General features: G+C 64.0%; 53 protein-coding genes. 32 read left to right on the top strand and 21 right to left on the bottom strand.

Going from position 1 to position 57,671, the window contains the following annotated elements; genetic code table 11:
- Positions 1–266 precede the first annotated feature (266 nt).
- The 4 genes from NCR38_RS29840 (at position 267) to NCR38_RS29825 (ending at position 2,841) form a co-directional block, all read left to right on the top strand.
- Positions 267–566, top strand: a complete 300-nt coding sequence (locus tag NCR38_RS29840; protein WP_250478074.1) for a hypothetical protein — start codon at positions 267–269, stop codon at positions 564–566.
- Positions 567–932: 366 nt separating this feature from the next.
- A complete protein-coding gene (locus NCR38_RS29835) occupies positions 933–1,337 on the top strand; it encodes a hypothetical protein (RefSeq protein WP_061119525.1) in 405 nt (134 codons plus the stop codon).
- 20 nt (positions 1,338–1,357) lie between these two features.
- Positions 1,358–1,732, top strand: a complete 375-nt coding sequence (locus NCR38_RS29830; protein WP_250478073.1) for a c-type cytochrome — start codon at positions 1,358–1,360, stop codon at positions 1,730–1,732.
- Between the two features lie 188 nt (positions 1,733–1,920).
- The gene (locus tag NCR38_RS29825; RefSeq protein ID WP_061119523.1) at positions 1,921–2,841 is read left to right on the top strand and encodes an AEC family transporter; all 921 of its coding nucleotides are present in this window, start codon (positions 1,921–1,923) and stop codon (positions 2,839–2,841) included.
- 6 nt (positions 2,842–2,847) lie between these two features.
- Here the strand turns inward: NCR38_RS29825 and NCR38_RS29820 are convergent, their stop codons facing one another.
- Positions 2,848–3,813, bottom strand: coding sequence for a LysR family transcriptional regulator (locus tag NCR38_RS29820; RefSeq protein WP_061119522.1), 966 nt, complete (start codon positions 3,811–3,813; stop codon positions 2,848–2,850).
- A 21-nt stretch (positions 3,814–3,834) separates the two neighbouring features.
- Entirely contained in the window at positions 3,835–4,680 is an 846-nt protein-coding gene (locus NCR38_RS29815) for an AraC family transcriptional regulator (protein ID WP_061119582.1), read from the bottom strand.
- 258 nt (positions 4,681–4,938) lie between these two features.
- Here NCR38_RS29815 and NCR38_RS29810 point away from each other — a divergent pair, with 258 nt between their 5' ends.
- The 10 genes from NCR38_RS29810 to NCR38_RS29765 all read left to right on the top strand — a co-directional run bounded on the left by NCR38_RS29810 (position 4,939) and on the right by NCR38_RS29765 (position 13,911).
- The gene (locus tag NCR38_RS29810; protein WP_250478072.1) at positions 4,939–5,871 is read left to right on the top strand and encodes a transporter; all 933 of its coding nucleotides are present in this window, start codon (positions 4,939–4,941) and stop codon (positions 5,869–5,871) included.
- 25 nt (positions 5,872–5,896) lie between these two features.
- Positions 5,897–7,621, top strand: coding sequence for an FAD-dependent oxidoreductase (locus NCR38_RS29805; protein ID WP_061119580.1), 1,725 nt, complete (start codon positions 5,897–5,899; stop codon positions 7,619–7,621).
- Positions 7,618–7,995 carry a cytochrome c family protein gene (locus NCR38_RS29800; RefSeq protein ID WP_061119521.1) on the top strand — a complete coding sequence of 126 codons (378 nt, stop codon included), beginning with the start codon at positions 7,618–7,620 and terminating at the stop codon, positions 7,993–7,995. Before NCR38_RS29805 ends, NCR38_RS29800 begins: the two co-directional genes overlap by 4 nt.
- 23 nt (positions 7,996–8,018) lie before the next feature.
- Positions 8,019–8,465, top strand: coding sequence for a nuclear transport factor 2 family protein (locus NCR38_RS29795; protein WP_061119520.1), 447 nt, complete (start codon positions 8,019–8,021; stop codon positions 8,463–8,465).
- Between the two features lie 137 nt (positions 8,466–8,602).
- Entirely contained in the window at positions 8,603–9,094 is a 492-nt protein-coding gene (locus NCR38_RS29790) for a hypothetical protein (RefSeq protein WP_061119579.1), read from the top strand.
- Between the two features lie 44 nt (positions 9,095–9,138).
- Positions 9,139–10,134: a hypothetical protein gene (locus NCR38_RS29785; RefSeq protein WP_061119519.1), complete on the top strand. Its 996-nt coding sequence runs from the start codon at positions 9,139–9,141 to the stop codon at positions 10,132–10,134.
- A 96-nt stretch (positions 10,135–10,230) separates the two neighbouring features.
- Positions 10,231–11,694 (top strand): aldehyde dehydrogenase family protein, encoded by a 1,464-nt coding sequence (locus NCR38_RS29780; protein ID WP_061119518.1) that lies wholly within the window; start codon positions 10,231–10,233, stop codon positions 11,692–11,694.
- A gap of 14 nt (positions 11,695–11,708) precedes the next feature.
- Positions 11,709–12,764, top strand: a complete 1,056-nt coding sequence (locus NCR38_RS29775; RefSeq protein WP_061119517.1) for a maleylacetate reductase — start codon at positions 11,709–11,711, stop codon at positions 12,762–12,764.
- Positions 12,761–13,579 carry an intradiol ring-cleavage dioxygenase gene (locus tag NCR38_RS29770; protein ID WP_250478071.1) on the top strand — a complete coding sequence of 273 codons (819 nt, stop codon included), beginning with the start codon at positions 12,761–12,763 and terminating at the stop codon, positions 13,577–13,579. The genes NCR38_RS29775 and NCR38_RS29770 overlap by 4 nt, the downstream gene beginning before the upstream one ends.
- Complete coding sequence (locus tag NCR38_RS29765; protein ID WP_061119515.1) at positions 13,576–13,911, top strand: Rieske 2Fe-2S domain-containing protein; 336 nt, start codon at positions 13,576–13,578, stop codon at positions 13,909–13,911. Before NCR38_RS29770 ends, NCR38_RS29765 begins: the two co-directional genes overlap by 4 nt.
- On the opposite strand, the gene NCR38_RS29760 is transcribed toward NCR38_RS29765, so the two are convergent.
- The 5 genes from NCR38_RS29760 to NCR38_RS29740 all read right to left on the bottom strand — a co-directional run bounded on the left by NCR38_RS29760 (position 13,904) and on the right by NCR38_RS29740 (position 19,198).
- Entirely contained in the window at positions 13,904–15,211 is a 1,308-nt protein-coding gene (locus tag NCR38_RS29760; protein WP_250478070.1) for a hypothetical protein, read from the bottom strand. The genes NCR38_RS29765 and NCR38_RS29760 overlap by 8 nt on opposite strands.
- Positions 15,212–15,512: 301 nt before the next feature.
- Entirely contained in the window at positions 15,513–16,256 is a 744-nt protein-coding gene (locus tag NCR38_RS29755; protein WP_061119514.1) for a FadR/GntR family transcriptional regulator, read from the bottom strand.
- Between the two features lie 19 nt (positions 16,257–16,275).
- Positions 16,276–17,082, bottom strand: a complete 807-nt coding sequence (locus tag NCR38_RS29750) for an ATP-binding cassette domain-containing protein (protein ID WP_061119513.1) — start codon at positions 17,080–17,082, stop codon at positions 16,276–16,278.
- Complete coding sequence (locus NCR38_RS29745) at positions 17,082–18,092, bottom strand: ABC transporter permease (RefSeq protein ID WP_061119512.1); 1,011 nt, start codon at positions 18,090–18,092, stop codon at positions 17,082–17,084. Before NCR38_RS29745 ends, NCR38_RS29750 begins: the two co-directional genes overlap by 1 nt.
- Positions 18,092–19,198 (bottom strand): sugar ABC transporter substrate-binding protein, encoded by a 1,107-nt coding sequence (locus NCR38_RS29740; protein ID WP_061119511.1) that lies wholly within the window; start codon positions 19,196–19,198, stop codon positions 18,092–18,094. Before NCR38_RS29740 ends, NCR38_RS29745 begins: the two co-directional genes overlap by 1 nt.
- A 329-nt stretch (positions 19,199–19,527) precedes the next feature.
- Here NCR38_RS29740 and NCR38_RS29735 point away from each other — a divergent pair, with 329 nt between their 5' ends.
- Positions 19,528–21,273, top strand: a complete 1,746-nt coding sequence (locus NCR38_RS29735; RefSeq protein WP_061119510.1) for an IlvD/Edd family dehydratase — start codon at positions 19,528–19,530, stop codon at positions 21,271–21,273.
- A 5-nt stretch (positions 21,274–21,278) separates the two neighbouring features.
- On the opposite strand, the gene NCR38_RS29730 is transcribed toward NCR38_RS29735, so the two are convergent.
- Positions 21,279–22,319, bottom strand: a complete 1,041-nt coding sequence (locus NCR38_RS29730; protein WP_250478069.1) for a DMT family transporter — start codon at positions 22,317–22,319, stop codon at positions 21,279–21,281.
- Here NCR38_RS29730 and NCR38_RS29725 point away from each other — a divergent pair.
- The 6 genes from NCR38_RS29725 (at position 22,318) to NCR38_RS29700 (ending at position 28,137) form a co-directional block, all read left to right on the top strand.
- Positions 22,318–23,178: a class I SAM-dependent methyltransferase gene (locus NCR38_RS29725; protein ID WP_061119509.1), complete on the top strand. Its 861-nt coding sequence runs from the start codon at positions 22,318–22,320 to the stop codon at positions 23,176–23,178. The genes NCR38_RS29730 and NCR38_RS29725 overlap by 2 nt on opposite strands.
- Before the next feature lie 130 nt (positions 23,179–23,308).
- Positions 23,309–24,871: a glycerol-3-phosphate dehydrogenase/oxidase gene (locus NCR38_RS29720; RefSeq protein ID WP_086961282.1), complete on the top strand. Its 1,563-nt coding sequence runs from the start codon at positions 23,309–23,311 to the stop codon at positions 24,869–24,871.
- 123 nt (positions 24,872–24,994) lie between these two features.
- Positions 24,995–25,393 (top strand): VOC family protein, encoded by a 399-nt coding sequence (locus NCR38_RS29715; RefSeq protein WP_061119507.1) that lies wholly within the window; start codon positions 24,995–24,997, stop codon positions 25,391–25,393.
- 61 nt (positions 25,394–25,454) lie between these two features.
- Positions 25,455–26,099 (top strand): twin-arginine translocation signal domain-containing protein, encoded by a 645-nt coding sequence (locus NCR38_RS29710; protein ID WP_250478068.1) that lies wholly within the window; start codon positions 25,455–25,457, stop codon positions 26,097–26,099.
- Positions 26,100–26,134: 35 nt separating this feature from the next.
- Positions 26,135–27,718 (top strand): GMC family oxidoreductase, encoded by a 1,584-nt coding sequence (locus NCR38_RS29705; protein WP_061119505.1) that lies wholly within the window; start codon positions 26,135–26,137, stop codon positions 27,716–27,718.
- Between the two features lie 89 nt (positions 27,719–27,807).
- Positions 27,808–28,137: a ribbon-helix-helix domain-containing protein gene (locus tag NCR38_RS29700; protein ID WP_061119504.1), complete on the top strand. Its 330-nt coding sequence runs from the start codon at positions 27,808–27,810 to the stop codon at positions 28,135–28,137.
- A 227-nt stretch (positions 28,138–28,364) separates the two neighbouring features.
- Here NCR38_RS29700 and NCR38_RS29695 read toward each other — a convergent pair whose 3' ends face one another.
- On the bottom strand, positions 28,365–28,505 hold the full coding sequence (locus tag NCR38_RS29695) for a hypothetical protein (RefSeq protein ID WP_409219314.1): 141 nt from the start codon (positions 28,503–28,505) through the stop codon (positions 28,365–28,367).
- A 110-nt stretch (positions 28,506–28,615) separates the two neighbouring features.
- On the opposite strand from NCR38_RS29695, the gene NCR38_RS29690 reads away from it, so the two are divergent.
- Both NCR38_RS29690 and NCR38_RS29685 read left to right on the top strand, forming a co-directional pair.
- Positions 28,616–29,677: a catalase family peroxidase gene (locus tag NCR38_RS29690; RefSeq protein ID WP_061119502.1), complete on the top strand. Its 1,062-nt coding sequence runs from the start codon at positions 28,616–28,618 to the stop codon at positions 29,675–29,677.
- Positions 29,674–30,207: a cytochrome b gene (locus NCR38_RS29685; protein ID WP_061119501.1), complete on the top strand. Its 534-nt coding sequence runs from the start codon at positions 29,674–29,676 to the stop codon at positions 30,205–30,207. The genes NCR38_RS29690 and NCR38_RS29685 overlap by 4 nt, the downstream gene beginning before the upstream one ends.
- Before the next feature lie 10 nt (positions 30,208–30,217).
- Here NCR38_RS29685 and NCR38_RS29680 read toward each other — a convergent pair whose 3' ends face one another.
- From NCR38_RS29680 to NCR38_RS29645, 8 genes are all read right to left on the bottom strand, one after another.
- Positions 30,218–31,735: a PLP-dependent aminotransferase family protein gene (locus NCR38_RS29680; protein ID WP_061119500.1), complete on the bottom strand. Its 1,518-nt coding sequence runs from the start codon at positions 31,733–31,735 to the stop codon at positions 30,218–30,220.
- 128 nt (positions 31,736–31,863) lie between these two features.
- The gene (locus tag NCR38_RS29675; protein WP_250478067.1) at positions 31,864–33,177 is read right to left on the bottom strand and encodes an MFS transporter; all 1,314 of its coding nucleotides are present in this window, start codon (positions 33,175–33,177) and stop codon (positions 31,864–31,866) included.
- A 34-nt stretch (positions 33,178–33,211) separates the two neighbouring features.
- Positions 33,212–34,885 carry a GMC family oxidoreductase gene (locus NCR38_RS29670; RefSeq protein ID WP_061119498.1) on the bottom strand — a complete coding sequence of 558 codons (1,674 nt, stop codon included), beginning with the start codon at positions 34,883–34,885 and terminating at the stop codon, positions 33,212–33,214.
- 208 nt (positions 34,886–35,093) lie between these two features.
- The gene (locus NCR38_RS29665; RefSeq protein WP_250478066.1) at positions 35,094–35,915 is read right to left on the bottom strand and encodes an IclR family transcriptional regulator; all 822 of its coding nucleotides are present in this window, start codon (positions 35,913–35,915) and stop codon (positions 35,094–35,096) included.
- A 9-nt stretch (positions 35,916–35,924) separates the two neighbouring features.
- Entirely contained in the window at positions 35,925–36,938 is a 1,014-nt protein-coding gene (gene pta, locus NCR38_RS29660) for a phosphate acetyltransferase (RefSeq protein ID WP_250478065.1), read from the bottom strand.
- A gap of 63 nt (positions 36,939–37,001) precedes the next feature.
- Positions 37,002–38,843, bottom strand: coding sequence for a sulfoacetaldehyde acetyltransferase (gene xsc, locus NCR38_RS29655; RefSeq protein ID WP_061119496.1), 1,842 nt, complete (start codon positions 38,841–38,843; stop codon positions 37,002–37,004).
- A gap of 203 nt (positions 38,844–39,046) precedes the next feature.
- A complete protein-coding gene (locus NCR38_RS29650; protein WP_061119495.1) occupies positions 39,047–39,895 on the bottom strand; it encodes an IclR family transcriptional regulator in 849 nt (282 codons plus the stop codon).
- Between the two features lie 114 nt (positions 39,896–40,009).
- Positions 40,010–40,762, bottom strand: a complete 753-nt coding sequence (locus tag NCR38_RS29645) for an IclR family transcriptional regulator (RefSeq protein WP_061119494.1) — start codon at positions 40,760–40,762, stop codon at positions 40,010–40,012.
- Between the two features lie 152 nt (positions 40,763–40,914).
- Between NCR38_RS29645 and NCR38_RS29640 the strand changes: the two genes are divergently transcribed.
- Both NCR38_RS29640 and NCR38_RS29635 read left to right on the top strand, forming a co-directional pair.
- A complete protein-coding gene (locus NCR38_RS29640) occupies positions 40,915–41,901 on the top strand; it encodes an AAA family ATPase (protein ID WP_086961280.1) in 987 nt (328 codons plus the stop codon).
- The gene (locus tag NCR38_RS29635; RefSeq protein WP_061119493.1) at positions 41,898–43,631 is read left to right on the top strand and encodes a cobaltochelatase CobT-related protein; all 1,734 of its coding nucleotides are present in this window, start codon (positions 41,898–41,900) and stop codon (positions 43,629–43,631) included. The genes NCR38_RS29640 and NCR38_RS29635 overlap by 4 nt, the downstream gene beginning before the upstream one ends.
- Here the strand turns inward: NCR38_RS29635 and NCR38_RS34550 are convergent.
- Entirely contained in the window at positions 43,578–43,766 is a 189-nt protein-coding gene (locus NCR38_RS34550; protein WP_409241446.1) for a hypothetical protein, read from the bottom strand. The two genes, NCR38_RS29635 and NCR38_RS34550, sit on opposite strands and share 54 nt — an antisense overlap.
- Positions 43,767–44,019: 253 nt before the next feature.
- Here NCR38_RS34550 and NCR38_RS29630 point away from each other — a divergent pair, with 253 nt between their 5' ends.
- The 3 genes from NCR38_RS29630 to NCR38_RS29620 all read left to right on the top strand — a co-directional run bounded on the left by NCR38_RS29630 (position 44,020) and on the right by NCR38_RS29620 (position 47,418).
- Positions 44,020–45,453, top strand: coding sequence for an FAD-binding oxidoreductase (locus NCR38_RS29630; RefSeq protein ID WP_086961274.1), 1,434 nt, complete (start codon positions 44,020–44,022; stop codon positions 45,451–45,453).
- A gap of 41 nt (positions 45,454–45,494) precedes the next feature.
- Positions 45,495–45,884 (top strand): nuclear transport factor 2 family protein, encoded by a 390-nt coding sequence (locus NCR38_RS29625; protein ID WP_061119491.1) that lies wholly within the window; start codon positions 45,495–45,497, stop codon positions 45,882–45,884.
- 94 nt (positions 45,885–45,978) lie between these two features.
- A complete protein-coding gene (locus NCR38_RS29620) occupies positions 45,979–47,418 on the top strand; it encodes an amino acid permease (RefSeq protein WP_061119490.1) in 1,440 nt (479 codons plus the stop codon).
- A 44-nt stretch (positions 47,419–47,462) separates the two neighbouring features.
- Here NCR38_RS29620 and NCR38_RS29615 read toward each other — a convergent pair whose 3' ends face one another.
- Entirely contained in the window at positions 47,463–48,224 is a 762-nt protein-coding gene (locus tag NCR38_RS29615; protein WP_061119489.1) for an IclR family transcriptional regulator, read from the bottom strand.
- Positions 48,225–48,435: 211 nt separating this feature from the next.
- On the opposite strand from NCR38_RS29615, the gene sauS reads away from it, so the two are divergent.
- The 4 genes from sauS to NCR38_RS29595 all read left to right on the top strand — a co-directional run bounded on the left by sauS (position 48,436) and on the right by NCR38_RS29595 (position 54,619).
- Complete coding sequence (sauS, locus tag NCR38_RS29610; protein ID WP_061119488.1) at positions 48,436–49,899, top strand: acylating sulfoacetaldehyde dehydrogenase; 1,464 nt, start codon at positions 48,436–48,438, stop codon at positions 49,897–49,899.
- Positions 49,896–51,530: an AMP-binding protein gene (locus NCR38_RS29605; RefSeq protein WP_250478064.1), complete on the top strand. Its 1,635-nt coding sequence runs from the start codon at positions 49,896–49,898 to the stop codon at positions 51,528–51,530. Before sauS ends, NCR38_RS29605 begins: the two co-directional genes overlap by 4 nt.
- A gap of 56 nt (positions 51,531–51,586) precedes the next feature.
- Positions 51,587–52,927 carry an MFS transporter gene (locus NCR38_RS29600; protein WP_409219313.1) on the top strand — a complete coding sequence of 447 codons (1,341 nt, stop codon included), beginning with the start codon at positions 51,587–51,589 and terminating at the stop codon, positions 52,925–52,927.
- A gap of 90 nt (positions 52,928–53,017) precedes the next feature.
- On the top strand, positions 53,018–54,619 hold the full coding sequence (locus NCR38_RS29595; RefSeq protein ID WP_061119486.1) for a tetratricopeptide repeat protein: 1,602 nt from the start codon (positions 53,018–53,020) through the stop codon (positions 54,617–54,619).
- 17 nt (positions 54,620–54,636) lie between these two features.
- Here NCR38_RS29595 and tssE read toward each other — a convergent pair whose 3' ends face one another.
- Together tssE and tssH are read right to left on the bottom strand one after the other, a co-directional pair.
- A complete protein-coding gene (gene tssE, locus NCR38_RS29590; RefSeq protein ID WP_061119485.1) occupies positions 54,637–55,065 on the bottom strand; it encodes a type VI secretion system baseplate subunit TssE in 429 nt (142 codons plus the stop codon).
- 11 nt (positions 55,066–55,076) lie between these two features.
- Positions 55,077–57,671, bottom strand: a 2,595-nt coding sequence (gene tssH / locus NCR38_RS29585) for a type VI secretion system ATPase TssH (RefSeq protein WP_250478063.1), incomplete at its 5' end; no start/stop codon positions are given.

Raw genomic sequence — 57,671 nt, 5'->3', positions numbered from 1 at the left:
ACATCGCGCGATATCGCAGCCCGCTTAAGCAAGCGCGTTCGCAAAACCTGCGTGACGCGCGCGTGCAAAGGAGAGCGCCGATCGGAATTTACTTTTTCGATCCACGGTATAACGTAGGAGTGCGTGCTACAAGCTACGCGCTTTCGGTGCCTACAGGCCCCTAAATCCTCGCGTTCGATCAGAAGCCTGGAAGGCGCACCGCCCCGCGCCCGCAACCCGGTCCCCGCATGCGTGCCCGCAAGCTCGTCGCAAGCTTGCAGTCCTCAATGAATTCCCTGATCCAAGAGGTGGTGGCGATGAGAGCAACTTTTCTATTGGCAGCAACGGCCGCTAGCGTCTTCGCGATGAGCCCTTTCGCGCAGGCGCAAGACATGCAGATGTCGCCGGCACAAGGCAGTGCCGCGCAGCAAAGTGCGCAAGACAGCAGCACGGCAACGAACGATTCCAGCTATGGCGGGGCGACGGCGATGCACAAGTCCGGCAGCGCATCGCGCGACGCGTGGCCGGTCAGCACCAGTCAGCTCTGCACGCCGGGACTAAGCTGCAATATCTATGATGGTCAATAAAAGCAAAGTGCCGGCAGTGACGTAACGAAGGCGGCGGGGACGCCTTCGATCCCATTCCTTCCTCCCGCCGATCACCTTCCAATGCGCAGTCCCCCGATGGCGGGGTGACGTCCCTCCGGATGCGTGGTTTTTCCCGACGATCGTTCGGTCGATAGTAGAGCCCATCACAAGACGGCCTCTCATCGGCCGCACGTGGGTTCGCCACACAACGCCCGGCATGCGCGACGCTCCTGATTCAGTAGCGAAAACCCTATCGCCATCGCTCGCGGATCTCCCGGCTTCACATTCATCGAGGCCTCGTTCGTTCTCTGATGTATGAGCACATCCACACAGCCGCCGTCACGCGGCCAGCAAGGAGCTACCGAAATGAGATCCCATCTGACGAAGTACGCAATGTTCCTCACGATCATCGCAGCGGCGTTCGGCGCGGCATGCGACGTGAGCCTCGCCGCGAACGGAACGAACGATGCCGACGCACGCCCCATCGCCGTCGACGGCGGTCCGCTCACGCTCACGGTTCAAACCCCGTCGGGCGGAACATCGCGCCTGACCTATGCCGATACAGACGGCTGGCGCCTCGACGATCGCGACGCCGGTCTCAAGCCGATGGAAGCGCGCATCACGCCCGCGTCGGCGGAACCGCAAAAGGAAGCGTCCGATAGCGAGCGGCCGATGACCGTCTTCATCGACGGCCCGACGGGCTTCACCTACGTATGGACGCGCGACCAGGGATGGAAGTACGTCGGCCGGCTGTCCGATCGCAAGCAGTGAGCGGGGCGCGGACGGCCCACATGACGCGACGATCGCTTTCGTGCGTTTTCGCGTGCATGGCCGGCGTGTCGCTATTCGCGCGTGCGCAAACGCAGACGCCCGGCGCAGCCGACGCCGCGCTCGTCGATGCATGGCGCGCGGTGCGTGTCGCCGACTGCGCGCGTTGTCATGGCAAGGACCATGAGGGACTCGCCGCGCCGTCGATCGTCGGCTTTGCGCGCACGCAGAGCCGCGAGCGCTTCATCGCCGCGATTCTCGACGGCAATCCGCAGATGGGCATGCCCGCTTACCGCGGCAATCCGCTGATCGAGAATCATATCGACGCGATCCAGCGCTACTTCGCCGCACGCGCCGACGGCAGCCTCGCCGCCGGCGCGATGCCGGGGCGCGAATGAAAGCAATTGTTTGGCGCGCTCGGGACGCTTCGCATTGCAGACGACAACGAGGCCACATCTCGAGCGCTGAACCCCGCCGTCGCGCGACTGCGCAGATTCGCACGTCGCGCGCTGCTTTTCTCCGATAATGATGCCCATTCAGAAACGGGCGGTCGCGCCCGGGCGCTTCATCCACATCGGAGCCCGCCATGCATCTCGCCGGCATGATTCTTCCGATCTTCGCCGTCATCCTGACGGGATGGGTGGCGCGCGTCTCGGGCTACATGCCGCATACGCTCGCGCCGTCGCTGATGCGCTTTGCCTACTACGTCGCGATGCCCGCGCTCGTATTCGTCACCATCGCCGATGAGCCGCTTCATTCGCTGCTCGAATGGCGCTTTCTCGCCGCGTTCGGCGGCGGCTCGATGATCTGCTTCGCGGCCGTGCTGCTCGTCGCGCGAATCGCGCGCGGTGCCAGCCTTGCCGCGAGCGCGATGCTCGCCGCCGCGGTGTCGATGACCAATACCGGCTTCGTCGCGCTGCCGATCCTGAAGACGCTGTACGGCAAGCCCGGCGTGCTCGCGGCGGCGGTCGCGACCGTCTTCGTCGGCGCGATCATGTTTCCCGTGCTCGTCGTACTGGTCGAGATCGGCCGGCTGGACGCGTCGCGCAAGATCAATGTGACGGCGCTCGCGCGCCAGATCGCGACCAATCCCGTGATTCTCGCAACGATCTGCGCGCTGCTGTGGTCGATCGGCGGATTGACGCTGCCCGCGCCCGCCGTGTCGTTCCTCACGATACTCGGCGAAGCGCTGACGCCGTGCGCGCTTTTCGCAATCGGTCTCGATCTGACCTTGAACGAGTTGCGCGGCCGCGTGAATCTCTACGCGCTGCTGACGGCGCTCAAGCTCGTCATCGTGCCGCTCGTCGTGTACGCGCTTTGCATCGCGGCAGGACTCGATCGCACCGCGACCATCGCCGCGGTCGTCTGCGCCGCCGTGCCGACCGCGAAAAGCGCTTACGTGCTCGCGTCGGAGTACGACGTGGAGAAAAGCGTGGTCGGCGCGGTCATCTCGATGACCACGCTATTCTCGATCGGCACGTTGCTCGCGTGGCTCTATGTTCTCTAGCGCGTGTCATACGTCGCCGAGTTCTTCGTCGACGTCGCGCTCTTCGTCGTCGGGCGGCGAAATGCCGAGCGCTTTGTCCCATTGCGGCTCGCTCAGATAGCGTTCGCGCAGGAAATCGACGAACGCTTTCACCTTCGTCGTCGAGCGATGCGAGGTCGGATACACCGCGGAGAGCCACAGCGGCGGCGCCGCGTAGTCGGGCAGCACGCGCACGAGCCGGCGTTCGAGCAGATCGCTCGCGGCGACCATCGTCGGCAGATAGACGACACCCGCGCCGGCGCGCGCGAACTCGAGCAGCAGATGCACGCTGTTGGTCTTCAACACGGCGTTGAGCGCGATTTCATAACACTCGTTGCCCTTCATGAGCGGCCAGTTGTCGCCCCACGGATAGTGCGCGTAACGCGCGAAATCGTGGCGCAGCAAATCCAGCGGCGTCTCGATGACGGGCTCCTCCTTGAGATAGGCGGGCGTCGCGCACAAGACGCCGCGCACCGGAAAGAGCTTGCGTTCGACGAGCAGATTCGACGCGGGCGGATAGATCTGCAACGCGAGATCGAAGCCTTCCTGGACGGGATCGATTACGCGATCGTTCACCGTCACGACGAACTCGATGCGCGGATGCGCCTCGCGAAACGCGATCAGCGCCTGCGAGAAATGCCCGAGCGCGAAGCCCGGCAGCACGTGAACATTGAGCGTGCCCGACAACGACTGCGTTTCCGCGCTCGCGCGCCCCGACAATTCGCGCACCTTGGAGACGAGCAACAGGCAATCGCGATAGTACGTTTCGCCGACTTCCGACAAACGCACCGCACGCGTCGAGCGATGAAACAGCGCGACGCCGAAATGCTCTTCGAGCTGCTTCACGCGTGACGTGACGACCGATTTCGCCACGCCGAGCTGACGCGCCGCGCTCGCGAAGCTCTGCGCTTCCGCTGCGCGGACGAAGGCCTCCATCGACATGAAGAGGTCCATGCTTCCTCCTGTTTCCGTCCGCTAGGCTGCGCCGTTGCGGTAACGCAGCGGCGTCGTGCCGAGCCGCTCGGAGAAGAGCGCCGTCATGTGTTGCTGCGACGAGAATCCGCACGCGGCGGCGACATCGACGAGCGGCGCATCGCCCGAACGCAGCATGTGCGCCGCAACGCCGATGCGCTTTTCCAGCACGTAGCGATAGAGCGAATAACCGGTGCGCGCCTTCACGCCATCGAAGACGGCGCGCACGGGCAGATCGAGTTCGGCGGCGATATCGGCGCAGGAGAGGCTCTGGTCGATGTTGTCCGCGACGAACGCTTCGAGGGTGGCGAATCCCGCGTCCGTCAGCGCGGACTTGCGCTCGCGCGCGGCGCGTTCGAGATGCCGCGTCGTTTCGATCCACGCGAGCGTCGCGACGCATTGCAGCTCCCACGGATCGACCTTGCCCGACTCCCTCGGCGCTTTCTGACGCGCATAACGCACGAGATGCCGGATGGAATCGGCGCCGAGATTGCTGCGGCTGCCCGCGCGACGCAGCCGCTCGGTGCTTCTGTCCGCGATGCGATTCACGAACGCTTCCGAATAACGAAACGCGATGAAGCCATGACGCACGTCGTGCGCGTCGATGCACATGCTGCCGCCGCGCGGATGATAAGCGGCCGTTTCAGCGCGAAACGTGAAGGGCGCGGCCGGGCCGTCGTCGTAGCGCGTGTCGGAGACGATCGTGCCGAGCAACAGGCAGATCATGTCCGACGAATTGTTCAGCTCAAGCGAATAAGGACGCGGTCCGGCAATGCAGTATTCGAGTCCCGGGACGCCCGTGACCGCGCTGAAGCGGTCGATGCGGGCGGGCGCGGCGGTGGCGCTCATGATCGTGTCTCCATGTCTTTGCGCGGCTTGCCACTGGACCATCGGACGCCGCTGTTCACGCGAGTATAGATGCGCGCGGGAAGCCCTTGCACGCGCGATGGGTCGCCATTCGCGAACGCCGCGTGCGCGCTTTGCGTCCCGGTGTATACCCGGATCCGTCCGCGAGCCGCCCGGAATCTGAAACTCGCAAAACCTGAAAGACCCGCGCGCCGCGTCTTCGTAACGTTCGCCCATACGACACGAACGACGGAGACGACGATGCAAACGCGGCACACACGACAGACGATTCGAAGGCGGGGAACATGCGCGCTCGCCCTGCTTGGCGCGCTTTGTTCGATGACGGCGCACGCGTCGGGCATTCCCTTCGCGACGGACCGCCCGCAGACCTGGCAGTTCAGCAGCGACTTCGAAGGCACATACGATTCCTTCGGCCAGAACCTCGAATGGAATCACGACAACCGCGCCTTCGATTCGCACGGCAATCAGGTCGCGGGTCCGGGCACGAACACGTTCGTCGGGCTCTCGACGTTCATCCACTACTGGAAAGTGCCGTCGCTGCCGCATGTCGGCTTCAACGCGAGCATCACGCTGCCCGAGATTCGCACGCAGGGCTCACAGTTTTCCGCGAGCGGTATCGGCGATCCGCTCGTCGGCGGGCTCGTCTGGTACAACCCCGCGCCCGCGACGACGCTCGGTTTCCAGGCCTACGTACAGGTGCCGATCGGCCAGAACGATGTATCGACGAACACGTGGTCGTTCTGGCCATCCGTCTTCTACGACGACTGGTACGGGCATGTGAACGTCGATCTGCTGCTCGGCGGCATTCTGCGCGGACGCACGCTGCGCTCCGGTCACGACGACCTGAGCCCGGGCAACACGTTTCACCTGAACCTGCGCGTCGGCTACAGCATCTCGCCGCCCGACAACCCCTTCGCGATTCCCTTCGTCGGTCTCGATTACCAGACGAGCGGCGGAACGTTCAACCAGACCGCGTCGATGCCGCTTGCGAACAGCGCGAGCCGCGAAACGACCGTGGGGCTCGGCGTGCTGTTCCAGTTCAAGCCGAACAGCCTGCCGTTTCTGCACCAGAAGATGTACGACCAGCTTTCCATCCAGTACCAGCACTCGGTTTCGGGGCGCAACACCACGCTCACCAACGGAATACTCGTGCAGGCGTGGCACTACTGGTGAGCACATTCCAACGATGGAGACGAACATGAGTGAGACCAACAAGCTTCCCGCCGCGTCGAGGCGCAATTTCATCAAGGCTGCGGGCGCCGGCACCGCGGCGGCCGCATTCGGCGCGGTGTCGCTCACCGCGCGTGCCGCGAGCGACATCAAATTCGATGCGGAGTACGACGTCGTCGTGTGCGGCGGCGGAGGCGGCGGCCTGCCGTGCGCGCTGTTCTCGCGCTGGCTCGGCAACCGCGTCGTGATTCTGGAGAAGGCCGGCAGCGTCGGCGGCACGGCCGCGAAAGCCGCGTTCTGGTACTGGGTGCCGAACAACGAGCCGATGCGCCGCGCGGGGATCGCCGATCCGAAGCCCGATTACATGCGCTATGTCGCGCGTCTGTCGCGGCCCGAGCAATACGATCCGTCGTTGCCGAAGCTCGGCCTCTCGGACTGGGAGTACGAGATGTGCGAGGCGATCTACGACAGCGCGTCGCCCGCGGCGGAACTGCTTGCGAGCAAGGGCGCGCTGCCGTATCGACATGAAGCGGCGGTGCCGGATTACTGGGCCGAGCTGCCGGAAGACAAGGCGCCGCGCGGCCGCGTGCTGTTTCCGAAGGACGGACTGCCGAGCATGTCCGATGGCGGACGCGTCGCGATCCGCACGATGAGCGCCGCGGCACGGCGCGACGGCATCGACATCAGGACGGGTTATCGCGTGCAGAAGGTGCTCGTCGATGAATCGGGCGCGGTGATGGGCGTCGAATCGCTGACGGAAGAGGGCACGCTCTTTCGCGTGCGCGCGAAAAAGGCGGTCATCTTCGCAACGGGCGGCTTCACGCACGATCCCGAACTGCGCAAGAACTTCCTGCATGGCGCGGTGTATGGCGGTTGCGCCGCGCCCACCAATGAAGGCGATTTCGTGCGCATTTCGAGCGCGCTCGACGTGCAGTTGCGCAACATGAACTACTCGTGGATGGCGCCGATCTCGCTCGACAAGGCCGTCGCAAAAGACGGCTCGCTGTCCGGCATCTTCACGCCGACCGGCGATTCGATGCTCTACGTGAACAAGTACGGCAAGCGCGTCGTCAACGAGAAGCTCGCGTACAACGAAGTCTGCGCGACCTTCTCCGAATGGGACGGCGCGAAGGGCGAGTATCCGAATCTCACGCTTGTTTCCATCTGGGACCAGCAGGCGCAGGACCATTGCGCGAGCGATGACTACGGCAGTCTCATCGTGCCGAAGGGATCGAACGACCGTCACGTACTGCGCGGCAATACGCTCACGGAACTGGCAGCCGCGATTCGCGAACGCATGGCGAAGCACAAAAGCGCGCTCGGCAGCGCCGATCTTTCCGACGACTTCGTGCGCAATGTCGAGGCGACAATCAAACGCTTCAACGGCTTCGCGAAGACGGGCGTGGATCAGGATTTCCATCGCGGCGAGCGCATCGTCGAGAAGCTGTTCAACGGGCCGGTATCGAAGAAAGCGGATCAGAAGAACGAGACGATGTATCCGCTGAGCGCAAAGGGACCGTACTACGCGGCGCTCATCGTCGCGGGGAATCTCGACACCAAGGGCGGCCCGAAAACCAATTCGCACGGACAGGTGCTCGATACGCGCGGCGAACCGATCAAGGGTCTTTACGGCGTCGGCAATTGCGTCGCGTCGGCGTCCGCGCGCGCTTACTGGGCGGGCGGCGGCACGCTCGGGCCAATCATCGCGTTTGCTTATCGTGCGGCGCAGTCCGCCAACGGAGCTCAATCATGATTCGGATCGCTTATCTATTGACGATGCTCGCGCTCGTCAGCACCACCGTGCGCGCGCAACAAGATCCCGTTGCGGTCGGCAAAAAGCTCACGACGAACAACTGCGCCGTGTGCCACACCTTCGGCAAGGGCGAGCCGAACGGGCAAGGGCCGAATCTCTTCGGCATCGCCGGCAAGCCGATGGCGTCCGACCCGAGCTTCAAGTATTCGGCGGGCATGAAGGCGGCCGCGGCGGGCAAGGTCTGGGACGAGCAACTGCTCGACGCGTGGCTCACCGATACGCAATCCGTCGCACCCGGCAACGCGATGACCTATTTCGAAGGCGATGAAGCGCGACGCCAGAAGATCATCGCTTATCTGCGCACGCTGCATTGAACTGGACAACAGGAGACGAGACTATGAACCCCATCACCATGACCGACGAACAGCGCAAGACCATCGCGCTCGAATATCTGCGCAGGCTCGATCGCGGCGCACCGTTTTTCGATTTGTTCGACGATAACGCCGAAGTCTATTTCCCGAAGTGGGGCATCGCGACGGGACGCGCGGCCTTCGAACGACTCTTCGCGGATCTCGGTTCCATCGTCGCGAAGTTCAAGCATGACCTCGCGTATCTGAATGTGATTCAGCAGGGCGACACGGTGGTCGTCGAAGGCACGAGCTACGGCACCACGAAAGGCGGCGTCGACTGGCGCGCGGGCGTCACGCATGCGGGCCGCTGGACGGACGTATTCGAGATCCGCGACTTCAAGATCCAGCGCTGCTTCATCTATCTCGATCCCGACTACGAAGGCGCGGACACGCTGCGTTATCCGTGGCTCGCGGACAGGCAAGCGCAGCAGTAAGTACTTTCCCTAGGGCCGCGATCGAGCACGCATCGTTCGGCAAACGCGAACCTCGATTCATTGCCTCTCGCCGCTCGCAGCCCTAATCTTGATTCCAGCGCGACACCGCGAACGTGACCGCAGACAAGGAGACAGACATGCAACAGACCCAACTCGGCAGCCTCGATAACTATCGCAAGGGCAACATCGAAGTCATCAAGGGCAAGGCCTCGCATTACGCGATGTCCAATGTGTTCGAAGTCGCGAGCCACGCCGCGCCTTACGAAAAAGTGGTCGTCGGCAAGAACCTGAAGTACGTGATCGAAACGTTGCGCGCACAAGGCGTGTCGCCGTGGTTCTGCGCATCGCACGATGAATTCGCGGTCGCGCTCGATGGCGAAATCGACGTGCACTTCATCAAGCCTTCCGATGGCGCACTGGTCGCCGAAAACGTCGAAGGCACGGTGAAGCTCGAAGGCGAGCCTTCGGGCCAGAAGATGGGTTTCGTGCGTCTGCGTCGCGGTCATCAGGCGCTCCTGCCCGCTGGCGTGGCGTATCGCTTCGAAGCGCGAAAGACCGGCGTGCTGCTCGTGCAGACGATCCTCGGTTCGGCTTCGGTCGAGAAGTGGGCCGACATCTGCATTCAGTGAACACGCATACGCCAACCACTTTCAAACATTCGGAGCACACCATCATGGATCACGCAGCATTCCTTCAGAGCGTAGTCGCGACCGACCCCGATGCGAACACCGGCTACCGCACGTTCAAGCTGGGCGATTTCGAATTCAGCCGCGACGCGTACTTCGTCACCGTGAAATGGCCGGCGCAAGGACAGACGCGCTCGCATCAGATGCACGCCGACGACTTCCTGCGCGCGATGATGCGCGACGTCGCATGGGGCTTCTTCTACGGCTGGGTCAATTTCGACGAAGTGCTCGGCACGCGCAATCACTACGGCAAGGTCGACATGTATGCCGGCGCGTATAACGCGAGCTTCCGCGAGGCGGGCGTCGATTACACGCAGCAGTTCGAAACGCCGATCATCATGGCGACCTTCAAGGCGATCCTGAAGGACTGGGTCAACGAAGGCTTCGATCCGTTCGCGGCACCCGAGGAAACCGGCTCCGCGTTCGGCGCCAAGCACGGCGACAACATCGCGGCGATCGACCGCACGCGCATTGCGACCAAGCGCATGCCCGGTCTCGAAGGCGACTCACCGCTGCGCGACGACTTCCCGGTGAATCGCCAGTTCGCGGATGTCTCGCAGGACGAGCCGGAGATTCACGCCGAGCCCGGATTCGAAGGGCAGTTGCACGCGTTCAGCCTGTTCAAGTATCTGTCGCGTTCGGACGTGACATGGAATCCGTCGGTCACGTCCGTGTGCAAGCAAAGCCTCTTTTGCCCGACGACCGAGGAGTTCGTGCTGCCGGTTTTTCACGGCAACGACCGCGTCGAATGGTTCCTGCAACTGTCGGATCAGATCATCTGGGACGTGGCCGACAAGGACACCGGCGAGCCGCGCGCGCGCATCACGATGAACGCCGGCGATATCGCCGCGATGCCCGCCGACATCCGCCACAAGGGCTACTCGCAGAAGCGCTCGATGCTGCTCGTCTGGGAGAACGCGACGCCCGATCTGCCCAGGCGCTACGAAAGCGGCGAACTGCCGCCGTATCCGGTCGCGCTCTAAACGCTTCCCGGCTTCTTCGCTTCTCTTCGACACGACGACGCCTTCATCGGGCGTCGCGGGGAAGGCTTCGCCCTCAATCTTCGACACGAGCAAGACATGCAAACGCAACTCTTCATCGATGGCCGCTTCGTGCCCGCCCTTTCCGGCGAAACGCTCGCGACCCTGAATCCGCACGACAACAGCGAGATCGCGCAAGTCTCCATGGCAGGCCGCGAGGACGTCGATCGCGCGGTGCAAGCCGCGAAAAAAGCGTTCCCGACGTGGAGCAGCATGGCGGCTGCCGATCGCGGGCGCCTGCTCCTGAAACTCGCCGATGCCATTGAAGCCAACGCCGATGCACTCGCGCGTCTCGAGTCGATGGACACGGGCCACCCGATCCGCGACACGCGAAACCTCGACGTGCCGCGCACGGCCGCGACGTTCCGCTACTTCGGCGGCATGGCGGACAAGTTCGAAGGCTCGGTGATTCCGGTCGAAGCGGGCTTTCTCAACTATCTGACGCGCGAGCCGGTCGGCATCGTCGGGCAGGTGGTGCCGTGGAATTTTCCGCTGATGTTCACGAGCTGGAAGATGGCGCCGGCGCTCGCGGCGGGCAATTGCGTCGTGATGAAGCCGGCCGAACTGACGCCGTTATCGAGTCTCGCCATCGCCGAGTTGATGGCCGAAGTCGGTTTTCCGGCGGGCGTCGTCAACGTGCTGCCGGGGCTCGGGCACGTCGCGGGGCAATATATCGCCGAGCATCAGGAGATCGGCAAGGTCGCGTTCACCGGATCGACGGCGGTGGGCCGCAAGATCGTGCAGGCATCGAGCGGCAATCTGAAGAAAGTGCAACTGGAACTGGGCGGCAAGGGCGCGAACGTCGTGTTCGGCGACGCGAATATCGATGCCGTCGTGCAAGGCTCCGCGTTCGGCATCTTCCATAACCAGGGACAGGCGTGCATCGCGGCGTCGCGATTGATCGTGCACGAGTCGATCGCCGATGACTTGCTGGAGCGCTTCACGTCGCTGGCGCGCTCGATCCGCATCGGCGATCCGCTGGATCCGTCGACGGAAATGGGGCCGCTCACATCGCAGATGCATCGCGACCGCGTGCTGTCGTATGTCGATGTCGCGCGCGAGCAGGGCGGGCGCGTGCTCGCGGGCGGCAAGGCGCCGGAGGCCGCGGCGCTCGCGAACGGCTGCTATGTCGAGCCGACCATCGTGGAGGCGAAGCCGACCGATCGCGTCGCGCAGGAAGAAGTTTTCGGCCCGTTCGTCGCCGTGAGCACGTTCAAGAGCGATGAAGAAGCGCTCGCAATCGCGAACGGCACCGAATACGGCCTCGGCGCGGGCCTCTGGACGCGCGAGCTGCAACGCGCGCATCTCTTCGCGCGCCAATTGAAGAGCGGCATGGTGTGGATCAACTGCTACAAACGCGTGAGTCCCGGATCGCCCTTCGGCGGCGTAGGCGCAAGCGGTTATGGCCGCGAGATGGGCTTCGAAGTGATGCGCGAATATACTCAGGCGAAGTCGGTGTGGGTGAATGTCGACGCCAATATTCCGCCTTACTATCCGCGCTGAGCGCATAGGGAATCATGCAATCGTTCATTTATCAGGGCATGCCGTCGCGCGTGGTGTTCGGCGCGGGGAGCATCGAGCATATCGAACGCGAGATCGAGCTGCTGGGTGCGCAGCGCGCGCTCATTCTCGCGACACCGCCGCAGCGCGACCAGGCCGAAGCGCTCGCCGAACGCATCGGGCCTCGCGCGGCCGGCGTGTTCGCGAAAGCGGTGATGCATGTGCCCGTCGAAACGGCGCGCGAGGCGCGCGAGTATGCACAGCGCATCGGCGCGGATTGCGCGATCGCCATCGGCGGCGGCTCGACGACGGGCCTCGGCAAGGCGATCGCGCTGACATCGTCGCTGCCGATACTCGCCGTGCCGACCACGTACGCGGGCTCCGAGATGACGCCCATCTACGGGCTCACGGAAGCGGGCCTCAAGAAGACCGGCCGCGACATGCGCGTGCTGCCGAAGACCGTGATCTACGATCCGCAACTCACCGTGTCGCTGCCCGCGTCGCTTTCGGTGACGAGCGGCATCAACGCCATCGCGCACGCGGCCGAAGGGCTGTACGCGCAGGACGCGAATCCCGTCGTGAGCCTGATGGCGGAAGAAGGCATCCGCGCGCTCGCACAGGGCATCGGCAAGGTCGTCGCGAAACCGGACGATCTCGATGCGCGCGGCGATTGCCTCTATGGTGCGTGGCTGTGCGGCACGGTGCTGGGAAGCGTCGGCATGTCGCTGCATCACAAGCTATGCCATACGCTCGGCGGCACATTCGATCTGCCGCACGCGCAGACGCATACCATCGTATTGCCGCATGCGCTCGCCTATAACCGCGATGCCGCGCCCGACGCGATGAAGCGCATCGCGCGCGCGCTCGGCACGGACGATGCCGCAAGGGGCGCATTCGAGCTTGCGCGTGCGAATGGCGCGCCGACGGCGCTGAAGGACATCGGCATGAAGGAAAGCGATATCGATATCGCGGTCGATGTCGCATTGAAGAGCCCGTACTGGAACCCGCGGCCGGTCGAACGCGCGCCGCTGCGTGCGTTGCTGGAAGCGGCCTACGAAGGACGACGACCATGAACGAGTCACTCACGCAAAACGTCACCGAAGCCTTCGGCCATTGCGCCGATGCCCGCACGAAGGAAATCGTCACGGCGCTCGTGCGCCATCTGCACGCGTTCGCGCGCGACGTGAACCTCACGCACGACGAATGGCGCCGCGGCATCGAGTTCCTCACGGCCACGGGCAAGAAGTGCGACGGCATCCGGCAGGAGTTCATTCTGCTGTCGGACACGCTGGGGCTTTCTATCGTGCTCGACGACATCAACCAGCATCATGATGACGGCGCGACCGAAAGCAGTCTGCTCGGCCCGTTCTATCGCGACGGCGTGAACGAGGCGGCCCTCGGCGCGAACATCGCGCAAAGCGATGGCGAGCCGGTGTACTTTCACGGCGTGGTGAGCGATGTGAGCGGAAAGCCCGTCGCCGATGCGCTGATCGAAGTCTGGCAAACCGCGCCGAACGGCATGTATGAAGGACAGGATCCGGATCAGCCCGAAGGCAACCTGCGCGGGCGTTTTCGCACGGATGCGGACGGCGCATACGCATTTCATTCGATCAAGCCGACGAGCTATCCGATTCCCACCGATGGCCCGGTCGGCCAGATGCTGCTCGCGACGGGCCGTCATCCGATGCGTCCCGCGCATATCCACTTTCGCATCGACGCGCCCGGCTACGAGCCCCTGACGACCGCACTATATTCGTCCGATGATCCTTACGTGAACTCCGATGCGGTGTTCGGCGTGAAGCCTTCGCTCGTCATCGAGTATGTGAGCAAGGACGGCGGCTACGACGCGGCGCGCGATTTCGTGCTGATCCCGCGGGAGCGCGCGTGAGCCATTCCACATCGAACGGCATCTGCGCGCTCCACGACGTGCCCGATGGCGGCGGCCTCGAAGCCGCGCCTTCGATTCTCGTGCTGCGCCGCGGCGGCGAAGCGTGGGCGTATCGCAACGTCTGCCCGCATTTCTCTATACCGCTCAACTACGAGCCGGATGCGTTCTGGACTTACGAAGGCGGACTGCTGATGTGCGCCCATCACAGCGCGATGTTTCGCTTCGAGGACGGCATGTGCGTCGATGGGCCGTGCCTCGGCGCGAGCCTCAGGCGGATTCCGATCCGCATCGAAAATGGCCGGGTGATGATCGAAGGCGCGGACATCACATAGGATTCGTCGCGACGAAGCTCTTGTATGCGGCGTAGGCGGGCTTTTGCGTCACGCCGTCGTTCTTCAGCAAACCGAACGCACCTTCTCCGCCCACTGGATCGTCGTAGAGCTCGTAGCTCTGGATCGATTCGATATCGTACGTCGATGCGAGCGCGACGAACTGCGCCATCATGCGATTGCCGACGAGATACGCCGCGATCTGCTGATCGGTGCCGTAGTTCGGGCGCACGCCGAACTCGTTGATCCAGATCGGCTTGCCGAGCGCGTTGAGCGCGGCGAGCACGTTATGACAGCCGGTGCCGCCGCACGCGTTGGTGATATCGCCCTGTTCGGAGTACCAGTGCCACGCGGTGATGTCCCAGTCGACGACCGGATGCCCGACGCTGCCGTCCGGCTCCATGCCGGCCGCGAGCATCTGCTGGAAGCCGTAGTGCAGCCAGGTGCCGCCGCCCATGATGATCTTGCCCGACGTATCCACCGACTTGATGCCCGCGATCATGCCGCGGATCACGCCACGCAGGATTCTGAACTTCACGAGATCGAATTGCTGCGGATAAACGCCATCGACATTGCCGACGAGAATCTCGGCTTCCATCTCGTTCGTGACCTCGTAGTACGGGTAACGGCGCGAGGTCGCCGTTTGCTGACCGAGCGCGAAGCCCGCGTTGTAGCCTTCGGTTTCGCTATTGAACGTATCGATGCCCATGAGCATCACCGGATACACGGTGACGCCGCCGGCCGCCATCAATTGGGCGATGCCCGCGAGCTTGTTCGCGGTGCCCTGGCTATACACCTCGTTGCGATACAGCTTCGCGCCGAGATCCTGCAATTGCGAAAGCTGCAGCGCGGGGCTGGAGAGATCGTAGGCGCCGCCCTCGTTGTTGTGGCCGTTCACGCCGTAGAAGGGCCGCGCGGACAAAGGCGGCGGCGTCGTCGCGTTGCCGGCGCCCGAGGCCGGATCGGGCGCGCTGACGACGGGCGACGACGCGCCGCTCGCCGGCACCGTGTTTTCGGCGACGGCGGGATTCGTCGCGGGCGCACCCACGGCGCTGCTCGCTGAAGAAGGACTTGTCGTGATCTTCGATGTCCCCGTGTCCGAGGCCGGAATATCCGTCGCCGGAACCGACACGGATGACGCGCCGCCACTACGCGAGGCGTTCGAGGACGCAGCGGTGTCGCCGCCGCCACCGCCGCCGCCGCCGCATGCGGCAAGCAGCACGCTTGCCGCGGCGGCGAGCGCAACGGCTTTGCATCGAATGAAACGGAAAGCCGGAATATTGGATTGAATTGAAATCGTCATGTCGATACGCACTACTAAATGGTCAATATCCATGTCCACGAAGTAGGCGCACGTTCCGCGAGTCGTCCGGACGAACGCGGACGGACCGGTGACGGACCTTCATCCCGCGTCGCGCGCAAGGATGGTGGAATGCTCGTCTATTGGCCCCGATGAACCGCCCGGAGATGGGCGCTGCCGGAGGCAGGGGGCGAAGAGGAGACCGCGTCGATGCCGGTCTCAATAGGGTTTACGGCGGGGATGGACGGTACTTGAACATTTTTCGCGTCGAGCAAACGTTACGACCGCGCAAGATCGGGAATTGTTACCCCGACAGCGGCCGATCCGGTTCGAGCGCAGCGCCGCCCAGAATCGAGGTGGCGTCGGCGCGCGCATTGTCGAGCTGCACGACGCTCGCCTGACGTGCAGCGAGCGCATCGCGGTTCGCGATCGCGGTGAAGATCGCCTTGTGCCGCGGCAGCGACAGCGCATGCGTGTTCGGATGACGGCTCGTCAGCTTGATCGATTCGCTGAGCGCGAGCGACAGCATGTTGCCGATATACGCGAGCATGTCGTTATGCGTCGCCGTCATGATCGCGTGATGAAACGCCAGATCCGGATCGAGCAGGTCGGCGGCGCTTTGCGCGCCTTCCATGCGCTCATACGCGGCGGCGATGCGCGCGATGTCCTCATCGGTGGCGGAGATGGCCGCGAGCGCGGCGGCGGCGGGTTCGATGATCTGGCGCACCGTCATCAGCGAGCGGAAGAACTCGCCTTCGGGAAGATGACTGATGGTCCACACGAGCACATCGGGGTCGAGCATGTGCCACTCGTCGCGCGCGCGCACGACGCTGCCCACGCGCGGCTTCGACACGACGAGCCCCTTCGCAACGAGCACGCGCGTCGCCTCGCGCAGCACCGGGCGGCTCACGCCGTAGTTCTCGCACAGCGTGGGCTCGGCCGGCAGACGCTCGCCGGGCCTGATGCGGCCGCTCACGATCTGCATACCGAGCTCCTGCACGATGCGCCCGTGCATGCTCTTGCGTTGCTTCGGGTTGCGGTAATCCATGATGCGGCGTGCGCGCCCTCTAGGTTGCAGTCGTCGCGCGCATCGCCCGATATTCCCGCCTCACGATATCCATCAGCTCCGCGACCGACGTATTCGCGCTGCGCTGCTCATAGGTCACGCGTCCGCGCTGCATCAACATGATGCGATCCGCGATGTCGAGCGTCTGCGCATAGTTGTGCATGATCATGATGATCGAGAGCCCGCCTTTCTCCTTCAGGCGCATCACGAGATCGATGATAAGCGCGGCCTCGCGCGCGCCCATCGCCGCGAGGGGTTCGTCGAGGAGCAGGATTCTCGCGTTCGAATGCACCGCCCGCGCAACGGCGATGGCCTGACGCTGACCGCCCGACAGCCGCTCGACGGGCAGATCGACGGAAGGCACATGCACGCCGATATCCTCGAGACACTGCGCCGCACGCTCGCGCATCTGCTTGTGATCGACGAGACGCAACAGGCGGGCGGGCCCGCGCCGCACGATCTCCCGATTGAGGAACATGTTGTGGTAGATCGACAGCGAATTCGCAAGCGCGAGATCCTGATACACGCATTCGATGCCGAGCGCGCGCGCATGATCGACGGACTTGAGCAGCGTCTCTTCGCCGTGCACATGCAACGTGCCGCTCGTCTGCTGATGAAAGCCCGTGAGAATCTTGACGAGCGTGGACTTGCCCGCGCCGTTGTCGCCGAGAATGCCGAGAATTTCGCCTTGGCCGAGCGTGAGCGAGACGCCGTCGAGCGCGGTGACCGCCCCGAAGCGCTTGACTAGGTTGTCGCCACGCAGCGCGAGATCGGCGGATGCGGCGGGAGCCGTTAGCGGTTCTGCCATCACCGTGCTCCCCTGCGGCGGATGCGCCCGACGTGGATGTTGAAGATCATCGCGGCGAGAATCGCGGCCCCGAGAATGATGTTGAACGTGAACGCGTTGATGCCGATGAGCGTGAAGCCGTCGCTCAGAATGCCGAGCACCGCCGCGCCGAGCAGGCCGCCTACGATCGTGCCCGAGCCGCCCGTCAACGGCGTGCCGCCGATCACGGCGGCGGCGACCGCGAGGAACATGATCTGGTTGCCGCCCGCTTGCGGATCGATCGACGTGATGCGGAAGCTCTCGAGGATGCCCGTGAAGCCCGCGAGCACTGCGGCGATCACGAAATTGCCGAGCCGCAGCCGGTTCACGCGGATGCCCGCCTCGCTCGCGCCGAGCGCGTTCGCACCCGCCGCCTGCGTGTGCAGACCCCAGCGCGTATGCCGCAACAGCACATGCATGACGAACGCGATCGCCACGGTCCAGATGATCTCGCTGTAGCCCCACGCGCCCATCACGGCGGCGAACTCGGGCGAGCCGGGCGTCGCGGCGGGCGTGCCGCGCGACACGGTCAGCGTGATGCCGTTGATGAGAAAGAGCGTGCCGAGCGTCGTCACGAAGGAAGGCAGGCGTAGATAGACCGTCACCGCGCCGTTGATAAAGCCGATGATCGCCGCCGCGATAAGCCCGGCAATGACCGCGAGCCACATCGGCGCGCCCGCATCGTTGGCGAACACCATCATGAACGGCGCGAACGCGAACACCATGCCCGCTGACAAGTCGATGTCGCCGCCGATCATCAGCATGATTTCGCCGAACGCGATGATCGCGACCGGCGCAACGTACTGCGAAAGATTGACGAGGCTCGCGTTGCTCAGCAGGAAGTCGTGATTGACGAACTGGAAATACGCCGCGAGCAGCAAGGCGACCAACAGGATGCGCAATTCGGGCGCCCAATGAGACGCCCACGCGCCGCGCGGACTGCCGGTCTGCGCGGGCGTGGTTGCTTTACGAGGTTCGTTGACCGTGTTCATCAGGACTTGATCGCGCCTTTCATGGGCACGATTTGCGGCTTGGTGGTCTTGCCTTCGTAACGCGTCGAGGTGTTGAGATAAGGCTCGACCGTATCCTTCGTCACGAACTTGAGACCCGTGTTGATGTTCGCCGGCCCGACGAGCCCGCCCGATGCGAGGAACACGAACGCTTCCATCACCGTGTAGAAGCCCTGCACGTAAGGCTGCTGGTCGATGGTGAAATCGAGGAAGCCTTCGTGAATGAGCTGAATGGTCTGCGGCAGCAGATCGAAGCCGCCGCCGTGCACGCCCTTCGACGGCAGATTCGACTCCTTCATCACCTGCGCGACGCCTTGCGTGCTGCCTGCATCGACGGCGAACATGCCTTTCAAATCCTGGTGGCCGAGATAGAACGACTTGATCTTCGAAAGTTCTTCGTTGACGGTTGCTCCAGTCGCGACGGTCTGAATGTCGATCTTCTTGCCGGACTTCTTGATCGCATCGCTTGCGCCGTCGAGACGAGGCTGGATGTTCAACTGTCCCGGCGTCGCAATGAAGAGCGCGACCAGGCCGCTGTCGATCAGGCTCGCGATGCGCTCGCCCATCTGATAGCCCGACAGATACAGATCCTGGCCGATATACGCGAGCCGCGGATTGGTCTTGCCGCGCGGCGCGTCGGCGTTGTAAGCGAACACGGGAATGCCCGCATCGAGCGCGGCCTGGATGGGCTTGTCGAATGCGTTCGGATCGACGATAGGCACGGCGATCGCATCGGCTTTCGCGGCGATCGCGGAGTTCACCGCGCGCACCATTTCGCCCGCATCGGACGTGGCCGAGCCGGTCCACTGATAGTCCATGCCGAACATGGCGCACGCATCCTGAATGCCGTACTGCGTGGGCACGAAGAAGGGATTCGTCGTCACGTGATTGACGAACACGATCTTCCATTTCTTGTGCTGCGGGAACGCCGCTTCGGCCGCCTGCGCGGTCGAGATCAGCCCGCCGCCGCCGGTCACGCCGCCCAGGAGCGACAGCGCCGCGCCGAGTCCCGCGCCCTGCATGATGCCGCGCCTGCCCGCACTGATGAGGCGGCTGTCTTTTGCGTCGTCATCCCGATCTTGCGCCATGTTTTCCTCCGGTCTCTTCTTCGTTGGTCGATGGGTCGACTCATCGTCGATCACGTTCAGATACTGGGTTTCACGGCATGCCGTCCGCACGCCGCTTTCATCAATGAAAGACGGCAGCGTTGCGGATGACGATGCGAGCAGTGTGCGAGAGGGCGATTCGAAAGCGCGGCGTGTTTGAACTAGTAATTGGGATCTGCGAAGCCCGCGCGCCGACTTCAATAGACAAACTATATGCAGAGTGTTTTGACGTTTCGATTAGCGTTTTCCCGGTGCGTGTCCTGCATATAGTCATGCTATTTATAGGACTTTCTCGCAGAGTGAGCAAAACCATGAGCGCCCCCCCAAAAACCAAGCTCCGTTCGGCCGCATGGTTCGGCACCGCCGACAAGAACGGTTTCATGTACCGGAGCTGGATGAAAAACCAGGGCATTCCGGATCACGAGTTCGCGGGCAAGCCGATCATCGGCATATGTAATACGTGGTCCGAACTAACGCCGTGCAATTCGCACTTTCGCAAGCTCGCCGAACACGTGAAACGCGGGGTGTATGAAGCGGGAGGATTTCCCGTTGAGTTTCCGGTGTTCTCGAACGGCGAATCGAACCTGCGGCCCACCGCGATGTTCACGCGCAATCTCGCGAGCATGGACGTCGAGGAAGCCATACGCGGCAATCCCGTCGATGCGGTCGTGCTGCTCGTCGGTTGCGACAAGACGACGCCCGCCCTGCTGATGGGCGCGGCGAGCTGCGACGTGCCCGCGATCGTCGTCTCCGGCGGCCCGATGTTGAACGGCAAGCACCACGGCCGCGACATCGGCTCGGGAACCGTCGTCTGGCAACTGAGCGAGCAGGTGAAGGCGGGAAAGATCTCGATACACGAGTTCATGTCGGCGGAAGCGGGCATGTCGCGCTCGACGGGCACCTGCAACACGATGGGCACCGCATCGACGATGGCCTGCATGGCCGAAGCGCTCGGCGTCACGCTGCCGCACAATGCGGCGATTCCGGCCGTCGATTCGCGGCGCTATGTGCTCGCGCATCTGTCGGGCATGCGTATTGTCGAGATGGCGCTGGAAGACTTGCGCCTCTCGAAGCTGCTCACGCGCGAGGCGTTCGAGAATGCGATCCGCGCGAACGCGGCGATCGGCGGCTCGACCAATGCGGCGATCCATCTGAAGGCGATCGCGGGACGCATCGGCGTGAAGCTCGAACTCGACGACTGGACCCGCATCGGACGCGGCACGCCGACGCTCGTCGACTTGCAGCCCTCGGGGCGCTTCCTGATGGAAGAGTTTTACTATGCGGGCGGTTTGCCCGCGGTGTTGAGGCGTCTCGGCGAAGCGAACCTGATCCCGCATCCGGATGCGCTCACGGCCAACGGCCACACGCTGTGGGAGAACGTGCAAGAAGCGCCGATCTATAACGACGAAGTGATCCGTCCGATTGCGAAGCCGCTCGTCGCCGATGGCGGATTGTGCATACTGCGCGGCAATCTCGCGCCGAACGGCGCGGTGCTGAAGCCATCGGCGGCGACGCCCGCGCTTCTCACGCATCGCGGCCGCGCGGTCGTCTTCGAGAACTTCGACGACTACAAGCAGCGCATTGCCGATCCCGATCTCGACGTCACGGCGGACTCCGTGCTCGTGATGAAGAACTGCGGGCCGAAGGGCTATCCGGGCATGGCCGAGGTCGGCAACATGGGCTTGCCGCCGAAGCTGCTCGCGCAAGGCGTGACGGACATGGTGCGCGTATCGGATGCGCGCATGAGCGGCACGGCGTACGGCACGGTGGTGCTCCACGTCGCGCCCGAGGCGCGCGCGGGCGGGCCGCTTGCGATCGTGCGCGACGGCGACTGGATCGAGCTCGATTGCGAGAAGGGCGTACTGCGCATCGATATCGACGACGACGAAATCCGCTCGCGCCTCGAAGCATGGCAAGCGGCGAAGAGCGAGATTCCCGAGGATCGCACGGGCTATCGCAAGCTATATGTGGAGCATGTGCTGCAAGCCGATGAAGGTTGCGACTTCGATTTCCTCGTCGGCTGCCGCGGCGCGGAGGTGCCGAAGCATTCGCACTGAAGGCGTCACCTGCGCGGGCTCCACGTTGCGATCGCAACGCCGAGCACCGCGACGCCCATCGCCCACCATGCGGCCCCCGGCAACACTTCGCCGAGGAAGAAGTAGGACAGCACCGCGGCCGCGGGCGGAATGAAGAAGAACAGCGACGCGACTTGCGAGACCTTGCCCGCGCGTGTCATCGCGAGCAGCAGCGTGATCGCGATCAGCGAATTGCCGATCACGAGATAGGCGAGCGTGGCGATTAACGTGGGTGTCCATTGCACTTGCGTGTGCTCGAAGGCGAGCGCCATCGGCGCGCAAAAGACGAAGCCGACGCTGTATTGAATGAGGTTCGACGTGATCGGATCCTGCGCCGTGCCGAGCCGCTTCTCGTAGAGCATCGCGCCCGTGATGCCGATGAGCGCGCCGATCGCGAGCAGCACCGGTCCGAGCGAACCGGCATGCAGCGGCCCGCGCGCGGCGATCACGCCCGCCGCGCCCGCGAGCCCGAGCAGCAAGCCGATCCAGCGCCGAACGCCGATCCGCTCGCCGACGAACTTCGGCGCGAGCACGCCGACGAGAATCGGCTGCAAGGACACGATCAACGCGAGCACCGAGGTCGCGATGCCCGCCGTCATCGACAGATAACTGAGCCCGAAGTACATGACCTGCACGAGAAAGCCGACGACGCCGAGATGCAGCCACGCGCGGGCATTGCGCGGCCATTGCGGACGCCGCACCGCGCACACGGCGAGCAGCACGCCGACGCTCAACGCAAAGCGTATCGATAAAAACGTCAGCGGCGACGCATAGTGCAGGCCGGTCTTCGCGATCGGAAATCCGGCGGACCAGAGCAGCAGAAAGAGAATGGGTCCGCCGATCGTGAGCCAGCGGCGCTCGGTTTGCGTGCGGCTGTCTTCGTTGCGGTCGATGCGCGGCGCTTGCGCCATGTTCACGTCCTTGTGCTCGTTTCTCGTGTGCAGCGGAAGTACCGATTGTAGTGTGGAGACGACGGCGGCGAAGTGTGAGACATTCTCTGCTTCCATCTTCATCGAACGCTGAAGCATGAACGACAACACCAACGCGGCGCCCGACAGCACCGCCGCACGCGTCGCGATGTGGCGCGCGTTGCACGCCGAAGCCGATGCTCCGCCGCATGTGCTGGAAGACAAGATCGGCCTTGCATTGCTCGCGCCCGCTGCGAACTGGCGCGAACGCGGCGACATGAACCCGCAGTTCACGCGGCCTTTCCGTGCGTCGATCGTTGCGCGTGCGCGCTTCATCGAAGATCTCGTCGTGCAAGAGGTCGATCGCGGCGTGACGCAGTATGTCATCCTCGGTGCGGGTCTCGACAGCTTCGCGCAGCGCAGGCCGGAGATCGCGGCGCGGCTGCACATTTTCGAAGTCGATCCGCCGGGGCCGCAGGCGTGGAAGCGCCGGCGTCTGATCGAACTCGGTTATGGCGTGTCCGAGCGGCTGCATTTCGTGCCGGTGGATTTCGAAGAGGGAGAATCGTGGCGCGAGAAGCTCGTGAAGAATGGTTTCGACCAAAGCAGGCCCGCTATCGTCGTGTCGACGGGCGTCAGCATGTATCTCACGAAGGAAGCGAACGCGGCCACATTGCGCGAAGTCGCGGGCTTTGCATCGGGCTCGACCTTCGCGATGACCTTCCTGCTGCCGCTCGAACTCGCGGACCCCGACGTGCGTCCGGGCCTGGAAATGGCTGAGAAGGGCGCGCGTGCGAGCGGCACGCCGTTCATCAGCTTCTTCATGCCGGCGGACATTCATGCGATGGCGCGCGATGCGGGCTTCAGGGACGCGCGGCACGTATCCGCCGCGGATCTGACCCGGCGATACTTCTCGAACCGGACCGATGGCCTGCGTCCGCCGAACAATGCCGAAGAACTGCTGATCGCCAATACATAGATTTGCCATGCCCAGGATCGACCTTGCAGCGCGCGGGCGATTGTGCGGCGTTTCCGAAGGGAACAGGGAACGGTCATCACATGGTCAATCGCGATTCGACGAACCTCCAGGTTTGCAAACACAACGACAAGTGACAATCACCACGCCTTCCGACCGCGCATCCCTCTTGCGCGAACTGGACAACACACCGCTCTTCGATGTCGTCGTGATCGGCGGCGGCGCGAGCGGCCTCGGCACGGCCGTCGACGCGGCGTCGCGCGGTTATCGGACCTTGCTGCTCGAAGCGCGCGATTTTGCCAAAGGCACGTCGAGCAAGGCCACGAAGCTCGTTCACGGCGGCGTGCGTTATCTCGCGCAAGGCAACATTCCGCTCGTTCGCGAGGCGTTGCGCGAGCGCGGCCTGCTCGCGCGCAACGCGCCGCATCTCGTGCATGCCCTCGGCTTCGTCGTTCCGGCGTATCGCTTCGGAGACAAGCTGATCTACGGCGCGGGACTGAAAATGTACGACTGGCTCGCGGGCGCGTCCAACCTCGGCGCGAGCCGCAGCCTCAGCCTCGCGCAAACGCGCGCGAGATCGCCGATGCTCGCCGACAGCCTCGACGGTCACGCGCTGCGCGGCGGCACGCTATACCATGACGGCCAGTTCGACGACGCGCGGCTCGCCATCGCGCTGATGCGCACGCTGTTCGATCTCGGCGGGCTCGCGCTGAACAATGCCGCCGTGCGCGGCGTCGGCTTCGATCGCGCGGCGGGGCATCATCGGCTATCGGTGACGGACGTCGAAACGGGAGATAGCCTCACCGTCGGCGCGCGCTGCCTCGTCAACGCGACGGGCGTCTGGGTCGATTCGATCCGCGCGATGGCCGAACCGGGCGCGCGCCCGATCGTGGCGCCGAGCCAGGGCGTTCATCTGACGTTGCCGGGCCGCTTCCTGCACAGCAACGACGCGATCCTCGTGCCGAAGACGAAAGACGGCCGCGTGCTTTTTCTGGTGCCGTGGCACGGCCACACGATCGTCGGCACGACCGATACGCCGCGTCAGGACTTGCCGCTCGACCCCCGCGCAAGCGACGAGGACATCGACTTCATTCTCGCGACGGCGTCGGATTACCTGTCCGTCAAGCCCACGCGCGACGACGTTCTAAGCGTCTGGGCGGGGCTTCGTCCGCTCGTGAAGGCCGGCGCCCAGGCGTCGACGGCGGCGCTCTCGCGCGAACATACGATCGAGATGAACGCGACGGGCATGATCACCGTGACGGGCGGCAAGTGGACGACGTATCGGCTGATGGCGCAGCAGGTCATCGATCTCGCGGCCGCGAAGGGCCTGTTGCCGGCTGCGCCCTGCCGGACGGCGTCGCTGCCGCTGCATGGCGCGACAGCGGAGCAGCGCGGCCAGTACGGCTCCGATGCCGCCGTGATCGACCGTCTGCCCGGCGCGCAGAACGTGCTGGTGAAGGCGAGCGGGCTGACCGAGGCGCAGACGCGTTTCGCGGTTCGGGCGGAACTCGCCCGATGTGTCGAGGATGTGCTGGCGCGCCGCAATCGCGCGCTGTTTCTCGATGCCGCCGCTGCCCGCGACGCCGCGCCGGACGTCGCCCGCATCATCGCGGAAGAGCTTGGGCGAAGCGCGCAGTGGCGATCCGAAGAGGTCACGCGTTTCGACGCCTTCGCGCGAACCTGGATGCTGTCGTAGCGGCTCGTTTCCTGAACGAGGCGCGCCCGTCCGCCTCGGGGAAACGCCTAATGCCCGATTTAACCCGCCATTACCCTCTGCGCGCGCCGCTTCCTAAACTTGTCTCACAAGGAGGAGGCGCCCATGTCGAAACTCATTCACACGATGATTCGCGTGCGGGATCTGGAACGCTCGCTCGATTTCTATCAGAAGGCTTTCAATCTCGACGTCGCGCATCGGCTGGATTTTCCGGACTTCACGCTCGCCTATCTGCGCAACGATGAAACGCACGCCGAACTCGAACTCACCTGGAACAAGGGGCGCGCCGAGCCTTATACGCATGGCGACGGCTACGGCCATGTCGCGGTGAGCGTGCCGGACGTGAAGGCCGAGCGCGAGCGTCTCATCGCCCTGGGCCTCGCGCCCAACGACGTGCGCGAGTTCAGGAACGACGACGGCTCGCTGATCGCGCGTTATTTCTTCATTCAGGATCCGGACGGCTACAAGATCGAAGTGCTCGAACGTCACGGACATTACGAGTAGTCACGGCGGCACCGCGGGAGCACATACATAAGTTGTTGCAGCACCCCACAAGGAGAGAGACATGCGAGACACGATCATCCCGATCGTCGCGCAGCGGCGCGCGCACGACGGTGGACATCATCACGAACATGATGGAATCGCCGCCGCCCCCCCGACGATCGCGCTGACACGGCGCGAATTCCTGCGCGGCACCGGCGTGCTGGTCGGCACGATCGCCGCGACGTCGATTTTCGCGAGTCTTGCGCCGAGCCGCGTCTGGGCGCTCGAAATGCAGGGGCTCGACACGCATCAAGGCGAGGTGCTCTTGCAGGTGACGCGGCAGATCTATCCGCACGCAACGCTCGATGACGCCGTCTATGCGCTCGTCGTCAAGGATCTCGATGCCAAGGCGAAAGCCGATCCCGCAGTGCGTCAACAACTCGCCGACGGCGTCGCTCAACTGGATGCGAAAGCCCGCTCCGACTGGACGAAGCGCGGCGCGAACGACAAGGCGCAGGACGTCGCCGCGCTCGCGGGCACGCCGTTCTTCAACACGGTGCGCAGCACCGCCGTGGTTTCCCTGTACAGCAATCCGATGGCGTACGAGCACTTCGGCTACGGCGCGTCGAAAGGCGATGGCGGCTATCTGCATCAGGGCTTCAACAGCCTGTCGTGGCTGCCCGATCCACCTGCCGGCGCGAGCGGGCCCATCCCGACGGACAGTTGAAGAGCGCGCCCATCAAGCAACGAGCGGAGACCGACATGGATCAGGGTAACAAGGTGCAGTTCAAGCACAGCGACGGCAATGTGGTCGTCGTCATCGGATCGGGTGCGGGCGGCGGCACGCTCGCCAACGAACTCGCGCAGAAGGGCATCGACGTGGTGGTGCTCGAAGCGGGCAAGTCGCATACGCAAGGCGATTTCTCAACGTCCGAGTGGGACGCCTTCAAGATGCTCTCGTGGCTCGACATGCGCACGACGTCCGGATCGTGGCGCCTTGCGCAGGACTTTCCGAATCTGCCGGCGTGGGTCTGCAAGACGGTCGGCGGCACGACCACGCACTGGGCGGGCGCGAGTCTGCGTATCCAGCCGCATGAATTCAAGGCCAAGACCACTTACGGCGACGTGCAGGGCGCCACGCTGCTCGACTGGCCGATCACGCGTGAGGAGCTCGACCCTTACTACGACCGCGCCGAAAAGAAAATGGGCGTGACACGCACGAACGGCCTGCCGGGTCTGCCGGGAAACAACAACTTCAAGGTGATGTCGGCGGGTGCGACGAAGGTCGGCTACAAGGAGTGCAACACCGGCCATATGGCGATCAACAGCACGGTGCGCGACAATCGCACGCATTGTTTCCAGCGCGGCTTCTGCTTTCAGGGCTGCCGCATGGGCGCGAAGTGGTCGACGCTCTATACCGAACTGCCGCGCGCTCAGGCCACGGGTCACATGGAGTTGCGCACGCAGGCGCACGTCGTGAAGATCGAGCACGATGCGCGCGGCAAGGTGACGGGCGTCGTCTACTACGATGCGAACGGCAAGCTGCAGCGGCAGCGGGCGCGCGTCGTCGCGGTGGCGGGCAATGCGATCGAGACGCCGCGCCTGCTGCTCAATTCGCAGTCGAGCAAATTCCCCGATGGCCTCGCGAACGGCTCCGGGCAGGTGGGCCGCAACTACATGCGGCACACCACCGGCTCGGTCTACGGCGTGTTCGAGGACAAGGTCGAGATGTACAAGGGCACGACGATGGCGGGGATCATCGAGGACGAAGCGGTGTTCGATCCGAAGCGCGGCTTCGCGGGCGGCTATCACATGGAGACGGTTTCGCTCGGGCTGCCGTTCTACGCGGCGTTTCTCGATCCGGGCGCGTGGGGCCCGAACTTCACGGCGGCGCTGGACCAGTACCAGTACACGGCGGGCATGTGGATCGTCGGCGAGGACATGCCGCGCGAATCGAACCGCATCACGCTCAACAGCGACGTGAAGGATCAGTACGGTCTGCCGGTGCCGAACGTCCACTTCGACGATCATCCGAACGACGAAGCGATGCGCGAGCACGCGTACAAGCAGGGCAGCGCGGTGTACGAAGCGGCGGGCGCGAAGGCGACGTATCTCGTGCCGCCGTATCCGTCGACGCACAATCTCGGCACCGCGCGCATGAGCGCGAAAGCCGACGACGGTGTCTGCAATCCGCACGGCCAGACGCACGAAGTGGCGAACCTGTTCATCTCCGATGGCAGCCAGTTCACGACGGGCGCGGCGGAAAACCCGACGCTCACGATCGTCACGCTGGCGATTCGCCAGGCGGATTACATCGCCGGGCAGATGAAGCAGCGCAGGGTTTGACGCGATTGCCGCTCGACACGTAGCGGAGTAGCTTTTTCAGTTGGCCGTCGTGCGCGAGCGCGGCGGCCTGTTTTACGGAGGCTTTCGTCATGTGTGGGGTGTACATCAACGCCGATCCGATCCTCTATGAATCGCGCACGCGTTCGCTGCGCATTCATGGCGTGATCACCACGGTCCGGCTCGAAAATCTCTTCTGGGACGTGCTGCAGGAAATCGCCGGGCGCGAGAATCTGACGACGAGCCAGTTCGCCGTCAAACTCTACGACGAACTGATCGCGTTGCGCGGCGAGGTACCGACCAACTTCGCGTCGTTCCTGCGCGTGTGTTGTCTGCGCTATCTGTCGATGCGCGAGGCGAAACAGAATGCGGAAAGCGAGGCGGCGGGGGCGGTCGCGTTGCGGGTTCTCAAGGCCGGGTAGTCTCGGCGCAATGTTCGATGGCGGCGCGACGCAGGGTTGCTTGCGGATTCTCTGCGAGAGCGTTCTTTATCGGCCGTAGTGTGTGCCGCATCATCGCATTTTCAATGCGCTTGCCCCGCTTCCTCATGCAGTCGCTTGCGTAGACGCGCTTTCGCGGCGCGTGGGCATTGCGCATGCCGCCAGTGCGCATTCGACGCCTGAGCCCAAGCATCTTCTCCGACCCGTCCTCACCCGACACATGCGCCGCGGTCGCCGGCCCATCGGCAGAGCCAGCCGTATCCGCATCCCGTATCGAGCCCATGATTTGAACGATTCGAGCGCCCGTAGCCCGAGAAGAACTCGGCATCGCGGTAGATGTTCTGCGTCATGCGAACAACGTCGGATAAACGGGGTATCTGCGATTTTTGCGCGTTGCTGGCACGATTCCCCTCACGCTGCTAGATTACCGTGCAACAGAATCGTTGATCGAGAGACTACGATGACTGATAGACCCGCTGCCCCGCGTTCGCCCCTTCCCGCGCTGCTGCTCATCGCGGCCATCGCCGTCGTGCTGGTCGCGGCCTTCGCCTACACGGGCGGTTGGCTCACGCCGCATCGCCTCACGCCGGCGAAGATCGTCGGCAGCCTGGCGCCGCCTGGCGGCGCGGTGCCCGGGTTCCGGCGCAATCATGCGAAGGGGATCTGCTTCACCGGTGACTTCGAATCCAACGGTTCGGGCGCCGCGCTCTCCAAAGCCAAAATGTTCATGCCGGGCACGTATCCCGTCACGGGCCGGTTCAATCTCGCGACGCCAGACCCGCAGGCATCCGACGCGATGGCCCGCGTGCGCGGCCTGAGCCTGCGCATCGTGATGCCCGATGCAAGCGAGTGGCGCTCCGCGATGATCGATGCCCCGATCTTCCCCGTCGCGACCCCGCAGGCCTTCTACGACCTGCAACGCGCGCTCGCGAACAAGAACGATCCCGAGTCGATGCAGAAGTTCGCCGCCGCGCATCCGGAAATCGGCGCGTTCGGCGCATGGGCGGGCAGCGCGCCGTGGACGGCCTCGTATGCGGACGAGCGCTACAACAGCCTGAACAGCTTCATCTTCACGAACGCGGACGGGCAGAATCAGGCGGTGCGCTGGTCCTTCATTCCCGCGGCGAAGCCCGAGAACCTCACGCCGGACGAGCTGAAGCAGAAGGGCGCGAATTTCCTCGATGCCGAAATCAAGCAGCGCGTGCAGAGCGCACCGCAACGCTGGGCGATGGTCGTCACCGTCGCGAATCCCGGCGATCCGACCGCCGACCCGAGCAAGGCCTGGCCGGAAGACCGGCACACGGTGGAAGTGGGCACGCTCGTCGTCAAGGCGATCGAACCCGAGCCCGACGGTCCGTGCCGCGATCTCAACTTCGACCCGACCGTGCTGCCATCCGGCATGCGCGTGTCCGACGATCCATTCCCCGCCGCGCGGTCGGCCGCCTACTCCGTCTCGTTCAATCGACGCACCGCCGAGGACAAGTACTACCCGCACACGCCCGCGCAAGGAGCCAAGCCATGAACGCGATCAACGAGCGGTTCTCGCCGCTGCAACGCGCCCTGCACTGGATCATGGCGATATGCATTCTCGCGATGCTGTTCATCGGCGTCGGCATGGTGTCGACGGTGAGGCCGGACTATCTGACGCTCGTGTCCATCCACAAGCCGCTCGGCATCGCGATTCTCGTGCTCGCGTTGATTCGTCTCGCGGTAAGGCTCGCGCGCGGTGCGCCGCCGCTGCCCGCGAACATGCCCGAGCCGATGAAGCTCGCAGCGCATCTATCGCACTATGCGTTCTATGCGTTGATGATCGCGTTGCCGCTGCTCGGCTATGGGATGCTGTCCGCGGCGGATTATCCCGTCGTGATAGGCGGCCTTCACTTACCGTCGCTCCTGCCTCATAGCAATTCGTTGCATACGCTGCTCTGGAACGCGCATCGCTTTCTCGCGTTGTGTTTCTTCGCGTTGATCGTCGTGCATCTCGCGGCTGCGCTGTTTCATGCGCTCGTGCGGCGCGACGGCGTGTTCCATGCAATGGCGCCGTGGAAATAGGCGTGCACGCTCAAGGACGCCGCTGCTGCACGACCTGAGCCAGCACGCGCACACCCGGTTCGATCAGCTCGGCGCGGATCGCTGAAAAGCCCATGCGGAAGCATCGCTGACCATCGGCGGGATCGGCGAAGAACACGCTGCCCGGTTCGATCAGCACGCCGAGCGCTTGCGCATCTCTTGCGAGGCGTGTCGCGTCGAGCCACGGCGGACCTTCGACCCAGCACGATGCGCCGCCCGTCACCTTCGACGCACGCAACTCCGGCAGATGCGTGGCGAGCGCGTCCATCAGCACTTCGGCGCGCTCCTTGTAGACGCGCCCGAGCTTGCGCAAGAGCGTGTCGTGATGACCGAGTGCGAGAAAGGTCGCAAAGGCGCGCTGAATGTACGCGGCCGGATGCCGGATCATCAATCGACGCAGCGCGCGCAATTCGCGTATCAATGTGCGCGGCGCGACGATATACCCGAGCCGCAAGCCCGGCGCGAGCGTCTTCGAAAGCGAGCCGATATACACGACACGCTCCGCCGTATCGAGGCTCTTCAACGCCGGATGGGGCGTGCCGGAAAACGTGTTCTCGCTCTCGTAGTCGTCCTCGATGACGATGAAGTCATGCTTCACCGACAGATCGAGCAATCTGCGCCGCCGCTCGATCGGCATCGTCACGGTCGTCGGGCATTGATGACTCGGCGTGACGTACACGTAATCGCATTGGGCGATCACGCTTTCATCGTCGATGACCGCGCCGCTTTCATCGACCTCTAGCGGAACGATCTCTGCGTTGTGATGCTGAAAGATATTGCGCGCATCGGGATAGCCGGGGTTCTCCATGCCGACCTTCACCTGCGTGCCGCACAGGAGATCGCCCATCAGATAGAGCGCCTGCTGGCAGCCGTTCGTGACGACGATCTCGTCGGGCATCGCGAACACACCGCGACGCGGCAGCACGCGCGTTCGTATCTGTTCGACGAGCGTCTCGTCGTCGCGTTCGATCAGATCGGGCGCCCAGTTGCGGATTTCCATCACCGAAAGTCCGTGCATGCAGCTCTCGCGCCAGTCGCTCGTCGGGAACAGCTCGGTATCGAATTGCCCGTAAATGAAGGGATATTCGTAACTCTGCCAGTTCGACGGCTTGACGATATTGCGCTGATGCGAAGGCGCATGTCTGATGCGCGCGCTCCAGTCGGGATGACCTTGCTGCGTCTCGATGCTCGTCGTGTCGGCGACGCCCGTCGCGGTGAAGCCGCGTTGCAGTTCCTCTGTTGCGGGATTCACGAAATGGCCGCTGCGTTCGCGCGACACGAGATAGCCTTCTTCGACCAGTTGCTGATATGCGAGCACCACAGTATTGCGCGATACGTTGAGCTGATCGGCGAGCTCGCGGCTCGAAGGCAAGGCGGAATCGGGCGCGATATGACCGCTCAGGATCGCGTTGACGATCATCTGGCGGATCTGGTTCTGCAAGCTCATCCCCGAGACCCGCGAGCGCTGGAAGAGCTGCGCCCAGAGCGTGGCGGTTGGGCGGGTCGGCATGCATGTCTCCTGCGAAATGTTCGGGTGATTGATAGATATTACGTGCGCCTTGCACCGCGTGCCAGTGCAACAAAAAGCCGCCGCGCCGACCTTCGGCACAGCGGCTGTCGATGTCCACGCGACGACGATCAACCCATGGAAAACGCCGTCTGCCGCCGCTGCCGCCGCCCGACCCACGCCGCCGACAGCGCGCTGATGACCCCCGCGGCGAGGCAATATCCCGCGATCATCCAGGGATCGCCGCCGTTGCGCTGCAAGAGCCATGTCGCGACGATCGGGCTGATGCCGCTCGCGAAGATGCCCGAGAACTGATACACGAACGATATGCCCGAATAGCGCACCTTCGCATCGAAGAGCTCGGAAAAGAGCGCGGCTTCCGGGCCATAAATAGACGCATACACCACGCCCAGCGGAATCACGACAGCGAGCCACGCGAGCATCGTATTGCCGCCGCTGTTCTTCATCAGCCAGAAGCCGAAGAACGCGGACAGTCCCGTCGCGAGCGATCCCCAGAAGTAGATGCGCGCGCGTCCGATGCGATCCGACAGCCGCCCGAAGAACGGAATCGTGAAGATCATCACGAACGCGGCGACCATCACGCCGAGCAGCGCATCGGTGCGTTGCAGATGCAGCGTCCCCGTGAGATATGAAATCGAGAACACGCCGAACACGTTGAAGAACACGCCGTCGATGAAGCGCGCGCCCATGCCGGCGATCGTGTTGCCGGGATACTTCGAGATCACGTCGACGATCGGCATGCGCGCTTCGCTGCCCGTCTTCTGGATGCGTGCGAATTCCGGCGTTTCCATCACGTTAAGGCGGATGTACATGCCGATGAGCACGAGCGCGAACGACAGGAAGAACGCCACGCGCCAGCCCCAAGCGAGGAACTGCGCATCGGTCAGCGTGAGCGAGAGGCCCGCGACGACACCCGACGAAAGACACAGTCCGAGCGCAAGACCGATCTGCGGAATGCTCGCGTAAAAGCCGCGCTTGTTCGCGGGCGCGTATTCGAACGCCATCAGCACTGCGCCGCCCCATTCGCCGCCCAGACCGATGCCTTGCAGCACGCGCAGCAGCAGCAACAGCGAGGGCGCCCAGATGCCGATCTGCGCATACGTCGGCACCATGCCGATCAACACTGTCGCGACGCCCATGATCGTCAGGGTCATCACGAGCATGCTCTTTCTGCCGACGCGATCGCCGAAATGGCCGAAGATCACGCCGCCCAATGGCCGGCTCAGAAAGCCGACGGCGAAGGTGCCGTAGGCGAGCATCGTCGAGATGAGCGGGTCGCCGCTCGGGAAATACAGCTTGTTGAAGACGATGCCGGCGACCACGCCGTATAGAAAAAAGTCGTACCACTCGATCGTCGCGCCAATCAGACTGGCGACGACGACTTTGCGCATCTGCTTGCCATCGGTTCGGGGCGTTGCGTTCATGGTTGTCTCCGTGATGTGTGTGCGAGACTTGTGCTCAGTCTCTCTGGCCTGCGTGGGCCGTGGGCTTCTTCACAACGACTTCAGGTGCGTCTTCCACGTGCGTGACCTGTTGATAGCGCCGGTCCTCGAGAATCATGTCGGCGGCTTTCTCCGCGATCATGATGACGGGCGCGTTCGTGTTGCCCGATACGAGTTCCGGCATGATCGACGCATCGACCACGCGCAGGCGTCCGATGCCGCGCAGCTTGAGGCGTTCGTCGACGACCGCGAGCGCGTCGCTGCCCATCTTGCAAGTGCCTGCCGGGTGATAGATCGACTGACTGAACTTGCGCGCGACTTCGAGCAGTTCGGCATCGGACCGATACTGCGGACCGGGAATGAACTCCGACACGATATGCTTTGCGAGCGACGGCGCGGCGGCGATGCGGCGCGCCACCTTGATACCGCCGATCACGACGGGATGATCGCGTTCGTCGGAGAGATAGTTGGCGTGAATCGCCGGGTAGCGCAGCGGATCGTTCGAGCGGATTTCGACACTGCCGCGGCTGTACGGCCGCAACTGACACACCGACGACGTGAACGCCGAGAACGGATGCGCGCCCTGACCGGGCTTGTCGGCGGAAAGCGGTTGCATGTGAAACTGGATGTCGGGACGCGCGAGCTCAGGCGAGGAGCGCGTGAAGATAGCGACCTGGCTCGCCGCAAGCGTGAGCGGCCCGGTGCGCGATAGCGCGTATTGCAGGCCGATGAGCGCCTTTTTCAGCGGATTGTTGACCTCGTCGTTGAGCGTGCGCTCACGCGTCTTGAACACGAGACGCACCTGCAAATGATCCTGCAGATTCCGGCCGACGCCGGGCAACGCGTGCCTCACCTGCACGCCCGCATTGTCGAGCACGCTCACGGGACCGACACCCGAGTTCTGCAGGATCTGCGGCGAGCCGATCGCACCGGCCGCGAGAATCACTTCGACGCGCGCACGAACCGTCTTCATGACGCCTTCATGCATGTACTCGATGCCCGTCGCTTCCTTGCCGTTGAACAGCACCTTGCGGGTCTGCGCATGCGTCTGCACGATGAGATTGCGGCGATCGCGCACCGGCTTGAGAAAGCCTTTCGCCGTGCTCCAGCGAAGACCCTTATAGGCCGTCTGCTGAAAATAGCCGACGCCTTCCTGTGTCGCGCCGTTGTAGTCCGCGTTGAACGGGATGCCGATCTCCTGTGCCGCCGCGATGAAGTGATCCGCAATCGGGCGGCGCAAACGCAGGTCCGATACCTTCAACGGACCGCCTGCGCCGTGATACTCGCTCGCGCCATGCTCCTGATCTTCCGACTTCCTGAAGTAGGGCAGCACGTCCCTGAAGCTCCATCCCGTGTTGCCCAGTTCGGCCCAGCGGTCGTAGTCTTCGCGCTGCCCGCGCACATAAAGCAGCCCGTTGAGCGAGCTGCAGCCGCCGAGGACCTTGCCGCGCGGCCAGTCGATGCTGCGTCCGGCGACGGCATCGTCCGCTTCCGTGCGATAGCACCAGTCGAGCTCTGGATCGTGCATCGTCTTGAAGTAGCCGACGGGGATATGAATCCACGGGCTCGTGTCGGGGCCGCCCGCTTCGAGCAGCAGCACGACGTTGGACGGATCGGCGCTCAGACGGTTGGCCAGCACGCATCCCGCTGAACCCGCACCGACGATGACGTAATCGACTTCCTGCTGCATGACACCTGTCTCCTGAAGTCTTCTTTTGGAACGAATCGTTTCGTTTGCGTTTCGTTCAATGTGGAAGAAGCGGGCAAGGAAGCCAAGAGAAAAGCGCGGAAGCTCGCGAAAGTGAAACGGAAAATACGAAATCCGATTCAGAAACAAGGCGGGATTCGGGTTGTCCCTAAGATTATTTCGTCATCCGAATGATCCATGTTGCGACGCGTCAGAAGGTCGCCGTGAGTTCGGCGGCGGCTTCCTGCAAACGCGGCACGAAGGTCAGCGCGCGCGACAACGCCATGCGCGACACCGGCCCATGCACGGCGATGGCCGCGATGCATTTGCCGCGCGAATCGAATACCGGCACCGCGACACACGCGATCCCGAGCACGAACTCCTCGTTGTCGACCGCTATGCCCTTGTGCGCGATGCGATCCAGTTCCGCTTCGAGCAGGTTCGGATCGTCGAGCGTATTGGGCGTGAAGCGTTCGAGCCGCATCGCGCGGATGAGGGCGGCGCGTTCGGCGCGCGGCATCGTCGACAGCAGCAGCTTGCCGCTCGCGCTGCAATGCGCCGGCACGTGCGATCCGGGCTTGAGTTCGAGCCGCAGCGCCCACGGCGATTCGCAGCGGTCGAGATAGAGGACCTGCGTGTCGTGCAGCGTGCTCAGGTTGCAGGTCTCGCCGAGATCGGCGACGAGACGCTCCAGAATCGCGTGGCGCTGACGCCTTGCGCCACTGTGCATCATCACGTCGACGCCGAGCCGTTCGAGGCGCGGGCCGATTACATACCCATTCTTCTGGCCCGGCTCACGCGCGACGAAGCCGCCCGCTTCGAGCGACTGCAACATGCGATGCAGCGAGGCCTTCGGCTGCCCGATGATGTTCGCGAGTTCCGAGAGCGAGCACGCGCCCTTCGCCGCGACGAGATGCTCGAGCACGCTGAAGGCGCGCAGCGTAGGCGTCTCGGAGCGCGCGTGGTCGTCGGGCGGCGCGCTGTCCGTCGATTCGGGCTGAATGAACGCATCGGTATCGGCTCGCGTATCCATGTTGCGCACTCACGTCGTCTGATGCCGCGCTGCCTGCGCCTGCACGCAGGTCACGGCGATCACGTGATAGATATCGTCGGTGCTGCAGCCGCGCGACAGATCGTTGGTCGGCTTTGCGAGCCCTTGCAGCAGCGGCCCGATAGCCTTGGCGCCGCCGATGCGCTCCGCGAGCTTGTAGCCGATGTTGCCCGCTTCAAGACTCGGGAAGATCAGCGTATTGGCGTGCCCCTCGATCTGTGAGTGATGCACCTTGCGCATTGCGATCTCCGCAACGATCGCGGCATCGAGCTGCACGTCGCCGTCGATGGCGAGGCCGGGGCGGGCTTCTTTTACACGCCGCGTCGCATCGATCACTTTATCGACGGCTGCATGGTGCGCGCTGCCGCTCGTCGAGAAGGACAGCATCGCGACGCGCGCATCTTCCATGAGCAGGCTGCGCGCGCTGTCGGCGGCGGCCATTGCGATTTCGGCGAGTTGCTCCGCATCGGGCTCGACGACGAGCGCGCAATCCGAAAAGATGAGGCCGCCTTTCATCGTATGAAAAGGCTCGCACAGCATCATGAGAAAGAAACTTGAAACAAGCTTGAACGACGGTCGCACGCCGATGATCTGTATTGCGTTGCGCACGACATCCGCGGTCGTGTTGACCGCGCCGGCGACTGATCCGTCCGCCTCGCCCGTTCGCACCATCAGGTTCGCGAAGCACAGCGGATCGAGCACGGCGTCGCGCGCCTGATCGGGCGTCATGCCTTTTTTCTCGCGCAGCGCGAAAAGCTCTTCCGCAAAGCGTTCGGTATGTGATGAGTGAGACGGATCGATCACGTCGATGCCTTCGAGATCGATCCCCGCGCTGTCCGCGACCTGATACGCACGCGCTCGCGCGCCCACGAGCGCGATGCGCGCAATGCCTTCCTTGTGCGCGCGTTGCGCCGCCTGAAGCACGCGCGTGTCTTCGGCTTCGGAGAGGACGATGCGCATCGGCAGGTCGCGAGCCTGATCGATGATGCGATGCATGGCTTTCATGGCGGGCTCACTGTCATGGGTTGGAAGACGCCGCTCCGGGCGCGGAGCGGCGCGGCGCTGGACTCAGACGTAGTCCTTGTATTTGTCGAGCATACGCACCGGCTTCGAGAGCGCGTCGCGGCGGAACGGATCGCCGAGTTCACGCGTGCACATGATCTCGATGATCGTCGTCTTGCCGTGATTCATCTGCAGATCGATGGCCTTCTTCAGCGCCGGGCCGACGTCCTCCAGCTTGTCGACGACGATGCCTTGCGCGCCCATCGCCTTCGCGATCTCGGCGAAGCTCTGGTTGTCGAGCTCGCCCGCAACGAAGCGGCGATTGTAGAAGTCCACCTGATTCTTCTTCTCGGCGCCCCACTGACGGTTATGGAACACGACCGCCGTCACGGGAATGTTGTGCCGCACGCAGGTCATGGTTTCCATCAGGCTCATGCCCCAGGCGCCATCGCCCGCATACGAGACGGCCGGACGATGCGGCGCCGCGACCTTCGCGCCGATGATCGTCGGGAACGCATAGCCGCAATTGCCCCAGCTCATCGCCGCAAAGAAGCTGCGCGGCTTGTTGAAGCGCAGATAGCTGTTGGCGACCGAGTTGATGTTGCCGATGTCGGTGGACACCATCACGTCTTCGGGCATCGCCTTCTCGAGTTCGCGCAACACCTGCCGCGGATGCAGATACTGGCCGCCGCTGAACGGCTTCTCGTTCTTCTGCTCCTCGATCATGTCGAGGCTGTACGGATCGCGCTCGTGCGTCCATTCGTCGAGTTCTTTTTCCCATGCGGCCTTTTCGGAAGCGATGGTCTTCGCGCGGGCGTCCTTGGTGGCGTCGCAGTCGAGCTTGCGATCCGCGAGACGTTGCGTGAGCGCGATGGCCGTCGCCTTCGCATCGCCGCAAATGCCGACGGAAATCTTCTTCACGAGGCCGAGCATCTTGTGGTCGGCGTCGATCTGGATGACCTTCGCGTCCTTCGGCCAGTAGTCGAGGCCGTGCTGCGGCAGCGTGCCGAAAGGCCCGAGACGCGAGCCGAGCGCGATCACGACGTCGGCCTGGCTCAGGAGCTTCATCGCGGCCTTCGAGCCCTGATAACCGAGCGGGCCGCACCACAGCGGATGATTCGCCGGAAACGAGTCGTTATGCAGATAGCTGTTGACCACAGGCGCGCCGAGACGCTCGGCGAGCGCCTTGCATTCCTCGATGGCATCGGACATGACCACGCCGCCGCCCGAGATGATCACGGGGAATTTCGCTTCGGCGAGCAGATCGGCGGCTTCATTCAGGCTCTGGTCGCCGCCGGGGCCGCGATCGAGACGCTGAGGCTTCGGGATCTCGACCTTGACCTGGCCGTAGAAGTAGTCGCGCGGAATGTTGAGTTGCGTCGGGCCCATTTCCGACATCGCGCGGTCGAAGCAGCGCGCGGTGAATTCGGCCATGCGCGCCGGGTGGGTGACGTGGCCCTGGTATTTCGTGAATTCCTGGAACATCGGCAACTGCTTTGCCTCCTGGAAACCGCCGAGGCCGATGCCCATCGTGCCCGCTTCCGGCGTGACGATCACGACCGGGCTGTGGGCCCAGTACGCCGCCGCGATCGCCGTCACGCAATTGCTGATGCCCGGGCCGTTCTGGCCGATCACGACACCGTGACGGCCCGACACGCGCGAATAGCCGTCCGCCATGTGGCCCGCACCTTGTTCATGCACGACCGGAATCAGGCGGATGCCGGCGGGCGCAAAAATGTCCATCGCGTCCATGAAGGCCGAACCCATGATGCCGAACATCTCGGTCACGCCATTGGCGGCGAGCGTCTCGACGAAGGCTTCGGATGGGGTCATCGCCTGCGGACCGGTGGGCGCCGCGCTGGCGGCGAGAGTGGTCTGGGAAGGACGGGCTTGGTCGTGCTCGCTCATGAGTGTCTCCGTTGAGATAAACGGAACGTATTGTTCCGGAATATGTATCTTGGAGACATCGTAGGACGGGCTGATTTCGCCGTCAATCCTTTTCTCAAATAAATGGAATGTTTTGTCTCTAAAAAATTCGGAATTTTAGAGTGGGCTGACGGTGCGACCGCCGCCGGGGCTCGCGTGACGGGCGTCTCGGCGGGAAGAGGGAATTAGCGCGCCACTGGATGATGGCGCGCCATGAGCGACAGGCCATCGGAGGCATCCATGAGCGTGGCGAGCTTCACGGCGGTTTCGCGCAATTGCGGCACCGCCTGGAGCAAGTCGTTGAGATTGGCGCGGGCGGTCGGTGCATGCGCGGCGAGACACGCCAGCACCCGCCCGGTCGCGGTTTCGGTGATGGGAACCGCGACGGCGACCATCCCCAGCACGAACTCCTCGTTATCGATGCCGATGCCACGCGCGGCGAGCCGGTCGAGTTCTGTTTCGAGCAAGGTGCGATCGGTGAGCGTGCGATGCGTCCTCTTCGTGAGCGTGAGCCGGCCGAGGATTTGACGACGCTCGGCGAGCGGCATCTGCGAAAGGAACAACTTGCCGCTTGCGGTGCAATGCAGCGGCACTCGCATGCCGGCCTGCATATGAAGGCGCAGCGGCTCGGCCGTCTCGACGCGTTCTATATAAAGGACCGTATCGCCATCGAGCGCAGTGAGATTGCAGCTTTCGCCGATGACGTCGACGAGCGCGCGCAGGATCGAGCGGCAGCCGCGCGTGAACGAGTTATTGGCAAGCGTGGCCAGTGCGAGCTGGGCGGCGCGCGGTCCGAGTGCGATCCCGCGGTCGGTGCCGCGCGAATCGGGCATGTGCGTCACATAGCCTTGCGCCTCGAGCGAGTCGATCAGCCGCAGCAGTGTTGCTTTGGGAATGCGCACGCGCGCCGCGAGTTGCGACAGCGTGTAGGCATGGCCGGCCGCGGCCAGTTGTTCGAGTACCGCGAGCGGACGGAGCGTCCGCGCTTCATCGCCGGCATGCCCGGCGGGATCGAGATGTGTGACGTCGCGCATGAGCCGGAAACGGAACGTTTGGTTTCGAATTACGGCTACTTTACGCGCCCTTTCCCCGGATGCGCCACAATTTTCGGAATGGGCGGTTGCGTTTTTATTGTTCGCGAATGCGCCTCAAAACGTCTTGCCTAGCTCCGCTGCGGCTTCCTTGAGGCGCGGGACCATTTCCAGCGCGCGCGAGAGCGGCGTGCGCGATACCGGCGCGTGAACGGCGATCGCCGCGATGCATGAGCCGTTGGCATCGGCGATCGGCGCCGCCGCGCACACGATGCCCTGAACGAACTCCTCGTTGTCGATCGCAATTCCCTTCTTCGCGATGCGGTCGAGTTCCGCTTCGAGCATTTCCGTGTCGGTGATGGTGTTAGCGGTGTAGCGCTCGAGTTTCATCGCGCGCACGAGCGCATTGCGTTCCTCGCGCGGCTGCAACGCGAGCAGCAACTTGCCGCTCGCGCTGCACCAGACGGGCACGTGCGAACCGGGCTTCAGATCGAGCCGCAGCGGCCACGGCGCTTCCACGCGGTCGAGATACAAGACCTCGTTTTCATGCAGCATCGTGAGATTGCACGTTTCGCCGAGATCGGATACGAGCCGCGTGAGGATCGCGTGCCGTAACCGCCGCGCGCCCGCGTGCGTCATCACATTGAGGCCCAGTTGCGCGAGGCGCGGGCCGACGACATACGCGTTCTTGTCGCCGGGTTCGCGGATCACCAGTCCGCCCGCTTCGAGCGACGCGAGCATGCGGTGCAGCGAGGGCTTCGGCATGCCCATGTCGTCGGCCATGTCCGTCAGCGACACCGGGCTGCCTGCCTGCACCAGGTATTCTAGCAACGCGAAGGCTCGCAGCGTGGGTGTATCGGGCTTGTCCATCGGCATGATTTCCAGTGAATTCGTTCGACATTATTTTAAATGAGGTGCGGATCCACGCCGCTCTGGCCGTTTGGATAAAAATAAACGAAATGAATTGTTCCGGAAAAACATAGTTGCTATGCTGGAGCCTCTGCCACGGGAGACGAAGCCTCATGATGCGCGACACATGGTTGGACGAGCCGGACCGGAGCGTGTCCGTGCGCACGCTTTTCGGCATCGATACGGACCTGCACGTGCCGGCGTTCAGCACGCGCGACCCGCATGTTCCGGAAATCGACGAGGCGTATCGCTTCAATCCCGAGGTCACGCTGGCCATTCTCGCGGGCTTCGCATGTAACCGCCGCGTGATGGTGCAGGGTTTGCACGGCACCGGAAAATCGACTCATATCGAGCAGGTGGCGGCGCGGCTTAACTGGCCGTGCATGCGCGTGAATCTGGATGGCCACGTGAGCCGGCTGGATCTCGTCGGAAAGGACGCAATCGTCGTACGGGACGATGTGCAGGTCACCGAGTTTCAGGAAGGTATCGTGCCATGGGCGCTGCAACGGCCGGTCGCGCTCGTGTTCGACGAATACGACGCCGGCCGCCCCGATGTGATGTTCGTGATCCAGCGCATTCTGGAGCGCGACGGCAGCTTCACGCTGCTCGACCAGAACCGGGTGATTCAGCCGCATCGTTTCTTTCGCCTGTTCGCGACGACGAATACGATCGGCCTCGGCAATCTGAACGGCATGTATCACGGCACGCAAATGCTGAATCATGCGCAGATCGACCGCTGGAACGTGGTCGCGACCCTGAACTATCTGTCGCGTGAAGAAGAGGCGCGCATCGTGCTCGCGCGCGTGCCGCGTCTCGATGACGACGCGGGCCGGGCGCTCGTCGATTCGATGGTGAGCATGGCCGGGCTCACGCGGCGCGGCTTCGCTGCGGGCGATCTGTCGACGCTGATGTCGCCGCGTACCGTCATCAACTGGGCCGAAAACTGCGAAGTTTTCCACGACGCGAAGCTCGCGCTGCGTCTCACTTTCCTGAACAAATGCGACGAAGCGGAACGGCCGATCGTTGCGGAATATTTTCAGCGCGCGTTCGGCGAGGAACTGGACACGCCATCTCAGTGGCACGACGAGTCGGCAACGTGAACGGGCCGCGTGAACTCGCGCGACGCGATGCGTTATGCGCGGCGACCGTGCGGGCCTTGACGGGCGATGAAGCGTTGCACTATCGCGGCGGCAGGCTGTATCGCCACTTGCGGCCGGTGCCCTTCTATGCGCCGCATTTGCGCGGCGAGCGCAGGGACGAAGAAGACGTCGATTCGACACGCGGCGCCGCCGACGCGTCCGCGTTGCGCATCGCATATTCGGACGCCGCGCTGCATCGGCACATGACGCCCGATGAACCCGTCGAGCGCATGGTGTTCGACATGCTGGAGCAGTTGCGTTGTGAAACGCGCGTGCCTGTCGGCATGGAAGGCGTGAGGCGCAACGTGCGGCATCGTTTCGACGCGTGGTCGCTCGCGTGCTACGAGGCGGGCGTGCTCGACAGCGATATCGGCCTCTTGATGTACACCGTCGCTCAAATGGCCGAATCGCGCCTGTCCGGGCGCGCCGTGCTCGAAGCGACCGAAGGACTCATCGAGGCCACGCGCGCGGCGCTCGCGCCATCGCTCGGGCATGCGCTTGCGGGCATGCGGCGGCATTGCGCGGATCAACGTGCGTATGCGGTTCATGCGCTCGACGTCGCGCTAAAGATCGGCGAAATGGTGCGCGACGTGCGGCACGCGTTCGTCGAAAATAACGCTTCATCCGATGACGAGAAGGAAGAGGCCGCGCGCACGATGCTCGGCGCGTGGTTCGATATCGACGATGAAGAAGGCAACGTCGAACGGCTCGCGCTCGCCGCGAGCGGCGAGAGCACCGCGCGTGAGGCGTCGGGTGAGAACTATCGCGTGTTCACCACGCGCCACGACAAGACGATTCGCCCGGCTGCGCTGATACGCCCCGCGCTGTTGCGTGAATATCGCGAGCGTCTCGACGATCTGATCGCGGCGCGGCATATCAACGTGCCGCGTCTCGCGCGCATGCTGCAAGCGGCCATTACCGTGCCGCATCGCGACGGCTGGTCGTTCGGCGAGGAAGAAGGGCGCATCGACGGACGTCGCCTCGCGCAAGTGGTGGCGTCGCCGGATGAGCGACGCGTCTTCAGGCGCGAGCGGGAACGTCCGCATGCGGATTGCGCGGTGAGTTTTCTCATCGATTGCTCGGGTTCGATGAAGGCGAGCATCGAGCCTGTCGCGGTGATGATCGATGTGCTCGTGCGCGCACTCGGCATGGCGGGCGTCGCGACCGAAGTGCTCGGCTTCACGACCGGCGCATGGAACGGCGGCCGCGCGAAGCTCGACTGGCTCGCGAAGGGCCGGCCGAAGTATCCGGGCCGGCTCAATGAAGCGTGCAACATGATCTTCAAGGAAGGCGATGCGAGCTGGCGTGCAGCGCGCGGCGACATTGCGGCGCTGTTCAAGGCCGATCTGTTTCGCGAAGGCGTCGATGGCGAAGCGGTGGACTGGGCGTGTTCGCGACTCGCTGCGCGTGCGCAAGCGCGGCGCATCGTCGTCGTGATCTCCGATGGCAGCCCGATGGACAGCGCAACCGCACAGGCCAACGATCCGAACTATCTCGATCAGCATTTGCGCGAAGTCGTCGCGAAGCACGAGGCGGCGCGCATGGTCGAGGTGCTCGGGCTCGGCGTGGGGCTCGATCTGAGTCCGTATTACCGGCATCACTTTGCGGTGGATCTGTCCAGCGCGCCGGATATGACCTTATTCGCGAAGCTCGCTGCATGGCTCGGCGCGCGGCGCAGACACAGCACTTAGCGCGCGGTCTGTGTCGTCTGATTCGAAGAGGCCGATAAAAACGATTCGCGACGCTTCGACGTGCCGGCATCGCGTGACATGCCAGCGCTTGGCGACGACATGAATCTGCGCACAGGTGCCATCGACAAGCCGCACGAAACCTTTGGCGCGCAAGAGCCGGTCGCTGAACGACGCGCATGCGGCATTGCGCGAGCAAAAGAGGATTTCGGCCCCGTATGACCCGACAAAAGGGTCGGCCGTAGTGCCAGAAAGGGCTCATCGCCAGGGCCAGCGGCGCGCCGTGGCGCCTCCCATGAAGAGCGGCCTGGCACTAACGATGATTCCGGCGTGGCTCTAAACGGTGCGCGAAGTTAGGTGCAGTATGAGGGTACTTTCCAAGGAGTTATCGGTGGCTACTCTCGATTACGTTGCGCCGGCCCTTCGTGGCGCGTGCGCCCCATACGATCCGCTTTACGACCCGCTCGTCTCGCCCATCGGCCGTCAGGCGATGGACTATGCGCCGACCTACTGGGTCGCGACCGCCGGCGAGCCGCCCGATGACGACGGACCTTTGTCCGGCGACGCCGACGTCGATGTGCTGATCGTCGGCGCGGGATTCACAGGCCTCTCGACTGCGCTCTTTCTCGCGCGGGAGCACGGCATCCGCGCGACCGTCGTCGATGCGAACCGCACCGCGTGGGGCTGCACGAGCCGCAACGGCGGGCAAGGGCAGAACGCGAGCGGCCGTCTCTATCGCTCTCAATGGATCGAGCGATGGGGCAAGCAGACGGCGCTCAGGCTCGACGCGGAAATCCGCGAAGGCTTCGACACCTTCAAGACACTGATCGGCGAATTCGCATGCGATCCGCAGCCGGGCGGGCATCTGTACATCGCCCATCGGGCGCGCAAGATGGACTTTCTCGCGAACGAATGCAAGGTGATGCGCGATGTCTTCGGCTACGACGCGCGCATGCTGAGCGCGAAGGAAGTCGCGCAATCGTATGTCGACGATCGCGAAAACTGCGGCGCGCTGCTCGAACCCGATGGCATCGGCGTGCATCCGCTCAAGCTCGCATTCGGTTATATGCGCATGGCGCGCTCGCTCGGCGTGAAGGTGCATACGAGCACGCCCGTGCTCGGCGTCGAGACGGTTCGCGGCGTGCATCACGTGCGCACGCCGCGCGGCGTGATTCGCGCGAAGGCGGTTGCCTTTGCGACCGGCGGCTATACGCGCAACGACATGCATCGCGCGCTGTCCGCGAAGATCATGCCGATTCTCTCGAACTCGCTCGTCACGCGGCCGCTCACGCAGGAAGAACTCGAATCGACCAACTTCCGCACGCATCAGGTCATCACCGATACGCGCACGCTGCGCTTTTACTATCGGCTGCTGCCGGACAATCGCGTGCAGATCGGCAGCCGCAGCGCGATCACGGGCGCGGATGCGGCGAACCCGCGGCACATGGATGTGCTCATCGAAGGCTTGCATCGCAAGTTCCCATCGCTGAAGGGCATTCGCATCGACTATTCGTGGTGGGGCTGGGTCGATGTGAGTCACGACATGATGCCGCGCGTCGCGCAGCCCGATCCGCATGAAAGCGTCTTCTACGCGGTCGGATACGGCGGCAACGGCGTGTCGTTTTCCGCGCACGCGGGGCGGCGCATGGCCGAGCGCGTCGCGGGCAAGTGGCAACGCAGCCGCGACGATCTGCCGATCTACGACTCCGCGCTCGAATATCCGAACGTGATGGGCATGGTGCGATGGAAAGGCTTCGCGCCCTTCCGCCGCGTCGGCCAACGGTTCCTCTATCACAAGTATCTGGCGCAGGACGAGAAGCGCTGAACCTTGCTGACTCTTTCGCAACGCACTGAAAACATCGACACATGAGCACTCAAACGAATCAGGATTATGTCCGGCTGCTGGAAACTTTCAACGATGCGTGGAATCGCCACGACCTCGATGCATTGATGAACTGCATGGCCGAAGAATGCGTCTTTCACGGCGTGGCCGGACCCGATGCGCTGGGCCGCACGTTCAAGGGCCGCGACGAGGTCCGCAAGGGCTTCGCGCTTGCGTGGGAAACCTTCCCCGATGCATCGTGGAAAGAGGGCGAGCATTTCGTGAGCGGCGAGCGCGGCGTATCGGAATCGACGTTTCGCGGCACGAAAGCGGACGGCTCGCGTATCGAGGCCCGCATGGTGGACGTCTTCACGTTCAGCGACGGCAAGATCGCCGTGAAGAACGCGTATCGCAAGGACCGACCGGCGCTTTGAAGCGATGTAGAGACGATCCAGTGAAATGACTCGACTCGCCGGCAACGAACCGGCGAGCGAGCCTCGAATCGACACAAGCAAAGCAGGAGACGACATGCAAGCGAACACGGAGCAAGGCGATCTCAAGTGTGGCCTCAAACAGCGCCACATGACGATGATCGCGCTGGGCGGCGTCATAGGCGCCGGACTTTTCGTCGGCAGCGGTGTGGTGATTCAGCAGGCCGGGCCCGCCGCGATTCTCTCGTTTCTCATCACAGGCGGCCTCGTGGTCCTCGTCATGCGCATGCTGGGCGAAATGGCCTGCGCGATGCCCGCTGTCGGCTCGTTCTATGAATATGCGCGCCTCGCCTTCAAGACGCAGCGCGGGCCCGGCCGGCTCGCCGGCTTCCTGACGGGCTGGATGTACTGGTACTTCTGGGTCATCGTGATCGCGCTGGAAGCGGTCGCGGGCGCGAAGCTGGTGCAGTTCTGGGTACCCGACGTGCCTGCATGGATCATCAGTCTCGTGCTGCTCGTCGTGCTCACGCTGACCAACCTCATTTCAGTCGGCAGCTATGGCGAGTTCGAGTTCTGGTTCTCGTCGATCAAGGTCGGCGCGATCATCGTGTTCCTGTTCCTCGGCGGCCTCTACGTATGCGGTTTCTGGCCGGCGTCGATGCACACGACCGATGTCGCCACGACCTTTCTCGGCCACGGCGGATTCATGCCCAAGGGCATCGGGCCGGTGATGACGGGCGCGGTCGCGGCGACAGGCTTCTACTTCGGCGCCGAGATCGTCACGATTGCAGCGGCTGAAGCGAAGGAGCCCGCGAAGGCCGTCGCGAAGGCGACCAACTCGGTCATCACGCGCGTGCTCGTGTTCTACGTCGGATCGGTGGCGCTCGTCGTCGCGCTGGTGCCCTGGAATTCGCATCAGATGGCAACGCCTTACGTGAGCGCGCTCGAAGTGATGGGCATGCCCGCCGCAGCCAACGTGATGAACGCGATCGTGCTCACCGCCGTGTTGTCCGCGCTCAATTCGGGTCTCTACGCTGCATCGCGCATGCTGTTCGCGTTGACGCGTCACGGCGATGCCCCGCTCGGCCTCGCGAAGGTCAACAAGCGCGGTGTGCCGGTGCGGGCCATTCTGCTCGGCACGGTGTTCGGTTACGTGTCCGTGGTGATGTCGTATGTCTCGCCGGATACGGTGTTCGCGTTTCTCGTCAATTCGTACGGCACGGTGGCGATCTTCGTGTACCTGCTGATCGCGTTCTCGCAATTGCGTCTGCGCGCCCGCATGACGAGCTTCGAAGCGAACGACCTGCGCGTGCGCATGTGGGGATTTCCCTATCTCACATGGCTCGCGATCTTCGGGATGACCGCGATCCTCGTCGCGATGGCTTTCATTCCCGACCAGCGCAAGCCGCTGTGGCTGGGCGTCGCGAGCCTCGGCATTCTGATCGTCGCGTATGTCGTGTTCAAGCGCGGCCGCAAGGAAGCCGAGATCGAAGACGACGCGCATTCGACCCGGCATCTGCAAACGGTCGAACGATAAGCACTGAGATGAGCGCCGGTTTGCTGCATTGCAAACCGGCTGATTTACTCTCTGAACGTCCTGGCGGTTTCTTCGGCGGTGCGACGCAGATCGGGTTCGAACGCGAGCAGTTGATCGAGCGCGACGCGTCCGACCGGCGCCTGAATGGCGATCGCCGCGCACGCGCGATTGCGATCGAGCATTACCGGCACCGCAATCGCAACGAGGCCCTGCAAATGCTCCTGGTTATTGATGGCGAGCATGCGGCGGCGCGTCAACGCGAGTTCGCGGCGCAGCGCGTCGCGATCGGTGATCGTGCGCTCCGAATACGAGCGTAGCGGCAGGCGCTCGATCATGCGCTCGCGCCGCTCCTTCGGCAGGAAACTCAGCAGCAGCTTGCCGCTTGCCGAGCAATGCAGCGGCACATGCGAGCCCGGCTGCAAATGCATGCGCAACGGCCAGCCTGTTTCCACGCGATCGACATAGACGACGTCGTTACCCGCGAGCATCGTCAGATTGCAGGTCTCACCGACGCGCGCGACGAGCTGTTCAAGCAGCGCATGACGCGCCGCTGCGGGGCCCGCGTGCATCAACACGTTGATGGCGAGCGTGCGCACGCGCGCCGAGCATTCGTAGAGCTTGTCGCTCGCGCCGCGTGTCACGAGCCATGCGTCCATCAGCTGCACGAGAATGCGATGCACGGTCTGCTTGGGCAGGCCCAATGCATCGACGAGCTCGGTCATCGAAAGCGGGCGATTCGCTTCGGCGAGCGTTTCGAGCACGCGGAACGCGCGCACAGCGGCGGCATTCGATTGGTTCGACGTCACGTTGCCTTGTCTCCGTCTTACTGGTTTGCGTTTTCCTTTTATTGTGCGTCGAAAATACCGGTTTTCGGGACTCGTGAAAGTCCCGAAAAGCTGAATTTCCGATGCTCGCGATATCGCTGCATGCGTTAGTCCAGAAAACGGGACCGCGCGATGAACACGGCTGACTAGATTGGGAAGCATCGCCAATCTTCCAACAGCCGAGGTTTATCGCATGAATCACATGGCAAGCGGCGCGACGCTCGCGCGTCCCGGCGAGAACGCGCCGAACACACAGGAACCCGATGTGGAACGCGAGGTCGCTGCGCTCGTGACGCGAGCGCGCGCCGCGCAACAGCGCTTCGAGCAAGCGGGACAGGAGACCCTCGACATCGCCGCCGCGGCTGCCGCGTGGGCGATCATGGAGCCGCAGCGCAACCGGCTGCTGGCGGAACTGGCCGTACGCGACACGGGCCTCGGCAACGCCGACGACAAGTTCCGCAAGAACCATCGCAAGACGCTCGGGCTGCTGCGCGATCTTCACGGCGTCGCGACGACAGGCGTCGTTGCGCGCGACGAGGAACGCGGCATCGTCGAGATTGCGCGTGCGGTGGGCGTGGTCGCGGCGATCACGCCATCGACGAATCCGGCCGCGACGCCCGCGAACAAGATCATCAACGCGCTCAAGTGCGGCAACGCGGTCATCGTCGCGCCTTCGCCGAAGGGCTATTCGTCGTGCGCGTTGCTGATCGGCTTCATTCACGCCGAGTTCGCGAAGGCCGGTCTCGATCCCGATCTCGTGCAGATGTTGCCGCATCCGATCGGCAAGGCGGCGACCGCTGCGTTGATGCGGCTCGCCGATCTCGTCGTCGCGACCGGCTCGCAGGCCAACGTGCGCATGGCCTATACGAGCGGGACGCCGGCATTCGGCGTAGGCGCCGGCAACGTTGCATCGATCGTCACGGCGAACGCGAATCCCGATGACGCGGCGCGCAAGATCGCCGTCTCCAAGACGTTCGACAACGCGACGAGTTGTTCGTCGGAGAACAGCGTCGTGATCGAAGACGCCATTTACGCGTGCATGCTCGATGGGTTGACGAAGCAAGGCGGCGTACTGCTCGACGCAGCGCAGAAGGCGCAATTGCAGGCGGCAATGTGGCACGACGGCAAGCTCTCCGCGCGCTGCACCGCACGCTCGGCGACGGTGATCGCGCGCGAAGCGGGCCTCGACGATATCGCCGCGCGCGCGCCGAAGTTCCTGATGGTCGAAGAGACCGGCTACGGTTCTCAGCATCCGTTCTCCGGCGAAAAGCTCTCGCCCGTGCTCGCGGTCTATCGCGCGCGCGACATCGGCGCGGCCATCGATATCGTGCGCGGCATCTACGGCTACATGGGCGCGGGCCATTCGGTCGGCGTGCATGGCGCGGACGACGCGCTCGCCGTTACGCTCGGCATGCATTTGCCGGTGGCGCGCGTGATCGTCGATCAGGCGCATTGCCTCGCGACCGGCGGCAACTTCGACAACGGCCTGCCGTTCTCGCTCTCGATGGGCTGCGGCACATGGGGCGGAAACAATTTCTCGTCGAATCTCGGCTATCGGCAGTACCTGAACGTCACGCGCGTCGCGTACCCGATAGCGGAACGCGTGCCCGAAGTCGACGCGCTTCTCGGCGACTACTTCCGGAGGGTCGGGCGATGAGCGCCGTGCCGGATCGAATCGTTGCGCCTGCCCGGTTGCCGCGCGATGCATCGACGTTGCGTGCGTTGATCGACGCGCGCGCGCAAAGCGCACCCGACAAGCCGTTTCTGCTCTCCACCGCTCGCGACGACGTGCTGACGTTCGGCGCATTGCGCGACGATTGCATCGCGCTCGAAGCACGCTTCAAGGCGGCCGGCCTGCAACGGGGCGACGTGGTGTCGGTATTCATGGGCAACGGCATCCAGACCGCGCGCCTGCTGCTCGCGACGATGTACAGCGGTCTCGTCGCCAATCCGTTGAACCTGCTGTGCCAGCCTTCGCAGTTGAGCTATATCGTCGAGCATTCGGATACGCGCATGATCTTCGTCGCGGACGATACGCACGACACGATCGTCGAAGCGATCGATGCGTTGCGGCGCGAAGGCATGGATCGCGAGATCGCGGTGGTGCGCACCACGCCGGCGTCGGGCGCAATGCCGGATATCCCGGCGCTTTCATCGCGCGCGACGCCGCTCGTGCGCGATGAAACGCCCGGCACGCGGATCGTCGCGAGCGACGCGGGCGCCATGAATTCCGGCGATACCGCGCTGCTCATGTACACGTCGGGCACGACGGGCGCGCCCAAGGGCGTGCTGCTGAGTCATCGCAGCCTGCTTGCGAACATGCGCCATATCAGCGCGGAGCATCACCTCTGCGACGACGATCGCGTGCTCGTGTCGCTGCCGCTCTATCACATCAACGGTCTCGTGGTCGCGCTGCTGACACCGCTCTGGCACGGCGGCTCGGCGGTGATGACGCCGCGCTTTTCCGCGCGCACGTTCTGGCGCGAGGCTTCGCATTCCGGCTGCACGTGGATCAATGTGGTGCCGACCATCGTCGCCTATCTGTTGAATGCCGAGGGCGAGCATGACTGCGATCTGTCGGCGCTGAAGTTCTGCCGCAGCGCATCGGCGGCGCTGCCGGCCGATCATCATCGCGCATTCGAGGCGCGCTTCGGCATCGGTGTCATCGAAACGATGGGGATGACGGAGACCGCCGCGCCGGTGTTCAGCAACCCGTATGACCCAACGATGCGAAGACTCGGCAGCATCGGTTTGCCATCGGGCGGCGAAGCGAAGATCGTCGATACCGACGGCCGTGAATGCCTGCCGCATGAAACCGGCGAACTCGTGCTGCGCGGCGAGCAGCTGATGAGCGGCTACTACAAGCGCCCAGAAGAGACACGCAATGCGTTCACCGCAGACGGGTGGCTGCGCACCGGCGACCTCGGCTATCGCGACGAAGCGGGCTTCTTCTACATCAACGGGCGCGCGAAGGAACTCATCATCAAGGGCGGCGAGAATATCGCGCCGCGCGAGATAGACGAAGCGCTCCTGCGTCATCCGGGCGTGCTCGAGGCGGCCGCGGTCGGAGTGCCCGATGCGGCGTATGGGCAGGACATCGTCGCGTACATCGTGCCGAGCGGCGGCGCCACGTCGCTCGACGTGGCGGAACTGCGCGCGCACTGCCTGCGCGAGCTCGGCCGCTATAAAACGCCGCGTGAATTCCGCTTCACCGATGCATTGCCGCGCGGCCCGTCAGGCAAGGTGCAACGCCTGAAGCTCGTTCAGGATCCGCAGCCCGCGGGATAGGCAGAAGCGGATTCACTCACACGACATTCCACATCAGATGGACTGAAGGAGACACTGTGAACAAGCATCGTCAGCGCGTGAAGACGCGCCATATCATTCTCGGCGTCATGTGCCTGATGTACTTCATTTCGTACATCGACCGGGTGAACATCGCCGTGGCGGGACCGTTGATCCGGCAGGAGATGGGTCTGACGTCCGTGCAGCTCGGCCTCGTGTTCTCCGCGTTTGCTTATCCGTACGCGGTGATGCAGATCATCGGCGGATGGCTCGCCGATCGTTTCGGGCCGAAGCTCGTGCTCACCGTGCTCTCGCTCATCTGGGGCGCGGCGACGCTCGCGACGGGCTTCGCGGGCAGCATCGGCATGCTGGTGCTGTTGCGTCTCGCGCTCGGCATCGGCGAGGGCGGCGCGTTCCCGACCGCGACGCGCGCCTTCACGTTCTGGATGCCGGTGCACGAGCGCGGCTTCGCGCAAGGCATCACGCATAGCTTCGCGCGGCTGGGCGGCGCGGTGACGCCGCCGCTCGTGCTCGCGGTGGTCGCGACGAGCGGCTGGCGCGAGGCGTTCATTCTGCTCGGTATCGCGAGCCTCGCATGGACGGCGCTGTATCTCTTCGTCTTCACCAATTCACCCGATGAGAACCGCCGCGTAACGCCCGAGGAGACCGCTGAAATCGGCTATCGCGCGGGCGAATGCGCGCGTGCGAGAAAGAACCCGACGCCGTGGCGCAAGCTGATTCATCGCATGTGGCTCGTGACGTTCGTCGACTTCTGCTACGGCTGGCTGCTGTGGGTGTATCTGACGTGGCTGCCTTCGTACCTGAAGGAATCGCGCGGCTTCGATCTGAAGCATCTCGCCCTCTTCACCGCGCTGCCGCTGCTCGCGGGCGTGATCGGCGATACGCTCGGCGGCGTGATATCGGACCGCATCTACAAGATGACGGGGCGGCTGCGGCTCGCGCGTTGCAGCATTCTGGTCGTCGGCATGGGCGGCTCGCTCGCGTTCCTCATACCGATGGTCAATGCGCCGAGTCCCATCGCGGCGGTATGGTTCCTGACCGGATCGTTCTTCTTCCTCGAGATCACGAATCCCGTGCTGTGGACCCTGCCGCTCGATATCGCGGGCAAATATGCGGGCACGGCGGGCGGCATGATGAACACGGGCTTCGGTCTCGCCGGCATGGCGTCGCCGGTGGTGTTCGGCTACCTGATCCAGGAGACGGGCAGCTACAACGTGCCGTTCACGATCTCGGCGGCATTGCTTGCGGTTGGGGCGTTCGCCGCGCTCTTCATCGATACGAGCAAGACGGTCGAAGCCGATGAAGCGCGCGAGGCGCAGAATCGTGGCGATATGGGCGTGCCCGCGTTCGCGGGCGGGGCCGGACAGTGGCATGAGTAGCGCGCGCGCCGGGTGATCGCCCGACGAATTGTGTCGATTCGGCAAGGTCCCTCTGTTACGCTCCATCGTCCTTTGACTGGCGACGAGAAGATGAGTACGGAGCATGACATCAGGGAGCGGGCGGTGTCGCTTGCCGCCGCTGCCCAGGCGGCGGCGCAGCGCGGCGACCGTGATCGGGCGCTCGCCCTGTGGCGCGAGACGATCGAGCTCGAACCGCACGAAGTGCATTACGCCATTGCATCGACGAATGATCTGGCCGGGATGGGTGAGCCGTCGCTCGCGCTCGATGTCTGCGCGCAATGGATTGCACGGAACCCGGACAACGCGCTCATTCGCGTGCAGCGCGGGATCGTCTATCTGAACAACTGTTCGGATCGCGACAGCGCGATCGAGTGCCTGGCCGAAGCACTTTTCATCGACCCGGACAATCATGATGCGCACGCGGCGCTTGCCCAGATCTATCTGTTCGCGAGTCAACCGGAGTTGATGCGCTTTCATGCGAAGCAGGCGCTCATCAGGGCCGACGGCAAGAGCGCGCTGCGTCTTCGCGGTCGGTTTCTCTCGGATCACGGCGGGGTCATCGAACAGGCCAGCTCGATGCTCGCAGCCGCACCCGGCGATGCCGACATCCGGATGATGCTCGGCAAGGCGCTCTACATGCAGTGCCGTTTCGATGAGGCGCTCGATGCGTTCAGACGTGTCGTGGAGAGCGAGCCGTCCAGAGTGGAGGCCATCGGCGCTTTAGGCGATACGCTCATTTTGCTCGGACGCGAGCAGGAAGGCTGGCGCGTGCTCGAAGGACTCGCGAGCGATGAGCATGTGCTGGCGCACTATCCGGACATCGCGCCGCATCTCGCGAAAAAATGGCGCGGCGAGCCGCTGCAAGGTAAGCGTATCCTCGTCGCGTACCATGCGGGCATAGGCGACAATCTGATGCTGGCGCGCTACGCCAGGCAACTTGCGGATGCGGGCGCGTCGGTGCATTTCGTGTGTCGGCCCGAATTGCATCGGCTGTTTCGGGATCTCGACGGCGCGCAAAGCGTCGCGTCCGGCTGGCGAACGGACGAACTGGCTCATGTCGATTACTGGGTGTTCGACTATCTGTTGCCCGCTTACCTGGGCAGGGCGGGCATGTGCGGCGCCGGGCACGGATACATCCGCACGCGGCCCGAGGCGCGCTCGCGCTGGGATGCGTACATGCAGCCCTACGAGCACAAGCTGAAGGTGGGACTGTGCTGGTTCAGCGGGCCGCATAACTTCAGCGGCATCGACCGCTTCGTGCCGGCGCGCGCGCTCGGGCCGCTGTCCTCAATCGAAGGCGTCGAGTGGTTCATCCTGCAGAAGAATCAGGCGAACGCGCATCTGGCGAGACAATCCGGCATCCGCGCGCACGATCTGTCATCCCAATGGGACGACTTCGCCGACACGGCCGGCCTCGTCGATCATCTCGATCTCGTGATTTCCGTGGACTCGTCGCCATTGCATCTGGCAGGCGCCCTCGGCAAGCGCGCCTGGGCGATACTTCCTGCCGCGCCGGAATGGCGCTGGGGGCGGCAAGGCGAACAAACGGCGTGGTATCCGGACATGCGCTTGTATCGGCAGGCGCGCTTGCATGAGTGGGCGCCGGTCATCACGCGGATCGGGGATGATCTGCGTGAGTTGATCGGTCGCCGGCGGGACTCCTGCGATTGAACACGCAAGAGGCGCGCTCAGATCTTCCCCTCGCGCACGCGCCGCTCCAGCCTGAACACGCCTGGCGGAACGAAGTACGTCCCGAAGCGCACGAGACCCGTGCGCTTCAGGTGACAGGTCATCTCGAAGCTCACCTGCAAGCCCGGCTCGGGCGTGTCGACCATCTCCACGTCGATCGCCCGGATGCGCGGCTCGTACTTCACGAGCGTCGCTTCCATCTGCTCCTTGAGCGCCTGCGACGACGCGGGCAGCGCCTTGTAGATGTTGGTCAGATCGGGCAGCCCGTAGTCGGGCAGATGCTTGAGCGCCCCGGCCCGCGTGTTCAGGATGCGCCGCACGTTCTGCTGCACGCTCAGGACTTCGAGCGTGCGGTCGTCGAAGTCGCTGAGCGGCTCGCCGTCGATCTGACCGAGCAGCATTTCATAGAGGGATGGACCGGCTGGCATTGTCGCTCGCTTCAGACGGCTGCTTGCACCGACTCGCCGCGATCGATGAACTCGATCGTCAGATTGCCTTGCTCGGATTGCGCGAGACGGATCTCGGCAGGCGCGGCGGCGCTCGCCATGCGTGTGAGCAATTCGCGCGAGACCGTTGGCAGGATGCGCTGATCGAGGAACGCGTCGATATTGCGGGCACCCGAATCGCGCGACAGGCACATCTCGGCGAGCGATGCGATCAGCGTCTCGTCGCACACGAGCGTCACGTCATGCTGACGCTTCAGGCGAGCCGCGATCTTCGCGATCTTCAGCCGCACGATGCGGCCGAGCGCGCTCACGTCGAGCGGCCGGTAGACGAGCGTCTGGAAGCGCGCGAGCAGCGCAGGCTGAAAGTGCTTCACGAGCGGATCATGAATGGCGTCGAGCAGCGCGGCATGCGCGATGTCGGGCGTATCGGTCGTCGCGTCGTGAATCTGTTCGCTGCCGAGGTTCGACGTCATCAGGATCACGCAGTTGCGGAAGTCGATCTCGCGGCCTTCGCCATCGCGCATCGAGCCGCGGTCGAAGACCTGATAGAACATGTCGAGCACATCGCGATGCGCTTTCTCGACTTCATCGAGCAGCACGACGCTATAAGGGCGCTGGCGCACGGCTTCGGTGAGAACGCCGCCGCGCCCGTAGCCGACGTAACCCGGCGGCGAGCCCTTCAACTGCGATACCGTGTGCGCTTCCTGATACTCCGACATGTTGATCGTCGTGAGCGCGGCCTGGCCGCCGAAGAGCACATCGGCGAGCGCGAGTGCCGTCTCGGTCTTGCCAACGCCCGATGTTCCTGTCAGCAGGAACACGCCGAGCGGCGCATGCTCGCTCTTGAGTCCCGCCTTCGCGGTGCGCAGGCTTTGCGCAAGCATGCCGAGCGCGTCGTCTTGCGCGACCACGCGCTTTTGCAACTGGTCCTCGAGCGTGAGCAAGTTCAGCAGTTCGTCTTCAACGAGATTGCCGACCGGCACACCGGTCCATTCGGCGACCACGCGCGCGATGGCTTGCGCATCGACATCGGCGAAGATCAGCGGCGTCTTGCCCTGTGCTTCGGCGAGCGCGCTCTTGGCGGCGGCAAAGGCGTGGGCGTCGGGCTTTGTCGCACCGTCGCCGCGTTGTTCCAGGAGCGCGCGAACCAGCGACAGCTCACGCTCATAGCGCGCCTCGATCTCCGCGAGATCCTCGTTGGCCTGTGCGATCGCGGCTTCGAGCGCGTCGCGACGCGTGGCCGTATCGTCGATGCCCGCGCGCTCGTCCGCGTCGATGGTCGCGCGTTCGAGCGCAAGCGCCGCCACGGCCGCGCGGGCGCGCTGCAATTCGGCGGGCGGCGTATCGAGACCCATGCGCACGCGCGCGGCGGCCGTGTCGATCAGATCGACGGCCTTGTCCGGCAACTGGCGCGCGGGGATGTAACGGCGCGAGAGCCTGACCGCCGCGACGAGCGCTTCGTCGCGGATATGCACGTTGTGATGCTTCGCGTATCGGGTCGCGAGGCCGCGCAGCATCAGGCAGGCGGCATCGTCGTCCGGCTCCTCGACCTTCACCATCTGGAAGCGTCGCTCCAGCGCCGCATCGCGCTCGAAGTATTCCTTGTATTCCGTCCACGTCGTCGCGGCGATCGTGCGCAGTTCGCCGCGCGCAAGCGCCGGCTTCAAGAGATTAGCCGCATCGGAACCGCCGGCCGAATTGCCCGCGCCGATCAGCGTGTGCGCTTCGTCGATGAAGAGCACGATCGGTGTCGCCGAAGCCTTTACTTCGTCGATCACGTTTTTCAGGCGCTGCTCGAACTCGCCCTTTACGCCCGCGCCGGCTTGCAGGAGACCAAGATCGAGCGTGAGGATGCGCACCTCTCGCAACAGCGACGGCACGCTGCCTTGCGCGATGCGCAGCGCGAGCCCTTCGACGAGCGCCGTCTTGCCGACGCCCGGCTCACCGACGAGGATCGGGTTGTTCTTGCGGCGGCGCACGAGCACGTCGATCATCTGCTGGATTTCGCGATCGCGGCCGAACACGGGATCGATTTCGCCGCGACGCGCTTTCTCGGTCAGATCGATGGCGAAGCGTTCGAGTGCTTCGCCTTCGGTCGAGCGTGGCGTGGGTTGAGCGGCCGCTTTCGTATCGGATGCCGGCGTGCTTGCTTCATCGGCTTCATCGTCTTCCTGCGCGGGCGCGTTCTCGCACGACGCGCGCGCGAGCCGCGGCACAAGACGTTCGATCTGCGCGCCGGACAGCGAGAAAAGCGGCCATGCGTCTTGCGTGCGCATCACGTGCGGCGCGGCGATGATCGCGCGCAGCAGATGCGCCGAGCGGATCGTGCCTTCCATATCCTCACGCGAGGCGAGATTCCACGCATCCTGCAGCACGCTCGCGAGCTGGATGGACAGCGACGGCATGCCGCGCAGATTGCGCGGCAGACGATCGATCGCGGCGAGCAGCGCGTTCCAGATCGCATCCACGTCGATTTCATAGTGACGCAGGATCGCCGGAATATCCCCTTCGTCCGCTTCGATCAGCTTCAAGAGCCAATGCTCGACGGTGATTTCATCGGAAAGGCGCGTCTGGCACAGGCTCGCGGC

This window comes from Caballeronia sp. INML1 (assembly GCF_023631085.1).
Lineage (GTDB): Bacteria > Pseudomonadota > Gammaproteobacteria > Burkholderiales > Burkholderiaceae > Caballeronia > Caballeronia turbans.
Note: the sequence above shows the minus strand (reverse complement) of the source record. Positions and strands in the feature narration are given on the sequence as shown.

Excerpts from the sequence above, each read along its gene's own strand:
- NCR38_RS29690 (WP_061119502.1), top strand. The coding sequence starts at position 28,616 with ATGACTGATAGACCCGCTGCCCCGCGTTCGCCCCTTCCCGCGCTGCTG.
- NCR38_RS29815 (WP_061119582.1), bottom strand. The coding sequence starts at position 4,680 with ATGAGCGCCACCGCCGCGCCCGCCCGCATCGACCGCTTCAGCGCGGTC.
- NCR38_RS29700 (WP_061119504.1), top strand. The coding sequence starts at position 27,808 with ATGTGTGGGGTGTACATCAACGCCGATCCGATCCTCTATGAATCGCGC.
- NCR38_RS29685 (WP_061119501.1), top strand. The coding sequence starts at position 29,674 with ATGAACGCGATCAACGAGCGGTTCTCGCCGCTGCAACGCGCCCTGCAC.
- NCR38_RS29730 (WP_250478069.1), bottom strand. The coding sequence starts at position 22,319 with ATGCTTCAGCGTTCGATGAAGATGGAAGCAGAGAATGTCTCACACTTC.
- NCR38_RS29640 (WP_086961280.1), top strand. The coding sequence starts at position 40,915 with ATGATGCGCGACACATGGTTGGACGAGCCGGACCGGAGCGTGTCCGTG.
- NCR38_RS29595 (WP_061119486.1), top strand. The coding sequence starts at position 53,018 with ATGAGTACGGAGCATGACATCAGGGAGCGGGCGGTGTCGCTTGCCGCC.
- NCR38_RS29710 (WP_250478068.1), top strand. The coding sequence starts at position 25,455 with ATGCGAGACACGATCATCCCGATCGTCGCGCAGCGGCGCGCGCACGAC.
- NCR38_RS29705 (WP_061119505.1), top strand. The coding sequence starts at position 26,135 with ATGGATCAGGGTAACAAGGTGCAGTTCAAGCACAGCGACGGCAATGTG.
- NCR38_RS29770 (WP_250478071.1), top strand. The coding sequence starts at position 12,761 with ATGAACGAGTCACTCACGCAAAACGTCACCGAAGCCTTCGGCCATTGC.
- NCR38_RS29790 (WP_061119579.1), top strand. The coding sequence starts at position 8,603 with ATGCAACAGACCCAACTCGGCAGCCTCGATAACTATCGCAAGGGCAAC.
- pta (WP_250478065.1), bottom strand. The coding sequence starts at position 36,938 with ATGAAAGCCATGCATCGCATCATCGATCAGGCTCGCGACCTGCCGATG.
- NCR38_RS29805 (WP_061119580.1), top strand. The coding sequence starts at position 5,897 with ATGAGTGAGACCAACAAGCTTCCCGCCGCGTCGAGGCGCAATTTCATC.
- NCR38_RS29675 (WP_250478067.1), bottom strand. The coding sequence starts at position 33,177 with ATGAACGCAACGCCCCGAACCGATGGCAAGCAGATGCGCAAAGTCGTC.
- NCR38_RS29835 (WP_061119525.1), top strand. The coding sequence starts at position 933 with ATGAGATCCCATCTGACGAAGTACGCAATGTTCCTCACGATCATCGCA.
- NCR38_RS29715 (WP_061119507.1), top strand. The coding sequence starts at position 24,995 with ATGTCGAAACTCATTCACACGATGATTCGCGTGCGGGATCTGGAACGC.
- NCR38_RS29650 (WP_061119495.1), bottom strand. The coding sequence starts at position 39,895 with ATGCGCGACGTCACACATCTCGATCCCGCCGGGCATGCCGGCGATGAA.
- NCR38_RS29645 (WP_061119494.1), bottom strand. The coding sequence starts at position 40,762 with ATGGACAAGCCCGATACACCCACGCTGCGAGCCTTCGCGTTGCTAGAA.
- NCR38_RS29750 (WP_061119513.1), bottom strand. The coding sequence starts at position 17,082 with ATGGCAGAACCGCTAACGGCTCCCGCCGCATCCGCCGATCTCGCGCTG.
- NCR38_RS29665 (WP_250478066.1), bottom strand. The coding sequence starts at position 35,915 with ATGGATACGCGAGCCGATACCGATGCGTTCATTCAGCCCGAATCGACG.
- tssE (WP_061119485.1), bottom strand. The coding sequence starts at position 55,065 with ATGCCAGCCGGTCCATCCCTCTATGAAATGCTGCTCGGTCAGATCGAC.
- NCR38_RS29775 (WP_061119517.1), top strand. The coding sequence starts at position 11,709 with ATGCAATCGTTCATTTATCAGGGCATGCCGTCGCGCGTGGTGTTCGGC.
- NCR38_RS29695 (WP_409219314.1), bottom strand. The coding sequence starts at position 28,505 with ATGACGCAGAACATCTACCGCGATGCCGAGTTCTTCTCGGGCTACGGG.
- NCR38_RS29840 (WP_250478074.1), top strand. The coding sequence starts at position 267 with ATGAATTCCCTGATCCAAGAGGTGGTGGCGATGAGAGCAACTTTTCTA.
- xsc (WP_061119496.1), bottom strand. The coding sequence starts at position 38,843 with ATGAGCGAGCACGACCAAGCCCGTCCTTCCCAGACCACTCTCGCCGCC.
- sauS (WP_061119488.1), top strand. The coding sequence starts at position 48,436 with ATGAATCACATGGCAAGCGGCGCGACGCTCGCGCGTCCCGGCGAGAAC.
- NCR38_RS29795 (WP_061119520.1), top strand. The coding sequence starts at position 8,019 with ATGAACCCCATCACCATGACCGACGAACAGCGCAAGACCATCGCGCTC.
- NCR38_RS29605 (WP_250478064.1), top strand. The coding sequence starts at position 49,896 with ATGAGCGCCGTGCCGGATCGAATCGTTGCGCCTGCCCGGTTGCCGCGC.
- NCR38_RS29740 (WP_061119511.1), bottom strand. The coding sequence starts at position 19,198 with ATGGCGCAAGATCGGGATGACGACGCAAAAGACAGCCGCCTCATCAGT.
- NCR38_RS29620 (WP_061119490.1), top strand. The coding sequence starts at position 45,979 with ATGCAAGCGAACACGGAGCAAGGCGATCTCAAGTGTGGCCTCAAACAG.
- NCR38_RS29830 (WP_250478073.1), top strand. The coding sequence starts at position 1,358 with ATGACGCGACGATCGCTTTCGTGCGTTTTCGCGTGCATGGCCGGCGTG.
- NCR38_RS29680 (WP_061119500.1), bottom strand. The coding sequence starts at position 31,735 with ATGCCGACCCGCCCAACCGCCACGCTCTGGGCGCAGCTCTTCCAGCGC.
- NCR38_RS29625 (WP_061119491.1), top strand. The coding sequence starts at position 45,495 with ATGAGCACTCAAACGAATCAGGATTATGTCCGGCTGCTGGAAACTTTC.
- NCR38_RS29820 (WP_061119522.1), bottom strand. The coding sequence starts at position 3,813 with ATGGACCTCTTCATGTCGATGGAGGCCTTCGTCCGCGCAGCGGAAGCG.
- NCR38_RS29725 (WP_061119509.1), top strand. The coding sequence starts at position 22,318 with ATGAACGACAACACCAACGCGGCGCCCGACAGCACCGCCGCACGCGTC.
- NCR38_RS29785 (WP_061119519.1), top strand. The coding sequence starts at position 9,139 with ATGGATCACGCAGCATTCCTTCAGAGCGTAGTCGCGACCGACCCCGAT.
- NCR38_RS29825 (WP_061119523.1), top strand. The coding sequence starts at position 1,921 with ATGCATCTCGCCGGCATGATTCTTCCGATCTTCGCCGTCATCCTGACG.
- NCR38_RS29810 (WP_250478072.1), top strand. The coding sequence starts at position 4,939 with ATGCAAACGCGGCACACACGACAGACGATTCGAAGGCGGGGAACATGC.
- NCR38_RS29755 (WP_061119514.1), bottom strand. The coding sequence starts at position 16,256 with ATGGATTACCGCAACCCGAAGCAACGCAAGAGCATGCACGGGCGCATC.
- NCR38_RS29735 (WP_061119510.1), top strand. The coding sequence starts at position 19,528 with ATGAGCGCCCCCCCAAAAACCAAGCTCCGTTCGGCCGCATGGTTCGGC.
- NCR38_RS29780 (WP_061119518.1), top strand. The coding sequence starts at position 10,231 with ATGCAAACGCAACTCTTCATCGATGGCCGCTTCGTGCCCGCCCTTTCC.
- NCR38_RS29670 (WP_061119498.1), bottom strand. The coding sequence starts at position 34,885 with ATGCAGCAGGAAGTCGATTACGTCATCGTCGGTGCGGGTTCAGCGGGA.
- NCR38_RS29800 (WP_061119521.1), top strand. The coding sequence starts at position 7,618 with ATGATTCGGATCGCTTATCTATTGACGATGCTCGCGCTCGTCAGCACC.
- NCR38_RS29760 (WP_250478070.1), bottom strand. The coding sequence starts at position 15,211 with ATGACGATTTCAATTCAATCCAATATTCCGGCTTTCCGTTTCATTCGA.
- NCR38_RS29745 (WP_061119512.1), bottom strand. The coding sequence starts at position 18,092 with ATGAACACGGTCAACGAACCTCGTAAAGCAACCACGCCCGCGCAGACC.